Below are 57465 nucleotides of genomic sequence, written 5' to 3'. Positions count from 1 at the left end.
TGTCTTCGCCAGCATCTCGCTCAGCGTTGCCGCCGAAAGCATGGCTTCGGCCAAAAGCTTCTTGAGCTTCTGGTTTTCTTCCTCCAGTGCTCTCACCCTTTTTGTATCGAGACCGGCATTTCCGAACTGCAGCGATTGCCACCGATAGAAGGTCGGCTCGCTGATGCCGTGCTTGTGGCAAACATCTGCCACCTTCACCCCGGCTTGGTGCTCCTTCAGAATGCCCGTAATCTGGTCGTCGTCGAATTTTCTCTTGCCCATCACCGCTTCAGTCCTCACGAAATGCTCTGTTGAAGCTGTCGAGGAGTGGTCTGATAGCATAGAACGCCACGCTGCTTTCGCCCGTTTCGATCAGTGTCTGTGCGGGCATGCCCGCGACCAGTTCGACATCACTCATTTTCGCCAACCGCTCGTCCGTTACGCGGATTGTTGCGGCAAAGTAGGGCTGACCGTTCTGCGCATCGGTGAGACGGTCCGCTGATACATACTCGACCCGACCTTTCAGGAGCGGAACGCGCCGCTGATTGTATGGAAGGAGGTGAACCTGTGCCTCGAGCCCCGCACGGACGAGATTGATGTCTTCCGGTCTGACGTGGACAGATACGATAAGGCGATCGGCGCGCGGCAGAAGATCGACGAGCGGTTCGCCTGCGCCAATCACCCCACCGGCTGTGTGGATGCGCAGGTTCATGATGGTTCCATCTTCGGGAGCACGGATATCGGTCCTTGAAAGCTGGTCGTCGATCGCCCGCAAGCGCTCGCGCAGTTGCATGATCTGGCTTTCCGTGTCGCGCATGCCTTGTGCGACTTCGCTCAAGCGGTCGCTCTCAAGCTTTGCGAGGTCGGCCTGTGACTCGCTGATCACCTGGTAGGCGCGAGAGATCTGCGCCTCTACTTGACCATGCTGACCAGCAAGGTCTGCTTTTTCCCGCTGAAGGTTGAGAAGTGTGCTCTTTCTTTCCAATCCTTTGGCGTTGAGGGCCGTAACCTGATCCAGCTCTTCCTGCGAGATTGCGGCTCTGTCGGCCAGTGCTGCCTTCTGCGCGCCCAGTCCGGCGATTTCCTGTTGCACCTGCGCGATTTTTTCATTGGTGATCCCAACTTCCGCCTGCATGACCCGGCGACGGGCTTCGAAGATTTTCTGTTGCCCAGTCAGGATAGCGCTGACCGAAGGATATCTGTCCATTGCCGTCCTGAGGTCCGGCGGATAGGCGACATGGTCGGCGCCCGTCTGCTCGGCAAGCAGGCGGGCGCGGCTTCCTTCGGCGTCCCAAAGTTGCGCTTGAATGCTGTCGCGCTCCGAGCGAGACTTCGTATCGTCGAGTTCTATCACGATCTGTCCGGCCGTGACCGCATCGCCGTTTTTGACGAGTATCCGTCGCACAATTCCGCCTTCCAGATGCTGGATGGTCTTGCGGCTGGACTCCGGTTCGATGACGCCCGATGCAACCGCAGCGCTTTTCAGCGGCGCGAAAACCGACCAGATTCCCAATCCGACTATAAAGACAGAGATCAACAGGTTACCCGTCCAAATAACGCCTCTGAGCCCCGGCATGGGCGAAGGAGGGGCGGGTCCGCGCGGTTTCGACTCAGTCACCCGCGAATAGGCCGCCTGTTGCTTGGTTGTCGCTGTCGATGGTTGAGCGAACCGCTGGCCCGTTCTTGACGAATTTGAAGATCTCGCCAGCGTTGCGTCCAGTTGAACAAGGGTCATGGCAGCGTCCCTCCCTACGTTCCTGTTCGCGATGGCGGTTGAAGATAGGTTTCATAAATCCGCTCGCTGTCGCCGAAGGCAGCCACCGTCCCGTTCCGCATAATGGCAATCTTGTTGGTGACTGGCAGGATCCCCATCCGGTGAGTTATGATGACGATGGTCATCCGCCTGGATTTCATGCGCTCGATTGCCTTGAACAGCATGCGTTCGCCGTCATAATCCAGGCTCGAGTTCGGATCGTCGAGAACGACAAGAGACGGATTTCCATAGGCCGCCCGTGCCAGCCCCAGCTGTTGGCGCTGAGCTCGAAGGAGTAGGTTTCCACCTTCACCGATATCGGTCTCGTAGCCCTGCGGCAGCCGCATGATCGCTTCGTGCAATCCGACCAGCTTCGCGGCGTCGATCGCTTTGCCGGGATCCCCGCCGTCCAGCCGGCCTATCACATCCTTGATTGCGCCGCCGAAGAGTTCGATGTCCTGCGGCAGGTATCCGACGTGGCGGGTCCCCCCGCAAAGGCGCAGTGCTGAGATATCTACCCCGCCAAGAAGAGCACATCCGCTCGTTGCTTGCACAACGCCTGCCATGACGCGACCTAGTGTCGATTTTCCGGATCCCGACGGGCCGATGAGCGCTACGCAGTCGCCTGGCGCGAGGCGCAATGTGATACCCTTCAATATCTGCGTGTTGGCGAATGGCTGAATATAGCTGACGTTGTCGAGAACGAGACCATCGGGTTCCGGCTGCGGCACCGTTCGGGCATCGTGTTCCGATGCAACGGCGATCAGCATTCTGTTCAAGCGATTGAAGGCGTTCCGCGCAAACGTAAAGGAGCGCCATGCACCTATCGCGCCCTCGACTGGTGCGAGCCCGCGCCCGAGCAGCAGGCTTGCAACGAAGATGATTCCGGGACTGCTGTTGCTCGCGAGCACTAGCCATGTAGCGGATCCCATCATGAGGATCTGCGCGAGTGTGCGGATCGATTTGGAGAAACCAAGAATGATCTCCGTCCGGTGCATCGCGATGTCCTGCGCCCTCCTTGCCATTTCCGCATCGCGATAGACGACCAGCGCTGCGCCATACTGCATGCCCATTGCCCGGATCACCTCGATATTTTTGAGGGCGCTCGCAAATCGCAGATAGCTCCTCGAAAGGGCAAGATTGGCGCGGGTAAGTGGCTCTTGTGTCGCCAGTTCCGTCAGGAATGCAAACAGCAGAAGTGCAACTGCGCTCAAAAGACCGATGGTCCCAAGCAGCGGATGAACAAGAAAGAGCAGGAGCAGGAATACCGGCGCCCAGGGAACGTCGAAAAAAAGCGAGCTGGCCGGTGAATCGAGGAACTGGCGTAAGGTGGCCAGGTCCCTGTAGCACTCCGTGGCGGCTCCTGCATCGGCGCGAGCGGCATATTCGAATGATGCGGTAAGCACCATGGGGCGTAGCCTGTGATCCAGCCAGCTGCCGATGCGCGAAAGAGCCGCCCTGCGCACGATATCCAGCGTGGACCCGACCACCACGGCGATGGCGATGATTATCGTCAGCATCAGGAGCGTGTCAGCGCTTCGGCTCGACAGGACCCTGTCATAGATCTGCAGGAGATAGACGGAAGGCGCTAGAAGAAAGAGATTGTAGCCGCAGCTATAGAGGAAAACCAACCCGAAAGCTCCGGCACAAGCCCGGAGCGCAACAACGAGCTGTGTCTGTGGGCGCGATGGCTTTATAGAAAGCGTTGTCATTATCAGATCTCGCTGCACTTGATACTGATAAGAAGAGGCTGCTGGCTCGTTCCGCACCCTATGAGGAGGGTCGCCAGCCGAAACCGGCGACCCTCAGCGCCTGAGTTCATGAGCCAAGATGGCTGAGGTCGATATGGCCGCCGAAGTCATTTGTGAAATGATCGAGAGCATTGTTCACCGTCGTCGTTTCGGGATCCGTGTGAATCAATGCTGACGAGATATCACCACCCCGAGCTATGTTCCCGTTGCCGCCGTTGCCGCCGACACCTGCGAGGATGGTGGCATGCTGATCAGCCAAAAGCTGCGTATATTGTGTCGCGGTCGTATCCGCACCCACCGCAGCCGTGTCGCCGCCGCTCGTGTTTCCTTGACTGCCGTCGGAGTGAGCATCTCCCCCCGCGCCGCCGGCGCCGGTGTTCGTGACCGCCGCAAGGAAGCCATTCTGGGCCTGAGCAAAGCCACCGCTTCCGCCACCGGCACTCCAATCTGCCGCCTGCCCAACATGATCGCCGTTGTGCAGATCGGTAGACGCTCCTTCGACCGATTGCACATTAGCGACATATGCAACCGGGTTGTAGTCAATGTTCCCATGGTTATAGCCGCCAGCGCCGTTGCCGGCACTCGCGTCGCCTGCGTGTGGGTCGTTGAGTTGAATCGTGTCAGACAACTGTGGAATAGGCATCGATATCCCTCCTTCTACTTCGTTTCGTCGGTGTTCCTTCTACGGCGTGGGTATCCAGCATCTCACCGCCAGCAAATACAACCGCGGGTGAATATTACTCGCGGTTAAATCTGCGAGCTATCTAGATATTCGGCGACGATCCTTCGGGCGTATACTTGGAGTCGACAAAACGTTATTTTGGCTTGGTGCCGAGTGATTTGGCGCTGGGTGGCATGGCCAGGATCATGTCTGCGATCTGGTCGAAGAGACGCCGCTTTTTGAAGCAACGGCCGCCCGAGTGAACCGGCTATTTTCCGGGGTTCTGATCAGGCTGGGCCTGGCGAAGGAGATCCTGTTCGCGGCTGGAAAATCATTATGTTCCGTCGCGAGAAAAGGAGGGGCACGATGTCGGACCTCCAATCCAACGGCGGATTTAGTGCCGTCAAACGCGCGCTGCGGCCATGACAGCCAAATGGCTACATTACTAGCCGACGGGATGTAGACGAATTGCAGGCTCTGCTTTTCTTACGTTCAGATGCACAATGTCCGAAAAATTCAGGCTGCATACGCTGCACGCTCGGTGAGACGTGCGGTTGACCGCGGAATGGAGACGGTAATGACGGAAATTCGGCCCTTATCGGAAGACTTGCCCAAAACGGGCACCGATCAAAACCTCGCCTCCAATTTGGCCGCGGGGCATCTGGCATTGGTGCCGACTTGGCTTCCATTGGATGTCGCTTCTGGTCCGGGCTATAATTCAGCCGGCAGCGGTGGTGACGGGATAAGCGAAGGCGTGATCGACAGCAACGCATTGGCCGTCTTCGTGCCGTCGAACGCCGCTATTGCGGGACCTCATTCGGGTGCCGACGCCTTCCAGGGCAACGACGCGCTCATCAATCAGCATCCCACCGAAATGGCTGGGATCGGCGGGAATGGCGGAAGCGGCAATGTTGCCATCGGTGGCGGCGGTGAGGGCAATCACGCCGGCACAGGGGGCAATGGCCTCTTCTACGGTGGGCTCGTAAGCTCCGATGTCGCGGTGTTTGCCCCCGTGAATAGTGCTGTGGCGGTAGGCCCTGGCGCGGTGGCTCATTCTGACCAATCGAACAATGCAGTGTTCCTGCAGGGCGCAACCCAGATTGGCGGCATCGGCGGGTCGGGCGGAGACCATAACGTCGTGAGCCATGACCCGTCGATGAGCCCAGGAACTGCACTTACATTTACTGGCGACAATTATGCAGGCCATGGCGGAGATGGAGTTTTCGTCGGCAGTATGGTCGACGTGAATGTGGCCATCTTCTCACCGATCAACATCGCCGTGGGCGCCGCAGGCGGCTCGGCGGAGGCTCATCAGACAAACAATGCAATTTTCGATCAGGGCAGCATGCAGATCGCAGGCATCGGCGGCAACGGCGGTGGCTTCAACATGTCATCAGAGACGATTTTTACCGGCAATCATGAGGGTGGCGGCGGCGGGATTGGAGCGTCAACCGGCAGCATAGTAGACGTCAATCTCGCCTATTTCCATCCCATCAACATTGCCGTTCCCGCCGGTGGGACGGCGGACGCCCAGCAGATCGATCATGTTCTTTATGATCAGCATGCGCTTCAGTTGGCCGGCATCGGGGGCCACGGCGGAGGCGGCAACCTCACGGACGCCCATTCGGCTCTCGTAGACGACATTCTGAGCTTCATGCACACCTAGCCGACAGCCTCCCCACTTGCATTGCGGAGGCTCAACTGCACGAAACCGTTCTTCGTGCCATTTTCCAAACCATATGTTGGATCGTTTCCTTCGCCCGGCTTTCGTCTCCTGGGCCGATGTGGCGCGGACGACTCGCTACCAGAGATACCGAAGATTCCACCATGACCTTCTCCACGTTGTGATAGATTTCGAGCGCCATAGGCCGTTACGTCTGCTTGGCATCTGTTGGTGCCTGCACAGTATTGCCTGAGTAAAGCTGATGACAGTCGATGCCAATGCGTCGTTATATACGATTTTTCAGTAACTATAACGGGAAATCAGCGATATTGTGTTTTTTTGCTTTTTTGTACTGGTTGTTTTGCTATCCGGATCTGCAAATGCCTTGAATTGAGATATGGAATTAAAGCCGCGTTGATCGGCAGCTCGTTATATCCAACGGCTCTTTCCTGAATGGATCTGTAACAGATCGGTTACCTTTTCAGCGTCTTTGAAAGCTTTGTTGACCCGATTCTTGCAGATGAATCAGGCGAAAGATCGAAAGCCTGCCGCGACAAGTCTATTCCGCAGGTCCTCATAAATAAGCCTTCTAACGTGCTATTAACGTGCCCTGCCGGCTTAGATTATCTCTCGTTTGTATCTTATAGTCCGCAAGAATTATCATGAGAGATCTGACTATTGATTGTGAGAATACACCCGGACTTTTTTGTCATGACATGAAGCGAGAACGAGAATAATATGAGTTACTGTTGGGTTGCAAATATTCGGGGGAACACGCAGGTGTCCAACAGTGCTAAATCTAAGCGCCATATGGGGCGCAATGCACCAACTGTTATTGTTATTCAACATTCTACGCTGGCGCGAACGACCGTGGTGAAGCTTCTTGAGGGTGAACTCGCCGGTTGGAATTTTATCGATATGATCTCAACTGAGAGTCTCGACAAAGCTCTTGGGGTTGAGGTGCGTTTGATTGCACTAGATCTGGCCGGCAGAGATGTTGAGAGTACCAGCCTGCGTGATGATCTCGCAGCAATTACTGCACGTTTTCCTGATGCTCCTATCACGTTGCTCTCAGGTACGGATGACGTCAACATAGCCCGTCAGGCGCTCAAGATAGGCATCCGCGGCTTTTTCTCGACTTCACTTCCCATTGACATTGCCCTTGCCGGTCTTCGTCTCGTTCTGGCAGGAGGAACATTCTGCCCGCAGCTATTGGGAGCTGTTACAAACGGCTCAAACGAGCATATTCCGGCCAGAAATGAGGCCGAAAAAAGCTTGGATGATAAGACGCAGTACCTGGCGATTGCCGATTTCACTCCCCGCGAGACGGATGTCCTCGCAGAGTTGCAATGCGGCTGCTCAAATAAGGTAATTGCAGGAAAACTCAATTTGTCGGGGCATACTGTGAAGATGCATTTGCAACACATAATGCGTAAGTTGCAGGCGCAGAACCGCACTGAAGTGGTTGCCCGCTTGGTTCAAAGAGCCGCCGGCGCGCATGACGCCTCGCCGAGTTAGGCGGTCTGGCCAGAACCGGAGAGCTGTCGCGACGTTTTAGTTGGGTTTCGGAGCACGGTTTGACCCCACCATAGGCGCCGAAGATTGCTCCCTGTCTCGTACCGTTGCCAATTGACGAGGATTGCACGCCCGTGCTGTCCTCTTGTCGAGGCCGAAGGCTGGGCTCTTCAAAGAGCAGGCTATCGTCGTGCGAAAGGAATACGGCTTCGTAGATGAGCTATTGAAGGTCTCGACGTGCAAGGCCCAGCGGCTATCGAGCCAAGGCAACCAGCTATCCAACGAACGGGGACGCGTTCGGAACACATCTGGTCGCTGGCCGATGGCAGACAGCACGTTATTCTGCTGGACGGCACGTCGCCGGACCACCCGCAACGGCGTATCCTTACTAACCGGCATCATGGCAATGCCGCGTAGCGACAGAGCCGGATCGGCGATGGTGATCGCAGTGAAAAGCTTCATCAAATGATCCTCCGGAGCGCGCCGAGGAGAACGAGCCAGCAGTTCGGGTTCTGCGAGCTTCTCACGGGCCACGCGGTGAACCGCTCGTCGCAGTCGCTCGACCGATCACTCATGACCGCGACGATTGAGGATGCGCGCGGCATTGTCTCAACTATGCTGGGGCGGAGTTGCCGTACCGTCGGCAAGTCTGCGCTGTCGAGGTTTCGACCGGATCGCGCGGTGAGCGGAGAGGTACACCTTGCTTCTCGAGGTCTTCGATGACATCGAGCAAATGGCTAACCGATTGGGCCGGGTGATCCAGGCGAACAATGACGAGCACATCGCCAGCGCTAAGATCCATTAGCAATTTCGTCAGCACTGGTCGTGCGCGGGACGCACCGGATCCGTGCTCCCGATGAATGCGATGGCAGCCTGCGGCGCGCAACTCATCGACCTGGATGCCGTTCAGCTGATCGTCGGTCGAAACCCGGGCGTATCCGATCAGTCTTTGCTGCCGGGGGGCTGACGGTTGCAACTTTCGGCATCAGATTTCGGCTCGATTTAGCGAGGTTTGTACGAACCATGAATGCGTGAGAAAAGGAAGGTTTGCTTACGCATCTCGCATCTGTACAAGGGCCTCTCAAAAACAGGTTGGAAAATCAAGACTTTCGACCGCCGCTGCCACAATTACGCCTGCGTTTCGCGGATTGTCGGTGGCACGCATCCCCCGTCGACGCGGGGGCGCAATCCGGTGCGTTCTTCGGGAAATATGGTTTGTGACATGAAGACTATAAGATTGGTCCTTTTGCCTGCTCTGGCTGTGCTGATGACAAGCGTCGCCGTGCATGCTCAGGAGTGGAGGTATTTGCCGGATTATGGCGACGACCCGGACAGTGGCTATGCTACTCAGCGTTATTGGCGGGAGGCGCCGCCGCGCTATCGCGATGATCGGCGTTTCGACGATGGCTATTATCATCAGGGTGACCCCTATGGCTATTATGACGACGAAGACGGCGATTTCCCGTCCCGCCGGCGTCCACAGCGGCAGGCTTCGATCGATTCGGGCGCGATCTCTCCGCAATTCAATCCCGGCGTCAAAGATGATAGACGTGCCAGCCTGGCGCGGTCGCCGATCCCGCGTACGGTTGTGCCCCTCTCGGGCTACGAACCTGGCACGATCGTGATCTCCACCAAGGAGAAGCGCCTCTATCTCGTGCTCAACGACGGAACTGCCCTCAAATATGGCATCGGTGTCGGCAAGCAGGGCTTCGCCTGGAAGGGCACGCAGACGATCAGCCGCAAGGCGGAGTGGCCGGATTGGACGCCGCCCAGGGAAATGATCGCTCGCCGACCGGAATTACCCGACCATGTGGACGGCGGCCTCAATAATCCCCTCGGCGCCAGAGCGCTCTATCTCGGCTCCACCCTCTACCGCATCCATGGCACCAATGAGCCCAACTCGATCGGCAAGGCCGTATCTTCTGGCTGCATCCGCATGGCGAATCCGGATGTGATGGATCTCTATGGCAGGGTCGGCGTGGGAACAAAAGTCGTCGTGCTCTGATTGCACTCCAGTACTGCAGGGACCTGCCAAGATCTGATTACATGCCGCTTTTCTCTTTGAATGGGTGAGGACACGAGCTGTTCCAATCCTGGCCTCAGTCAGACCGCACGCACGGATCCCTTGGGGAACACCCGCCCTTGCGGCGTTCCCGCCATCAAAGTCCGCTGACGTGCTTCCACGCTCGCGCCAGATCGTTGCCCATCCAGCAACTGAGGAAGAGCGACAAGCGTATTCGCCATCCCTCTCTCCGTTTGGGCGATGATGGTCCTCTGGCGCAAGACTACGTTCCGACCTGGATCGGCTTTCCGGCAAAGAGTTGTTCGATGCTCGGCTTCCTGCAAAACGTCATTGAGCTGATACCGATCAGCGGCGATCTGGCGGATAAAGATCCTCACAGGACCAATCGTCCGGCTCCGACGCGCTGTCACGCTTCAGGAGACTGGAGATAGCAAATTCCCGATCGTAAACTCTGCCGCTTGCGCCGACTTCCCAAAAATCGCCTGCCCTCGTATGGAGCAGGTCATCACTTGGTGCCGAACTCGCGGCGATGAAAGATCAGTTCTCTCGCTCGAAGTTCGGCCAAGGTTCGGCCGAGATCCGATACGAGCATGGCCGTCGTCCTTTGCCGCTGAGTATGGCTGAGTTTTTTCTTGCGCTGTCGATTGGATGGTCGCTAAGTCATGTTGACTCAGCTGTGAGCTTTGCGGCCGACAAGCGACCTTGGCCCAATCGAATTTCAGAATCGTAGGCAATTCAATGACCCGACAACTTTCTCTTCCGCGCGATCGGATTTCCGTACTTCTGTTGGAAGGCATCAGTCAGAGCGCCGTGGACTACTTTTCGTCATCCGGCTACGTCAATCTCACTCATTTACCGAAGGCTCTGGATGACAAGGATCTCAAGAGTCATATAGCCGACGCACATATTATCGGAATTCGTTCACGCACGAATCTGACGGAGGAAATTTTCAGTTCCGCCAAAAAGCTCATTGCCGTCGGTTGTTTTTCTGTGGGGACAAATCAGGTCGATCTGGATGCGGCCCGCCGACGCGGGATCCCCGTATTCAACGCTCCTTATTCGAATACGCGCTCGGTCGCAGAGCTCGTGATCGGTGAGATCATAATGCTGACCAGGCGGATTTTCCCGCGCTCGGCTTCGGCTCATGAAGGCGGATGGGACAAATCCGCCGAAGGTAGCCGCGAGATGCGCGGGAAAACGCTGGGCATCGTGGGCTACGGCAACATCGGTTCGCAGCTGAGCGTTCTTGCGGAAAGCATGGGCATGAACGTTCGCTATTTTGACCCTTCAGACAAGCTTCGCCACGGCAATTCGGAATCGATGGCAACGCTCGGCGAGCTTCTCGAAATCTCAGATTATGTGACGATGCATGTTCCGGAAACCAGTTCGACGCAAAACATGATAACTGAGGCCGAACTGCGCAGGATGAAAAAGGGAGCCATTTTCATCAATAATTCCCGCGGGACTGTGGTCGATCTTGAAGCGCTTGCGAAGGTTTTGAAAGAAGGACATCTCGCGGGCGCGGCTGTGGACGTGTTCCCGAAGGAGCCGGCGTCCAACAAGGAGCGTTTCGAAACGCCGCTGCAAGGCTTGGATAATGTCATCCTCACCCCGCATATTGGCGGGTCGACCGAAGAAGCCCAGGAACGCATTGGAAGGGAAGTCTCCAGGAAGCTTGTCGAGTATTCCGACGTCGGCTCGACGCTGGGCGCGGTCAACTTCCCCCAGGTTCAACTGCCGCCACGTCCAAACGGCACCCGTTTCATCCATGTTCATGAAAATCGCCCCGGCATTCTAAACAATCTGAATGCGATTTTCTCCTCCCGTGGACTAAATATCGTCGGTGAGTTTCTGCAGACCTACGGTGAAATGGGTTATGTGGTCATTGAAGCCGAGGGCGTTGGCCAGACAGCGGATGACATACTTGACGCGCTTCGCCAGATTCCGGGGACGATACGAACTCGATTGCTTTACTGACGCCGGTGGGAAATTGGCATTCTCCAGGTGTTTCTCACCATGGTTTCATCGCCATTAGCCGCCAAGTCAGATTTGGATTCCATGCAATGGGGGCGAGTCTCGTCAGCTAGGAAGAGCCAATGGTGCGGAAGGACGATGACATTAGCTCTGGCCACCCGGGAAAGACGACCCGATAGAGCCGGGGCAAATCCAATCACAGCGCCCGAGACCGTCATGCCGAAGAACTCGGTGCGCTTGAGGCTATCCCGCCGTTCGACCGACATGACCGACCGCGGCCATCGTGGTGAAGCAACCCTAATCGAGGCCACGCCAAGATTAAGGCACTCGGCGCGGCTGTAGGTATCACTGTGCCTGGTGATCGCAGCGTTGCTTACTGCTGCGCAGGTGCAGATTTCTGAAGCTTGTCCTGAACCTTCTTAACAAGCGCCGGATCCTTCTTGGCGGCCGTTAGAATTGCATTGTATTCGCCTACCGACATGCCTGGAGAGGTTTGAACAGCCTGTACCATCTGTTTGCTCGCCTCGGTTTGCAGCTGTTGCTTCGCGGTCGCATCCGACGCTGCTTCAATCTTGGCCGAGTATTCCTGCCTGATCTTGTCCACCTGAAGATATGCGACGGCGAAAGCCTCGATCTTTTGATCGCTGACGGTAGCAGCCGTACCGCTACTATCTGGTTGTCCTTGGGTGGATTGCTTGTCTTGCGTCGCCTGCTGCGCGGACGCAGGATTGCTGAGAAGCATCAGGCTCAAAGCAGCAGCGGTCAACGATGCGGCAGAGACATAACGAGTGATCATCTTGATTCCTCTTTGGTAGTGCGGGGGGAACACCTCTTTGATGGCGCAGAGCGAAGGGCGGCATATCCTATTGATTTTGCCGTAGGCTAGGGTTGAAGAACGATCCGGCGACAATGCGGCCGTCAAACGTTTTCTGTGGGGCAATAGCACGGCGATCTGCCGGCCACAGAGCGGTGGCTTTGTGACTGTCACTAGTTGGCCTCAACGCTTTTTTCCTATCGCCGTAAAATCCCGCCGCATGCGACGGCAAGGTTCGATGACAACGCCGGGCATTCGACGGACCGCGTCGCGCGATTGCCGCTTCAATGCGAAGCCGGAAGGAGGGTGAGTTTCGCGGAGTCTGCGTCTACTGAGCGATGTTCACAAACATCCGTCCTCCCGGAAATCGATTGTTCACACAAAATAACCAAATGAAGTGAGCTTCGAGCCGGGATCCGATTGCAATCTCAAAATGCCGCTTTCGGTTATTCTAGGGCGCCAAAATCTCAGCGGAAATAACCGAGCTTCATGTGGATGCCGGCTTCGTATGCAGCCACAATGAAAGCATCTTTCGCAAGCTCAGGATTGGATTTGCCCTCGATCGCGGCGCGACAAATCACCAACGCATCCTCATAAGCCTCAACGTGTTCGACGGGCCAATATGTCAACAAATAGTCCAGTGCTTCCGAACTGCTCTTGATCGTTCGAAATGCGCCGAACGGATGTAGCTGAAAACTGACAGGCCCGTGCCATATTCCACATGTCAACATGATAGACCTCTAGCGTTGAAACAGGATCAACAGGATCTTTGTTCCTGCACGAGACTGCGTGATGGGCTTTTCCGATCCTCCAAACGACGGAATGTGCTAGTGACAGTCGAGATCCTATCCACCGCCTTGTAGAGAAATATCGGCCTGAGAGCCGGCCAATCCGCTGCGTTCGAGATTGGAAACCGGCAAGCGAGACTTGCGGTAGGGCAATGCACACTGGCGGGCGGCCCGCGTGGCTGTCCACCGAATAGTACCTCATCTCCAGCAGCGGCAACTCACGCGTAGCGATCGCAGCAATGGCATGATCGGAATAACATGGCACGGTTTCGAGCCGAGCATCCTGGCGCCGCCGCCGATGCGAGTGCTGCTGACGTAGACGTGTGTGATATGCGCTGTATCATTGCCCTCGCGAATCGCCGCCTGGAGGATATATGGCTAAGCAGACAAGGCCGTTCATCGTCGAAATCAAGCCGTCCCGGAAGCTGAAACCCGTTGACGGCAAGACGTCAATATGGGGGAAGGTCGATCTGCGGATCGAGGAGGAGCTGCCAGTCGTTCCGCCGATTGCCGAGAAGCCGGCCACCCTTGCCGAGGATGGCCGATCCTGATCGGAGGATCACGGTCACATCGCGCAAACTGCATCAGCTGAATGCACTTGCCCGGAACCTTTTGACGGGTTCAGACCGTCACCACGATCTTCGTGAACTGTTCATTCGCTTCCAGATTGCGGTGCGCCCCGACGATCTGATCGAGCGGAAAGCTGCGCGCGATCAGGGCTCCAGGGCGCCATTCACGACGCCGGCGAGGTGATGCCAATCTTAGTCGTACACCATCAGAATGAGCTTAAGCTTCAAATGAAACCAGGTTAGGCGTGCGCCGAAAGCGCATGTTTCACACGCAGGATGGAGATTGCGACAGCCCCGATGACGAGCGGGATCGACACCAGCATGACCAACGGGCTGATGTGGTAGCCCGCGTGATCGGCGGCCTCGAAGGCGACTTTGAGCAGGCTCAACAGATAGTAGCTGATGGCGATGATGGAGAAGCCTTCCACTGCCCTTTGGATCTTGACCTGTGTTGCGGCCCGATCGGCCATCGCCTGAATCTCGATAGCATTCTGATGTTCGATCTCGACCTGGATGCGCGTCTGCAGGAGATCGAGCAAGTGCATGGCGGCATGAGAAAGTTGGTCGAGGCGCAACGCGGTCGCCTCGCAGGTCCGAACGGCAGGCCTGAACCGTCTCGCAACGAAAACGCCAAACCGCTGAAAGCCGGGCACATGGGATTCGCGAAGCTCACCGATGCGCTCCTCCACGATTTTCGCGTAGGCGGCGGTAGCCCCGAAACGATTTCGCGTTTCGGCCGCCGCCGAAATGATCCGGGCGGATAGGCCCGAAATTTCTTCGAGCAGTTTCTTGTGTTCGGTGGTTGGGGTCGTCTGATTTCGGTTTGTCAGCTCGAGAAGGTTTTTGTCGTAGTTGCCGAGCAAAGGGGCCAGGCGACGGGCTTCCGGAAGACCGAGCAGGGCCATGGATCGATAGGTTTCAATTTCATAGACCCGTCGAACCATTCGACCCAGACGGTAGGCGTTCAGGTCCCTGTTGAAGAGAAGGATGCGGCTCGTGTGGTCGTCCTGGACGCGGAAGTCCGAGCATACCTGCGCCGCTCCCCCACCGATCGAAGACGCTGCGGTATCGCGAAATCCGAACTTTGAAAGCGTTGGACCCAGCTCCTCTGGTGCGTTTCCCAGCACGAGAATACCAACCCGGGATATGAGCCGCGGCGCGTCCATATCCACGAGAGCCGCTATCTCAGGCAGCGAAAAGCTCGATACCGGCCATTTGTCGGCTTCTGCACTGAACTGAGTCACGCGCGTGATGGTGACGAATTCCGTGTGGTGTTCCACCTGGGTTCGTGGATCCTCGCTATCGCCGCCGTCAGTTAAATATCGGCTGCCATGCAAGGCGGGAAGCGCAGAGGGCATAAGTGCTATGTGCTCTACATAGGCCGGACCGGTGAAGTAAATGGACGGCCGAGCATGGAGCTCAGCATTGAAATCCGCCGTCATGAATCCACCCTGCGAGGTCCAAATCCCTGCAATGTCTGTGACCAACAGACAATATGCGTGCTGCAAACCTCAAATCAGGCCGGCTCCGCGGCGTCAATACAATCGCCGCGACCCTAATCGATTTTACTTTGATCGCGACAAAACAGCGCTGCAAATATTGTTTGAGAAGCGAACCCAAGTACATCATGCCTGTCTTGGACAGTGGGGGCAGGCTTCTTCGTGCAAAGGCGCAACGAACACTCTTTGCTGACGTTTTCCAGCGCACCCTTCTGTAAGAGCGCGCTGGGACCGCAGAACCAGCTGCGTGCGCGATGCCATCCTCCAAAACCCTGAGCCCAGCAAACTACGTGCCACGGCCGAATGTAATCGAGCCGTGGCAGCGATGATGTCAGGCTAACCAGCGGACGATGCCGTCTTTATTGGCTGCCCTCACGAGACCTTGTAGCGCAGCGCTGGCGTCGAACGCGACAGGTTCGGCATCAAGGCCTGGCGTGCCTGCTCATAATTTGCAAGCAATCGCGCATCTTCAAGGGCCGGGATCGTCGCAAATTCGCCTTCGGCAAGGCCTGCAAGCGAAGCGTCGACCATGTTTTCCGCCGACATGACGATCTCGCCCGGGAGGTGCTCGACAGGCGTGCCGGCAATGCCCCAGAATTCGGTGGCCGTCGCGCCCGGCAGCACGACCTGGACGCGGACGTTCTTATCGGCAAGCTCATGCTTCAGCGACTGGCTGAAGGCGAGTACGAAGGCTTTCGTTCCGCCATAGACGCCGTTCAGAATTTCGGGCGCGATCGCTACGACAGAGGCAATATTGATGACGGTGCCGCCGCCACGGGCAACGAGACCAGGCACAGCGGCATAGGTCAGCCGCATCACCGCCGCCACATTGAGATCGACCATCTCCTGCATCTTGTCGGCGTCGGATTGGAGCAGCGGCGCCGTACCGCCGAAGCCGGCATTGTTAACAAGCATGGTGATGCTCTGATCTTCCTTCAGCACCTTCTCGACCTTGGCAAGATCGTCTTTCCGGCCAAGATCGGCGGACAGGGTTTCGACGGTGCGGCCGGTCTCATCGGTCAGCCGGCTTGCCAGCGCCTTCAATCGCTCGCCATTGCGGGCGACTAGAATGAGGTTATAGCCCTGCTTTGCCAGCCGATGCGCATAGATCGCACCGATGCCCGAGGATGCCCCCGTCACCATCGCCGTACCCTTATGTTCCTGTGCCATGATCATTTCTCCGTTTTGCGCGTCGGCCCGATGCCTTGCGCTTGAGGAGGGTTTTACACCCGCTTGCCGATGTCATGAATGTCGAATATACCACCTTTTAGGACATATTCTTTTAGGACATGATGCCATGCAGCAAATTGCTTTCCTGCTCTTTCCCGGCTTCCAGATCATGAGCCTCGCTGCCGTCTCGGCTTTTGAATTCGCCAATCTCGAGCTCGACGAGAAAGCTTACGATATTCATTTCCTCTCGGAGACCGGTGGCCCGATCGCCAATTCGCTCGGTATGATCATCGATACGGAAGCCTTAAGCGATCCCTGTTTCGACACGCTGATCGTTGCCGGGGCGCCCCACATCAAGCTGCCCACCAAGGCCGAGGCGGATTTCATCCGCGCGGCCCTTCCCGCAACGCGCCGTCTCGCCTCCATCTGCACGGGCGCCTTTTTTCTCGCCGAAGCCGGCGTTCTCGACGGCCGCCGCGCCACGACGCACTGGTATCTCGCCCGCGAACTCAGGAACCGTTATCCGCGGATCAGAACGGAAGAGGATCGCATTTACATCATCGACGGCTCGGTCTGGACTTCGGCCGGCATGACGGCCGGTGTCGATCTGGCGCTGGCAATGGTCGAGAAGGATCACGGGCTGGAGATCGCCCGAGCCGTTGCCCGCAAGCTCGTCGTCTATCATCGCCGCGCCGGCGGTCAGTCGCAGTTTTCCACGCTTCTGGAGCTGGAGCCGAAATCCGACCGCATCCAGAAGGCGCTGGCGCATGCGCGCAGCAATCTGACGTCCACGCTGTCGGTAGAAGAATTGGCGGAGGCCGCCCATCTCAGCCCCCGCCAGTTCAGCCGGACGTTCCGCGCCGAAACAGGCCAGTCGCCGGCCAAAGCCGTTGAAAACCTGCGGCTGGAAGCGGCCCGCCTGATGATGGAACAGGGCCGCCACCCGATCGATGTCGTCGCACGCGAAACCGGCTTTGCCGATCGCGAACGCATGCGCCGCGCCTTCCTGCGTGCCTTCGGCCAGCCGCCACAGGCAATCCGCCGTTCCGCGCAGCTGGGATTGCAGGCATGATGTGTCGTCGTTGACAAGGCCCGCTCCACCGATCGTGTAGGGCGGCATCCATGTCGGGAGGACAACCCAAGGTGATCGAGTCGAAATTCGCTCGTCCATAGTTCGGATCGTCAACCATGCCGGGACGGATATCAAAGATATCCCAACATTCCAGTGTAACGGCGCGCCGCTTTCTGCTAAGTCACAGAGTGGCAAGTGCTTTTCGCGCCGGGTACCAGGGGGTTGCTGCACTTACACCAAACAAAAGGGGGCTTTTTTCCGCTGCGGCGAAAAATCCACTTCCCTTTTGCTTGGGTTGCTCGTAAGGCGCCTGCGCGAAGAATGTTGCCGCATTGGCACCGCCGGACACGGCAACCAAGCACAATTTTAAAGATGAACGACTAGGGACCGATATGCACGGCCAGGCTCAGGACGTTACAGAAGTGATCGGGAAAGGCCGCGCGCCGCAAATTCTGCGAGGTCCCGACTCAATCCACAAAGGCCGGCCCGATGAGCGGCTTTCCCGCGTCTTCGAAAGGCTGGCCGATGTTCACGGCCCCTCGCCCGCCGTCATCGACAGCGGCCGCGTCTGGACCTATCGGGAGATGGACGCCCAGGCGAACCGCTTCGCCCGCCTGATCATCGAACGCGGCGTCAAGCCAGGCGACCGGGTGGCTCTGCTCCTCGATCGTTCCGCCGATACCTATATCGCCATCCTCGCCGTGATGAAGGCCGGCGCGGCCTTCGTGCCGCTCGCTCCGGCTTTCCCCGAGGAGCGTATGGCATTGATCGTCGAGGATGCCGGCGTCAGCCTCGTCATCACCGTTCCCCATTATGCAACGCGTGCCGCCGGGCTTTCCGTGCCCCACGTCGTCATTGACGGCAATTATTCTGATACCGCCTCATATGCCGATACGCCGCTGGATATCGCCGTCACCGAGGACGACACCTGCTACATCCTCTACACATCAGGCACGACCGGCCGGCCGAAGGGCGTGGCGGTACGCCATCAGAGCATCTGCAATTTCGTGCGCATTGCCGCCGAGGCCTACGGCTATCGGCCGGGCGACCGCGTCTATCAGGGTATGACCATCGCCTTCGACTTCTCGACGGAGGAAATATGGGTGCCTTTCGCCGCCGGCGCGACGGTGGTGCCCGCACCGGGGCGCATGACGCTCGTCGGCGAAGAATTGGCGGATTTCCTGCGTGCCAATGCCATCACCTGCATGGCCTGCTCGCCAACGCTGCTCTCCTCGATCGAAAGCGACGTGCCGACGCTCCGCGCCATCCTGGTCGGCGGCGAGGCCTGCCCGCACAATCTCGTCACGCGCTGGTCGAAGGACGGGCGGCAAATCCTCAATACCTATGGCCCGACCGAAGCGACGGTTACCGCGACCATGGGATACCTGACGCCCGAGCGGCCGGTGACCATCGGCGCGCCGCTGCCGACCTATTCCATCGTCATCCTTGACGCCCAGTCGCCGAAGCTCTCCGAGCCGGGCGAACTCGGCGAGATCGGCATCGCCGGCATCGGCCTTGCGGTCGGCTACCTTAACCGCCCGGATCTGACCGAGCAGAAATTCATCCCCGATTTCGTCGGCCTTCCCAACAACCCCTCGCAGCGGATCTACCGTACCGGCGATCTCGGCCGCATCAATAGCGACGGCGAGATCGAGTATCACGGCCGTATCGATACGCAGGTGAAGATCCGCGGCTACCGCATCGAACTCGGCGAGATCGAAGCCGTGCTGCTCGACCAGCCCGGCATTGCGCAGGCGGCGGTCACCACCTGGGAGATCGAGCCCGGCCGTGTCGAACTCGTCGGTTACTATGCGCTGAAAATCGGTGTCGACTCGATCGCCCGCGCCGACCTTGCCAAGGAACTGCGCCGCCGCTTGCCCGACTATATGGTGCCCTCTTTCCTCGAAGAGCTGCCGGCGCTGCCGATGACCGTTTCCGACAAGGTGGACACGCGCAAGCTTCCGAAGCCGGCCAGCCTGAGGCTCGGCACCGAGCGCAAGGAAATCCTGCCGTCTACAAAAGACCAGCGCTTCCTGACGGAGGCGCTGCGGGATGTGCTAAAAATCGACGACATCTATGTCGAGGATCACTTCTTCGATGACCTCGGCGCCAATTCGCTGTTGATGGCCCGCTTCTGCGCAAAGCTGCGCACGCGCAAGGAATGGGCGACCACGTCGATGCGCGACATCTATATGTATCCGACCGTCTCCAGCCTTGCGCAGCACCTGCATGGGCCGGAAGAAGACGTAGCAGCCGTCGAAGAACCGTGCCTGACGCATCGCGCCTCGAACTTCGCGTACTGGACCTGCGGGGCAGCGCAGCTCCTGTTCTATGGCGTCTACAGCTATCTCAGCCTCTGGCTTCTGAACTACGGTCTCAACTGGGTCTACGACATGCTCGACGACCCGGTGCAGCTCTATCTGCGTTGCGCGCTCCTGTCGGCGGCCGTCTTCTTCGGCATGTCCGGCTTCGCTGTGATCATGAAATGGCTGCTGATCGGGCGCTGGAAGCCCGAGAGCTTCCCGATCTGGGGCCTGCGCTACTATCGTTTCTGGGTGGTACAGACGCTGATCCGCACGGCGCCGGTCGTGCTGTTCCGCGGCAGTCCGCTCTACAGCCTCTATCTTCGCATGCTGGGGGCGCGGCTCGGCCGCAACACCACTATCGAGTGCCGCACCATTCCTGTCTGCACCGACCTCATCTCAATCGGCGAGAACTCGATCCTGCGCAAGGAATCGATGCTTCTCGGCTACCATGCCCAGGCCGGCTATATCCACACCGGTCCGATCACCATCGGCCGTGATGCGTTCGTCGGCCTTGGCTGCGTCATCGACATCGACACCTCGATCGGCGACCGCGCCCAGCTCGGTCACGCATCGTCGCTGCAGCGCGGCCAGCATATTCCCGATGACGGGCATTGGCACGGCTCGCCCGCCGTCTCGACGACGGCAGACTATTGCAAAGTACATGGCGTGACGCTTTCGAGAACGCGTCGTATTCTCTACGACACCGTACAGCTCATCACCATGTTCGCCCTCGTCACGCCGTTTCCGCTGCTGTTCCAAACCTATTGGCAGAATGTCAGCGACGACTACCAGGAAACGATCGGCATCGTCGCGATCGGAACGACTATAACGCTCTTCGGCGCCATCGCCGTCGCGCTATTCGCCGCGCTGGCCGTGCCCCGCCTGTTCAGCCTTGTTCTCAAGCCCGGGCGCACCTACAGGCTCTATGGCTTCCATTTCTGGCTGCAGTCAGTCGTCGAGGTATGCACCAACATACGCCTCATCAACCTGCTCTTCGGAGACAGTTCCGCCGTCGTCCATTATATCCGGGCGCTCGGCTGGAACCTCAACGAAGTGGTGCAGACCGGCTCGAATTTCGGCAGCAACCAGCAGCAGGACAATCCGCTTATGTGCGAGATTGGCAGCGGGACGATGGTGTCGGATGGGCTCTATATGATCAACATCCACAAGTCGGCATCCACTTTCCGGCTGGAGCACACGAAGGTCGGCGAGCGAAACTACTTCGGCAACAACATCTTCTATCCGCCGGACGGGCGCACCGGCGAGAACTGCCTGCTCGGCACGAAGGTCATGGTGCCGGTCGATGGTGTGCTGCGTGAGAATGTCGGCCTGCTCGGCTCGCCGCCCTTCGAAATCCCGCGCATGGTCAAGCGCGACAAGGAGCTGATCCAGGGGGTGAGCGAAGACGATCGCCGCGCCCGCCTGCCGCACAAGAACCGCCACAATTTCGCGACCGCGCTGATGTTCGTCGCCGTGCAATGGGTGGCACTGTTCGTCACGCTCACAATCTGGGACCGCGCACTGAACTACTATACGGAATGGGCACAGACGGCGCTGTTCGTCGCAGTCGTCCTGACGGCAGGCCTCACGATACCGTTCTATATTTTCGTGGAGTGGGCGAGCCTCGGCTTCCGTCGCCTCCGGCCGCAGATGACGACAATCTACGACATCACCTTCTGGCGGCACGAACGCCACTGGAAGCTGGCCGATTCCCCGATCGTGCGCCTTTTCGCGGGCACACCCTTCCGGCCCATGATCATGCGCGCGCTTGGCGTGAAGGTCGGCCGGCGCGTTTATGACGGCGGCTCGAACCTGACGGAACGCTCGCTGGTCGAGATCGGCGACGATGCGACGCTGAACGAAGGCTGCGTTATCCAGGCGCATTCGCTGGAAGAAGGCGCCTTCAAGTCGGATCACATCCGCATCGGCAATGGATGCACGCTCAGCCCCGCCGCCTTCATCCACTACGGCGTGACCATGGGCGACGGCTCGATTGCCGATGCCGACTGCTTCGTCATGAAAGGTGAGATCCTGGAACCGAACTCGATCTGGCGCGGCAATCCTGCCAAGCTCCATTCCTTCGTCAGGCCGGTCGCCGACGCATGAGCGGCGGCGAAGCGCCTGCCCGCGCGGCGGAGACGGCGCTGCTTGCAGAAATAGCGAAGCTGGCGCCGCCCGGCGTCAAAGTCGGCTGCCGCGCCATCCGCGATGGCGACGAAAAGCTGCTGCTACCGGAGGAAGCCCAAACCATCTCCTCCCGCCAGCTTCATACCCGGCGCGCAAGCGGCGCGGCGCGCGCGATCGCCCGGCAATTGCTTGTCCTGGAAGGAATCGAGAATCCCGTCATTAAGCGTTCGGCCTCCGGCGCCCCGCTCTGGCCGGCGGGCATTACGGGTTCCCTTGCCCATGACGACGTCATGGCAGTTGCCGCCGTGGCGCGCAAGGCCGGCGCCGTCTCGCTCGGGATCGACGTCGAGCCGGCCGAACCGCTACCCGCCGACATCGCCGACATCGTGCCAATCTTCGGCGACATCCTCGACGGCATCGACCAGTATCTTGCGTTGCGCCTGCTGTTCAGCGCCAAGGAGGCCGTCTACAAGGCCAGCTTTCCACTCGATGGCAAGGTCCTCGGCTACGAGCATATCGCCGTCGACCTCCAGGGTCGCAAGGCCGTTACCGCGACCGGTCGCAGGGCGCAGCTTTGGTTCTGTCTCTTTCCGCGCGTGGTCGTTCTCGCTGAGGCGTCAGCAGATGCGGTGGCCCCACTTTCCTGGCCGGAACAGGTTTCTCCCAACTGGTGACACTATGTGCCACGGCACCAGTCACGAGCTTCGAGCGAGCGAAGGTGCCGATCGGATAGCGCGAAGTCATGGTTTCATGCGATGTCATCGACCTGCAGCGCAGAGATGGCATGATCGCAAAATCCGCAGATTCCGAGAAAGATCGGAGAAGCAGGGGATGGGCTGAGAAAGCCGGTGTCTGCAACAAACTTACGGGCTGGTTTCGGAGCGCACATTGACATGAATATGGTGGCGATCTGTCTAACTTACCTTGAATCGCACCCTCCGTTTTCATCCTATGGTTTTGTTTATTGACAATACTCGTCAGTAAACCTAGCTAACCTCGGGGCAAATCTCGGATCGTCGGCGGACGATGCAAACCATGCCGGCGTTGCCGGATCAAAATCTCAACATGGAAACGATCATGACCGAACAGCCGACTTCGGCCTCCGAAATCTCTTTGCGCCGCATCACCTCGCAAACCGTCAGCGATATCTGCGAACTCAGCGAGACGCTGACCGAAGCCCAGCGCGATAAGGTCGCCGACAACGGCACCTCGATCGCCGAAGCGCATTTTTCCGAGAATGCGTGGTTTCGCGCCATCTATGCCGACGACACGCCGGTGGGCTTCGTGATGCTGCATATCGGCTCCGACTACGACGTAATCGATTGCCCCGGCGTCTTCCTCTGGCGCTTGATGATCGCCGGCCCTTATCAGCGCATGCGCTTCGGCGAGAAGGCGATCGCGCTCGTCGTCCGCGAGATGAAGGCACGCGGATTTTCCGAGTTGTTCACCTGCTATGTCGTCGGTGACGATAGCCCCGAAGGTTTCTACAAGCGCCTCGGCTTTGTGCCGACAGGCGAGATGTTTGAGGACGAGATCGAAATGGTGCTGAAGTTCACCAGTTGAGCAGCGGTCAGACGATCGTGAAGCGCTTGCAGCTCCTGGAGGCAGCATCCCTGGTAAGGCATGAGCGCCATGGCAGAGAGGTGCTCGATGCGAGCCGCTTCGAGGAGGCACGGGCATTCCTCGACGCAATCTCTGCCGGTTGGGATCGCGCTCGGCCGCCTCAAGCCGCTCGTCGAGACGACGTGAAGCCGCCTGCAGACCCGGCGAAGAGGTCCAAGTCAAATTCCGTCACGATGGGATCGACTTTGAAGGGCCCCCCAGCTTCATCATGTTTTCGGACGAAAAGCCCGGCGTGGCGAAGGCGGCCGTCGATTTCTGCGTCTTGCTATTCCCGAAAACCCGCATTGAACGGCTCGATCTTTGTGGTCCGGACGAGGATCAGCCTGCCATGTATTGAATGTTGCAGCGGCCATGGACCGATGATTTCTGGACATGGGCGCGCACGCCGAAAACCCGTTCGATCAGCTCCTGCGTCAGCACCTCTTCCGGTAAACCGGCCGCAACCACTTCACCCCTCTGCAGCACCGCCAGACTGTCGCAGAACATCGCCGCCAGATTGAGGTCGTGCAGCGCGACGACGGAGGTAACATCAAGCTTCGAAATCAGGCCGAGAATGTCGAGTTGATGCTGGATATCGAGATGGTTCGTCGGCTCGTCGAGCAGCAACTCGCTGGGGGTCTGCGCCAGCGCTCTGGCGATGTGGACGCGCTGCCGCTCGCCGCCGGACAAGGTTTGCCATAGCTGCCCCGCCCGATCCCGCATGCCGACACGGGCGAGTGCATCCAAAACCGCTGCATCGTCGCGGGCGCTCCAGGACGAAAGCGGGCCACGATGGGGGGTGCGCCCGAGGCGGACGACATCGATGACGGTCACCTGCGTATCCGTCGTTGCCTGCTGTTCCACCAGCGCGATACGGCGAGCGATGTCGCCGCGTGAAATCGAGGCGATGTCGCTGCCGCCGAGCCGGATGACACCGCTCTTGACCTTTCGCAGCCGGCAGATCAGCCGCAGCAGACTGGATTTGCCGGAACCGTTCGGCCCCAGCAGACCGAGCACCTTACCCCTTTCCACCGAGAGGCTGATGCCGTTGACGATCAGCGTGTTGCCGGCAGCGAAGGTTACGTTGTCGACCGCGATGCTCATGCCGTCCTCCGGGCGCGATAGAGAATGATGGCGAAGGCCGGAGCGCCGAACAGTGCGGTCACGACGCCGATCGGCAGGATCTGCTGGGGAATGATGATTCTCGAGACGATATCGGCTGCAACCATAAAAATCGCGCCACCGAGCGCCGATGCCGGCAACAGGCGGTCGTGACTGGGACCGACCATGAAACGGGCTGCATGCGGAATGACGAGCCCGACGAAACCGATCGAGCCGACAATGCTGACGACCGCCGCGATCATGAAGGCCGTCGTTCCGAGAAGCACGATCTGCGCGCGGCGCACGGCGATGCCGAGCGAAGCCGCAGCATCGGTTCCGAAGACGAAAGCATCGAGTACGCGGACATGCGCCATGCAGATCACGAAGCCAGTGATGGCGATCGGCCCGGAAAGATAGACATCCGGCCAGCGCACACCGCTCATCGAACCGAGCAGCCAGAACATGACGCCCCTCGCCTGCTCAGCATTGGCCGATGTGGTGACGATATAGGAGGTCAGCGCATTGAAGAGCTGCGAGCCGGCGACGCCGCACAGGATGATGCGCTCGCTTGTGCCGCCGACACCGGCCGCGAGCAGGCCGACAAACAGGAAGGCGACGACCGCACCGATGAAGGCGCCGCTGGAAAGCCCCAGAACCCCATAACCGAGCCCGAGGATCATGATGCAGACCGCCCCGGTGGAGGCACCTGCGGAAATGCCGAGCACATAGGGTTCCGCAAGCGGATTGCGCAGCAGGGCCTGTAGGATCACACCGCTCAGCGCAAGCGACGCTCCGGCGCTTGCCGCAACGAGCGCACGGCTCAAGCGATAATCCCAGACGATGCCCTGATGGATCCGGCTAAGCTCGAAATCCGTTCCGAACAACCGGTTCGATACGGCCTTTGCCGTCGTCGACAACGGGATCGAAATCTCGCCGATCGAGACCGCAAGGCTGATCATGAACGCCAGAAGCACAAACGCAGCCATGGCGAGCGCCAATAGCGCCCACCTCTGCCGTCGTTCTCCAATCAGGCGCATTCTACTCTGCCAGACCGAAGGATCTGATGCCCTTGGCCAATATTTCGATGCCATCGATGGTGCGGATAGTCGGGTTCATCGACTGCGCATCCATCATGACGAAATGCCCGTTCTTGACGGCGTCGAGCTGGCTGGTGACCGGATCCTTCTGAAGGAAGTCGAGCTTGACCTTCGGGTCGTCAGCCGCATAGCGGCGGCGATCCATCGTCGCTATGACGATCACAGCCGGATTGGCCTGCGCGATCGTTTCCCATCCCACAAGCGGCCACTCCTCTTCCGTCGTCACGACATTCTTGGCGCCGAGCGTCTTCAGGATATAGGCCGGCGCGCTGTTCTTGCCGGCGATATAGGCATCGCCGCTGACTTCCTTGCTGGAGAACCAGAACACGATTGGAAGGCCCTTGGCCTTGGCCCCGGCAATCGATGCGGCGGCATCCGCCTCGCGTTTCTTCAGATCGGCGACGAGCGCATCGCCGCGATCCCTAACGTCGAAAATCTCAGCGAGTTCGTCGATCTCCTGATAGACGAGATCCATCGTGAACAGCTCCTTGCGCACGCCATCGCCGCCCCCGGCGTTGATCTTGGCGACGCAATCGGTCGGCGCGATATAGGTATTGATGCCGAGCTCGGAAAACTGCTCGCGCTTGCCGACGGCACCTTGCCGGCCGATATGCCATTCGAATTCGGCTGCGACAAAATCTGGCTCTTTGCCCGCGACCGATTCAAAGCTCGGATCATTGTCGGCAAGCCGGGCGATCTTGCTATCGGCCTTAGCATACTTCGGCAGCACCGGACCGACCCATACGGCCGTTCCTGCAATCTTGTCGGCAAGGCCGAGCGAGAACAGGATCTCGGTCATACCCTGGCCGATGGATACGATCTTGCTCGGAGTCTTCTGAAAAGTAACCTGCTGGCCGCAATTGTTGATGGTGAGCGGATATTGGGTCGCCGCAAAGCCGGAGGCGGCAAACCCGGTGAGCCCAAGTGCAAAAGCAATGGTCGTCAAAAAATGGCGCATGAAAGGTCTCGATCGGAATGGGAATCTGGCAGCGTCGGCGCGACAGCGCTCAGACAGGCTGCCGCCGGTTGCGGAGATTCCAATCAAGGCCGAAAAACGCCCGATAATGTCGAAGGCTCAGGTCAATCATTCTCTGTCCTTTCCGAGCATCCCCGCCCGGTTGATTGGATCGTGATCGACGGCAGGTCTCCTGGCTCACGGATATCTGACAATCACCTGCCTTCCCGCGATGCATATTCGCAGTGGCATGGCCCTGAGGCCCTCGGAGGTGAACAGCAAGCTGGTCATTCCGGGATGATCGGCAATCCGCTTACAGTTGCGGGGGCAGCCACGGTCTAGGTCCCTTTTGGGTCGTCCTCACCGTGTTCCCTATTAATCCCCGCGGAGTCTTCCTTGGGGAACCGTCGCATCCAGTTACGCCGGACTGCCCATCCCCGTCAAGAAGACACGGCCGAAACAAAGTCATGAGACGGCATCGCGCCGACCGCCGAAACCGGCAGGGAACTTGCAACGGCACCCTATGCCGTTTCCGCGAGCTCCACGCGATTTCTTCCGGCCGCCTTCGCGCGATAGAGCGCTTTGTCGGCCGCTTCGAGAACTTGTTTGAAATCGACCGACGGCTCGTGGGAACAGGCGATGCCGAAGCTGGCGGTGACATGGATGGCCTCCTGCTCGAACATCAAGACCGTCGTCTCGATATCGGCGCGGATTTTCTCTGCAACGATGCCGGCAGCTCTCATGTCGGTGTTCGGCAACAGGACTACTATTTCCTCGCCGCCGTAGCGGGCGGCTATATCGGTCTTGCGTGCCGTCAGCCGGATCACATCCGCCACCCGCGCCAACACGGTATCGCCGAAGGAATGCCCCCAATTGTCGTTGATCTTCTTGAAGTGATCGATATCGAGCATGATGATCGAAAAGGGAATCCGTCTCGTCCCGGCTTCCTTGCTGCAACGATCCCCTTCGCGCTGCAGGACCCGGCGATTTGGGAGCCTTGTTAGCGGATCTAGCGTGGCTTCGTTCTCGAGCGCGCGCTGAATGCCGATGCGGTAGCTTTCTTTTTCAAGCAGATCCGAGAGCAGCATGACGCCGAGGATGTTGACGGTCGTCACCGGAAGCGTCGCCGAAAGGAGGAGTTCGCGCGCGACCGGCCATGGCAGGAAGACAAGAACGACGAGCGAGGTTGTCGTCGCCAGGCCGAACAGGGCCGAGCGTTTCCATCCGGTGCCGATCAACTGGCGCGGCAACAGCGTCAGAATATATCCTGCGGTCGCAACGATCAGAATGCCGGCGACTCCGGCCACCGCCCCTATCCCGCCAACCATGTAGCGAAACACGCCCATCATGACGGCAGCAACCAGGGTACCAACCGCACCGCCGTAGATCGGCGTCAGAACGAGCAGGATCGAGCGGCCGTCCTGGAACACGCCGGGCATAAATCGAATGGGATCGCCCATCGACAGAATGCCCCCCAGGCCGAAGAGCAGCCCGACAGCAACGGACTTCAAAACGCCGCGCTCGATGGTCCTGGTGACCCAGGAATAGGCGTAGACGATGATCGCCACCTGCCCGAGGACGCGCACCAGGGATGGCAAATGCGTCTGAATCTCCATCACTGTCCCCAAACCTCGCATGGACCCGCAGCCAATTGCCGGCACCGGCCATAGTCAGTATCAAAAAGCAATACCAAACAAATTCTGCGAGATGGTTTATCAGGCCTCTCGCCTCCGAACAGCGCTGTTTTACTGCTCAAATTGGAGCAGGCAATGGTGATCATCGCAATGACCGAACTTTCAAATTGACGCGCATCATTATGGCAACATTCGATGCGTGCGGGCCGCAATGCCCGACATCACAGATTTTCCCGAGAGCATGAAGCATAAAAAGGAACAAAATCGTCAGGAAGATAATCGAGGGGGTGGCGGAACTGGACGGATTGCCGTGATGGAAAGGCAACCCAGCCTATCGAACCTATCTGGAGCTTCTGGCGGGATGGTCAAGCACAGCTTGGCTATTTCAGCCGCCTCTTTCTGAAGGAGAGGCGGTTTTCGTCATCGGGCCGCAATCCGCATTTTGCAGAATTTGGCAGGTGAATGCCTAAGGGGCAGAGCCGCGACAAGCGGTTCAACGACAAGTGCTTTTGTCATTTTCCTCTGCTACAGTCCTCGTGACAATCGCCGGCAGAGGGACAGCCGGCCGATGTCGCAACGATGACAGAAGCGGGTGCCGATACGCATCTCGCCCCGCCATCCCTGCGACCCCGGCCAGTTCCCGAACAGTTCCTGCCGTTGGCCGTCACGAGAGCGAAACTGGGGAGACAACTGTATGTGGCGAACGATTCGTGTTGTGATTGGCATCGTGATCCTGGCGGCGCTCGGTGTCCTTTTATGGTTTGCCACAAAACCACCGCCGCTTATCGTTCAGGGTGAAGTTTCAGCCAATCGCGTCGACATCAGCCCGCGTGTTTCGGGCCGGGTTGCGAAGCTGAACGCCGATGTCGGCGACAATGTCGAGCGCGGCACGGTGATCGCCGAACTCGAAAGCCCGCAGCTTACCGCCGCTCTGCACATGTCCGAAGCGGCACTCTCCGTCGCCCAGGCCGATCTCGTCAGGGTCAACAGCACCCGACCGGAAACGATCGCGGCGCGTCAGGCGGAACTCGCTGCCTCGGATGCGGACGTCAGGCTGTATCAGGAAGATTCAGACCGTCAGGCAAAGCTGATTACGACCGGGGCATCGACACAATCGCGCGTCGACGAAACGACCCGGAACCTTGAAGCGGCGATCCGCAAGCGCGAGTCGGCCCAGGCCAATCTCCAGCTAGCCGTCGCCGGTGCAAGCAAGGAAGAAAAGGCCCTGGCGGCGACGCAGGTCGAGCAGGCAAGGGCATCACTCAACCAGCAGCAGACCGATGCTCACGAATTGACCATCGTCGCGCCGATTTCAGGACAGGTGACCACGCGCGTCGCCGAACTCGGCGAGAATTTTTCGGCGGGGGCGCCGATCTTTTCGCTCATCGATCTGCAGAACCCGTGGTTCACCTTCAATCTTCGCGAGGATCTGCTGAAGGGCCTGAAAGTTGGTGACAGCTTTGACGTCACCGTTCCAGCCCTCGGCGACAACAGGATCACCGTAAAGACGACCATGATCAATGCTCAGGGACAATATGCGACCTGGCGTGCCACGCGGGCGACGGGAGATTTCGACCTTCGCACCTTCGAGGTACGGGCAACCCCGGTCCAGCCCGTAAAGGGCCTGCGCCCCGGGATGAGCGTCATTGCATCCTGGCCGCCGGCGGAGCGTTGACATGATGGCGAAAGGACGGTTGCGCCCCGGCTTCCTGACGGTCTTCAGAAGGGAATTCGATCGTCTCTGGCGCCGTCCCTTCCTGCTGTTCCTCACGACCATCCTGCCTCTTCTGCTAATGGGGGTGCTGGCAGCCGTCTTCAGCGCCGGCCTCGCCACGCGGCTGCCGATCGCCGTGCTCGATCTCGACAATACCGATCTTTCGCGAACGATCATCCGCACCGTCGACGCCACGCCGGATACGGCCGTCATCCGCAATGTCAGCGACCTCGCCGAGGGCAGACGGCTGATCCTGTCCGGCCAGGTTCACGGCCTGTTGATGCTGCCGCTCAACCTTGAGCGCGATGTCCTTTCCGGACGCCGCCCCGAAGTCGTCTTCTTCTACAACACGCAGACGATGACGACGGGCAATCTGACGCTGCGCGGCGTCAGCGCCGCGGTTCCCTCCGTTGCAGCCGGCATCCGTCTGTCGCTCAGAACCGCCGAAGGTCAACCTGTCGATGCCGCCGAAAAGGCGCTCGCGCCCATACCCGTCCAGGTCAATCCGCTCTTCAACCCGACGCTCAACTATGCGCATTTTCTGCTCGCCGCTCTGCTACCGAGCGTACTGCAGGTCATTATCGTCACGACGATGGCCTATACGATCGGGCTTGATGTCGAAACGGTGCATCGCCTGCGCCTGTTGCGGCGCCTTGGTGGAGGATTGTGGCCGGCGATGGCCGGAAAGATACTCCCTTATACGCTGTTGTTCCTAGTGGTGCTCGGCATTGCGGACTGGGTTCTTTTCGGGGCCTTGGGCATGCCGTTGCGCGGCAATCGCTATCTGCTTGTGCTGGCCGGTATCCTGTTTATCCTTGCCGACCAATTCATCGGCGTGCTCCTGGCTTTGCTGCTTCGGCCCATGGCGAGTGCCATAAGCATCGGAACGCTCTTGATGGCACCGGCCTTCGGCTTCATGGGCATCGGCTTTCCGCGCATCGGCATGAACGCCTTCGCCTATTACTGGGGGCAGATCATTCCCGGCACCTGGTATCTGATGGCGCGGATCGACCAGACCATCCGCGGCACGCCGCTTGATCTTTCCTGGAAACCGATTGCTGTCCTGCTCTTCATGGTGCTTCTGCTCGCGAGCCTGGCGGCATTGCGACTGGAAGTGATCCGGGCACGGCGGCAACGCCGTATGCAACAAGCGGCCACAACTGGAAGGGTCGCGTCATGAAGGCAATTCTCACCATCTGCCGTATCGAGCTCGGTCGCGTTCTCTCGCTGAAGCCGGCCTTTTCGGTGCTCATCATCGCCACGATCATCTATGCCGCCTTCTATCCGCAGCCCTATCGCACGGAAGCCTTGCGCCATGTGCCGATTGCCGTCGTCGATCTCGACGGCACCAACAGCAGCCGCGAGCTTGCCCGGCGCGTCGATGCCTCGGCGGATGTCGCGGTTGCCGCCGTTCTTCCGGATCAGGCAAGTGCCGAGCGCGAGGTCCATGCCCGCAACCTCTTTGGCATTCTCGTCATTCCGCAATATTTCGAGCGCGATCTGCTGCATAATCGGCAGTCGCCCGTCGCGCTCTACGCCGATGCCAGCTATTTCCTGATCTATCAGCGCATATCCGGCGGCGTTACCGCCGTTGCAAAGACCATGGGAGCGGAGGTCGAAACGGCAAGGCTGATTGCCGCCAAAGTCGATCCCAGAATTGCCGCCGCCGCCTCGGACCCCATGCCCTTGACTGCCGTGCCGCTGTTCAATCCGCAGGGAGGATATGCGACCTACATTCTGCCGGCCGCCTTCGTGCTCATCATGCAGCAAACGCTCCTGATCGGCGTCGGCCTGCTCGGCACCTATCGAAACGATGCGCTCAGAACCGGGCCGGCGGCTTCGATCGGACCGATCTCGGTCGTTGCTGGAAAGCTGCTTGCTTATCTGATCCTCGAAGCCATTGTCGTGCCTTTCTACCTGATCGTCATTCCCTATCTCTATAATATTCCCCGCCTCGGCACGCCGCTCTCGATATTCGTCTTCGCGCTCCCCTTCGTGCTTGCCGTTGGTGCTCTCGGATTGGTTATCGCCAGCCTCTTCCGCAGTCCCCTGACGGTGCAGCTCGTATCCGCCGCGCTCGGCATCCCCTTTCTCTTCCTGGCCGGCTTTTCATGGCCGACCGAGACGATGCCGCCCTTTCTGCACGCCATCGCGACGGCGTTGCCGAGCACCTCCGCTATCAATGGCATCGTTGCCGTCTCGCAGCTCGGTGCGCCCCTACCCTACGTCCGCCAACCATTCCTGACGCTGTGGATATTGGCGGCCGTCTATATCGTGATCGCCATTCTGCTGGAGAGCAGAAGCCGGCAGCGCCCGGCTGCCAAAGCCTAGGAGTTTCCGGCGCCGCATCTCCCTGACGCCGTGCACGATGGAACTAGAGCGGTTCAGTTTTTCACGGAATCTGAGAACCGCTGCGCACTTTTCCTGGAATTGCTCTAGATCCTCCGGCAAGAATTGCCGGGGACGAATTTCGGCGTCAGCACGAAATCCTGCGGCGGCTCAACCGTGCCTTGCGGATTGGTGATGCGGTGCATGAGCCGCCTTGCGATGATGCCGCCGAGCGCCAGCGTATCCTGCACCACCATGGTGATGCGCGGCGTGATGACTGAACTCCATTGCACATTGTCGATCATGGCAAGCGAGATGTCTTCGGGACAGCGAAAACCCAATTCCTGCATAGCCTGCAGCGCCGAAAGCGCAACCGTATTGTTGGCGCCGAGGATCGCTGTCGGGCGCTCCGGCTGGATGAGCAGGCGCATCGCCGCCTCGTAGCCCGCCGTGCGCGTGAACTGCCCATCGACGACGAAGTTCGGGTTCACCTCGACGCCGGCATTGGCCATCGTATCGGCAAAGCCGCGATATCTCTCCGTTGCCGTATGCATATGGCTCGGGCCGGTGATGAAGGCGATGCGTCTATGGCCGAGCTGCAGAAGATGCTCGGTCAGCATCGCGCCGGCAAGATAGTTGTCGGAGCCGACGAAATCGCGCTCGATGCCCGCGACCTTCTGGTCGAAACAGACGATCGGTACGTTCAGGCTGGCGATGAAGTCGAGATAGTCCTGATCGTGCCCGGAGGGTGAAAGCGCCAGACCCGCGGTCTTGAGGCCGATCAGGTGCTCGACCATCGCCCTCTCACGATCCGTCTTGCCCGAGGAGTCGGTCACAACGACGAAATGCTCATGGTCGAGCGCATAATTCTCCAGTTCGCGCCGGATATCCCCGAAAAACGGGTTGCCGACATTGCCGACGACGAAGCCGATCATGCGGCTGCGCCCACGCGCCAGACTCTGGGCAAGCGGGTCGGCAACGAAGCCGACAGCGGCAATCGCCTGACGGATTTTCTCCAGCGTTTTCTGGCTGACACGCGCCGGATTGCTCAAAGCCAGCGATACCGTCGAGACGGATACGTCAGCGAGTTTGGCGACGTCGCGAATTGTGGCCATAAGTTTATCGAACCGTTTCTATCGCCCCTAGCCTTCCGATCGAAGGTGCTTTCTCTGATGAATCTCCGTCATAAATCTAGCATTTGTTGGCCATGAAGCAATACGCCGAAAGAGATTTCAACAGCGAGCTTGACATACCGAACGATAGAATCAATGATTAAATCGAACCGGTTCGATTTAGCCGTAACACTTGGGAGGATAGTGTGAACGACGCAGCAATCAGTAGCGGCCTGGATGCGGCCGATGGCAAGGCATGGTTTGGACACGACCGCTTCGGCATGTTCATCCACTTCGGACTTTACGCACTCGGCGCGCGCCACGAATGGCTGAAGAACCGCGAGGAGTTCACCACCGAGGCCTATCAGAAGTATTTCGACAACTTCGATCCCGACCTCTACGACGCGCGCGAATGGGCGCGCCGCGCGCGCCAAGCCGGCATGAAATATGTCGTCCTCACCGCCAAGCACCATGAAGGCTTCTGCCTGTGGGACAGCAAGGTCACCGACTACAAGGTCACCAATACGCCCTACGGTAAGGACCTGATCGGACCTTATGTCGAAGCGCTTCGCGCCGAGGGGCTGAAGGTCGGCTTCTACTATTCGCTGCTCGACTGGCATCATCCGGATTTCCCGATCGATGCGCATCATCCGCAGCGCAGCCACCCCGACGCCGCCAAGCTTAACGAGGGCCGTGACGTCAGGCGCTATGCCAAGTATATGCGCGACCAGGTGACGGAGCTTCTCACGAATTTCGGCAAGATCGACGTGATCTGGTTCGATTTCAGCTATCCCCGCCGTGTCTACAAGGGTCTTCCCGGCAAGGGCCGCGCCGATTGGGAAAGCGACGATCTCATCAAGCTGGTGCGCCAGCTGCAGCCCGATATCATCGTCGGCGATCGCCTCGACCTGCCGCGCGATGCCGATCACATGCCCGATCTAGTGACGCCGGAACAATACACGCCGCGCGTCGCTCCGACGGTCGCCGGATTGCCGGTGCGCTGGGAGGCCTGCCACACCTTCAGCGGCTCCTGGGGCTACTATCGCGACGAAACCAGCTGGAAGGATGCCGGTCAGCTCATCAACATCCTGATCGACACGGTTTCTCTCGGCGGCAACCTGCTGATGAATGTCGGCCCGACCGGCCGCGGCACCTTCGACGCCCGCGCCATCACCGCACTCGACACCTATGGCGAATGGATGCGGCTGAACGGCCGCGCGATCTACGGCGCCGGCCCTTCCGCCTATAAGGCGCCGAGCGGCTGCCGCTTCACCCAGAAGGGCAATCGGCTCTATCTGCATATCCAGACCTGGCCGTTTCGTCACATTCACATCGAAGGACTGGGGCGCAAGGTCAAATATGCGCAGTTCCTGCATGACGCCAGCGAACTCCACTGGCTCGACCCGGATGCCGAGGTCGATTCCAATATCGGCGTCTCCGTCGGCGAGGGTATTCTGACCTTGGAACTGCCGGTTCTGAAGCCCGATGTCGTGACGCCGGTCATCGAACTGTTCCTCAAGGACTAAGGGAGATAGCGAAGCCTAGCCGCCCGGTGCCGTCATGAGCCGCGAAGCCGAACTCATTGCCGCGATGACCCCCTTGATCGCCGATCTGGCCGAAGACGGCAATGGTGCCGTCGCGCTCGCCGGCTCGCGCGGCAAGGGATGGTCGGATGCGCAATCGGATTTCGATTTCCGGGTCTATGCCGATGCTTATCGCGGACCGGAGGTCCGGCAAACCACGGCGTGGCTGCGTTTCGAAGCAGCGCTGCGGAGCTGGCAGGCCGAAGGCATCCGCATGGATGGCGTCTGGATGCGCCGCTATGCCGGCGTCCAGCGCGATCTGGAGTCCTGGCTTGCCGGCATCGTCGTGCCCAAGAGCTTCGAATGGACGATCTGGGGCTATCACCTGCCGACGGATCTTGCCAGCCAGCAGATCATCGCCGATCCCAGGGGTTTGCTGGCCAGCTGGAAGCAGCGGCTGGCGCAATATCCGGAAGCATTGAGGGCCTCGATCCTCAGCCAATACATGGATATTCTGCGCTACTGGGCCAAGGATTATCACTATGAAAGCAAGGTCGTTCGCCGCGATCTCGTCTTTCTGGTCGGGCTGACGGGCAAGCTTGCCAACGCCATTCTGCAGGCGGTCTTCGCCTTCAACCGGGTCTATTTTCCGGGTGACGGCTGGAACCTGCCAATGGCAGCCGAACTCGAACGGCTGCCTCCCGACTTCGCCCAGCGGATGACCGCCATTCTGGAGCCGGGGCAAGATCCGGACACATGGCGGCGCCAGCGAACCGAACTGATCGGCCTCATCGCCGACCTGGAAGCCATGATCGCGGCATGAACGAGCCGCAAGACCAAGCCGGAGGGGAGCGTCCGGATAGTGATGCACGTCACTGCAACGAAAGTCATTAAGGAGGAGGAACCATCATGAAGCGTTCATTGATCTTTGCCGCCGCCCTTGCGGCGAGTTCACTACCCGGCATCGGCGCCAAGGCGCAGGATGCCCCGGTGACCCTGACCTGGCAGATGTGGGGTCAGCCCAACGATGCCGAGCTCTGGCAGCAGCTGGCCGATCTCGTCACACAGCAATATCCCGACATCAAGGTCAAGCTGCAGCTTTCGGGCTGGACGGATTACTGGACGCGGCTGCCGGTTCTGGCGGCCTCGGGACAGGTCGCCGATATCGTCTCGATGCAGTCGATGCGCCTGCCGAATTTCTACTCGATCCTGACGCCCCTTGACGATTATGTGAAAGGCAGCGACGTGAAGGTGGCGGACTTCGAGACATCGATCATGTCCGGCCTTTCACAGGACGGAAAGCTCTATGCGCTGCCTTACGACGTCGGCCCGTGGATGGTCTTCTACAATCGTGACAAGTTCGCCGCCGCCGGCTTGAAAGAGCCTGCTAAGGACTGGACGTTCGACGACTTCAAGGCCGATGCCAAGGCGTTGACAAAGGACGGGACCTACGGCTACGGCACCCAGGCCTTCGATTTCATCGCCGGCCCGGTCGCGCTCGGTGCGGACTATTTCAATGCCGACAATGAATTCGACCTCACCAACGCCGGCTTTGTCGATGCCTTCAGCAAATATGCCGCTCTCACCGCCAAGGACAAGCTCTCGCCGGTCTTTGCTTCGGCAGCCGATGCCTCCGCCGCAAGCGGCCGCTTCGCTTCGGGCAATGTCGCCATGTATATCGACGGTCCCTGGTCGCTGATTACCGGGCAGGCCAACGTCAATTTCAAGATCGGCATTGCGCCGCTGCCGCGCGGCAGCGGCCCTTCGCGCTTCATCACCGCCGGTTCCGGCTGGGGCATTTCCGCCACCAGCCAGCACAAGGATGCCGCCTTCAAGGCGCTGCAGGTGCTGACAGGCCCGAAGGCGGCCGAAATCCTCGGCTCGGCCGGACGCGCACTGCCGGCCCGGCTTGCGCAGCAGACCGCCTGGTATGACGGCGCGGCCAAAAACGTCGCCGGTACGCGCGACACACTGCAATACATGTTCGCTCACACCACGCCGTTCCGCATCAACGAGAAATGGAACCAGTTCGAGAATCTGATGATGCAATATGTGCCGCTGGCGTTGACCGGGGATTCGAAACCTGAAGGCGCACTCGCCGACATTCAGAGCCAGCTCCCATAATCAGGATGCTGGACGGCCTGCGGTCGCGCCATCCCCGCGATCGCAGTGCCATCGCCGGAAAGGAGAGGCCTATGATGCTGGGCAAACACACCGACATGATCGCAAGACCAAGGCCACGCTCCCGCAAATGGTTCAGAGGCGAAGGATGGGCAGCCTTGTTCTTTCTGCTGCCGGGTCTGATCGGCATCGTCCTGTTCCTCGTCCTGCCGATCCTTGCCTCGATCGCATTAAGCTTCACCAACTGGCAGTTGCTCGGCACGCCACGCTTCGTCGGCATTTCCAACTATGTGCGCCTGTTTACGACCGACCCGCAATTCTGGACGGTCATGCGCAACACCATTTTCTTCACGGCCGAATATCTCGTCCTGAACATCATCATCTCGCTCGGGCTGGCGACCTGGATTTCGAGCTTGAAGATCGGGCAGCGCTGGTTCCGGGTGATCTTCTTTCTTCCGACATTCACCCCGCTGATCGCGGTTGCCATGGTCTGGATGCTGATCTTCACCAGCGGCGGCTTGTTCGACAGCCTGATGGCTGCTCTGTCCCTACCCTTCGCAGGCGTGCTCAACGATCGGACGCTCGCCATGCAGGCCGTCGTCCTGACCTCCATCTGGGCCGGCGTCGGCTACAACACGGTTCTCTTCAACGCGGCGCTCGACATGGTGCCGGCAACCTATCTCGAAGCGGCGCGGATCGACGGCGCGACGGCCTGGGACCGCTTCTGGAAAATCCGCCTGCCGCTGATTTCACCGACGCTGTTCTTCGGCACTGTGATGACGGCGATCACGTCGCTCCAGGTCTTCGACCAGATCTACGTCATGACCAAGGGCGGACCGGGATCGTCGACCGCGACGCTCGGCTATGCCATCTACCAACGCGGCTTTCAGAACTTCCAGATGGGTTACGCCTCGGCCATCGCCTGGGTGATGTTCGCGCTGATCATGGCGCTGACAGCCTTGCAATTCTGGTTCCAGCGCAAATGGGTGCATTATGACGCTTAGATCCCAAAGCAGAGCACGCCGAAAGCTGGCACTCGACATCATCAACCACTTGGCAATCACGCTTGTCGCGCTCGCATTCCTGTTTCCGTTCTTTTGGATGGTATCGAACGCAGTTCGCTCGAATGCAGAGGTGACGGCGATACCGGTGCATATCCTGCCCGAGGTTTTCGAATGGGGCAATTTTGCCGCCGCCTGGACCCGGCTGCCCTTCGGCCGCTTCTTCCTGAACAGCGCGGTTATCGCCATCTGCGTGACCGCAGTCACCGTCGTCGTCTCATGCCTCTCCGGCTACGCCTTTGCGCGGCTGAAGTTCAGGGCGCGCGAAACGCTATTGCTCGGCTATATCGGCACGCTGATGGTGCCGCCGCTGATGCTCATCATTCCGTTGTTTCTGATCGTCAACAAGCTGAACCTCGTCAACACCTTCCCCGGCGTGATCCTGCCGGTCTCCTTCGGCACGTTCGGCGCATTCCTGATGCGGCAGTTCTTCCTTTCCATTCCCATGGAGCTCGAGGAAGCGGCAAGGATCGACGGTGCATCGCGCCTGCGCATCCTCATCAGCATCATCGTGCCCCTGTCCATGCCGGCGATCGGGCTTCTGTCTCTGTTCACCTTCATCGGGCAATGGAACAATTTCCTCTGGCCGCTGATCGTCATGACCGGTGCAGATAATGCCACCCTGCCGGTCGGCCTTACCATGTTCCAGACGCAGCAGGGCACGCAGTGGAACTACCTAATGGCCGGCGCCACTCTTTCCATGCTTCCAGGGATATTCCTCGCGATCATCCTGCAGAAGCTCATCTACAACAGCATCGCCCTCAATGCGGGCATGGGCGGGCGCTGAAGCGCCGGCCGACAATTTTGGGAGAGAGATCCATGGCGAAACTGACCATTCGCAACGCCATCAAACGCTACGGCGCGCTCGAAGTGCTGCATGGCGTCTCCGTCGCCGCGCAAGATGGGGAGTTTGTGGTGCTTGTGGGACCTTCGGGCTGCGGCAAATCCACATTGCTGCGCATGATCGCCGGGCTCGAAAGCATCAGCGACGGCGAGATCGAAATAGGCGACCGCATCGTCAACGATCTCGAACCCAATGAGCGCGATATCGCCATGGTCTTCCAGTCCTATGCGCTCTATCCGCATATGACCGTGCGCGACAACATGGCCTTTTCGCTGAAGCTTGCGCGCCGCAGCCGCCAGGAGATCGAGCAGAAGGTCAGCGATGCCGCCGCGATCCTTGATCTGGCCGCCCTCCTCGATCGCTATCCCCGGCAATTGTCGGGCGGGCAGCGCCAGCGCGTAGCCATGGGACGCGCCATCGTCCGAAGTCCCGCAGTCTTCCTCTTCGACGAGCCGCTTTCCAATCTCGACGCAAAACTGCGCGTGCAGATGCGCACCGAGATCAAGACGCTTCACCAGCGGCTGGGCACCACCATGGTCTATGTCACCCATGATCAGATGGAAGCCATGACCATGGCCGACCGCATCGTCGTCATGCGCGGCGGCCATATCGAACAGATCGGCTCGCCGCTTGAAATCTACGATGCGCCGGCCAACAGCTTCGTCGCCGGCTTTATCGGATCGCCATCGATGAACTTCATCGATGGTCGTGTCACCGATCGAAACGGGACCCTTGTACTGGAGGACGCGGAAAACCTGCATTGGCCGCTGCCGGAAAACGCCCGCCGCCATCTCGGCCGATCCGTCCAGCTTGGCATCCGTCCGGAACATATCGCCGTCGATGCAGATGGTGTGCAGGCCAAAATCATCATCATCGAGCCGACGGGCTCGGACACGCATCTGCAATTGCAGGCCGGCGCCCAATCCATCGTTGCGGCGGTCAGGGACCGTCCTTCCGTCTCCCCGGGCCAGCCTATCCAGCTGAAGATCGATCCGTCAAAGGCGCATCTGTTCGACCCGTCGAACGGTGAGCGTCTGCATTGATTGTCGAGCCTTTACTCTCCGCGCAACGGCCGCAGATTAAATTCCTCCAGTGGCATGGCTTTTGGGTTTCAAAACCTAGTCACCGCTCGAAGTCCGTCTTAAAGACAAGGTGTGTTTGCGATAGACTGGAGAGAAAGCGCATGGGCCAAGAAGGCCAAAAGACGATCGCCACATGGTATGTTGATCCGGACGCCGAGGACTGGATGGCGGATGGGCATGCGCCGATCTGGAGGCACCTCATCGACCTGATCGTCGAGCGCGATCTATCCGCCAAGAGCGTTGTCGACTTTGGTTGCAATCAGGGCGGTCTCCTGCGTCATCTCTATGCGATCAGACCGTTCCGCAAGGCCCTGGGCATCGACATCGCCGAACAATCGATCGCCAAGGCCGAAGCCTTCAAGGGCAACCTGCCGGTTCAGCATGCGGTGAGTGGTACGCTAGAAGGCTGGATCGAAGAGTTCGATCTGGCGATCAGCCACGAGGTCATCTACCTCGTCGAGGATATCGATGCGCACGCCGCTGATATCTGGAAGGCATTGAAGCCCGGCGGTGTCTACTACGCAGTCACCGGCTGCCATACGGACAACCCGCTTTGGCCAAAGTGGCGCGAGCTTGTTGCCAAGCGCACCAACACCGTGGTTCAGGATCGTTCGATTTCCGATTACGGCCGCGCTTTCGCGAAGGCAGGCTTCGCGGTCTCCGGCCGCAAGCTGGAATATGACGGCTTCATCCCGTTCGTCGAGGATGGCTGGACGCCTGATTTCGCCGATGCGCTCGACTACTACACGCAGACCAAGATTGTCTTCCGGCTCGTCAAGCCTCTCGCTGGTTGAGCCGCGTAAGCTCGACATCGAAATGCGGCGGGGCGTCTGGGCTCACCTGGACAAACCGCCCTTTCACCCGAAACGTCTTCTCGATCAGACCACTTTCGGCGAGAACGCTCGGCTCGCCGTCGAAGCGAAGCTCTCCCTTCTCCAGCAGCGAGATGCGGTCGCTGACGGCGATGGCCTGATTGATATCGTGGATCGCCATGATGATGGTGACGCCCCTCTCCCGGCTGAGACGATGGACGAGATCCAGCACCTCTACCTGATAACCGATATCGAGAAATGAGGTCGGCTCATCGAGCAACAATATGCCGGCTTCCTGCGCAAGCGCTGCGGAGATCCAGGCCCGCTGCCGCTCGCCGCCGGAAAGCTCCCGCAGGGTGCGGTCGGCAAGGCTCGAAAGCCCCGTGCTGTCCAGCGCCCAATCAATCGCCTCTTCATCCCTGCGATCGTAGCTGCGGAAAAGCCCGACATGGGCAAAGCGGCCCTGCCGCACCAGCTGCGCGACCGTCATCTCATCCGGTGCCGATGGCTGCTGTGGCAGGAAGGCAAGTTTCTTGGCGATTGCACGCCGAGACATGTTTGCGACCGAGACATCCTCGATGGTCACCTCTCCCTCCGCCGGAACAAGCAGGCCGGCAAGCGCCTGAAGAGCCGTGCTTTTGCCGGATCCGTTCGGGCCGATCAGCGCCCGGATCTCGCCTTGCTTCATGGAGAGCTTAAAGCCATCGAGCGCCTTGCGGCGACCGTAGAAGACAGAGAGTTGCGAACAGGAAAGCGGCATGGGCGATCTCAGGGAATTTTTCTTAAAAGAGCAAGCAGCACGGGCACGCCGGCAATCGCAGTGACGACTCCGATCGGCACTTCTTCCGCCTGCCCGGCGAGACGGCCGATCAGGTCACCCAGAGTGATGAAGATGGTGCCGAGGACAACGGTTAGAGGCAGAACCAAAGGGAAGTGCCGGCCGGCGAGGAAACGTGCCAGGTGTGGAACAACCAACCCGACGAAGACGATCGGGCCGACGGCACCGACGGCGCTTGCCGCAAGGGCGCAGGAAACCAAGAGTACGACGGAAAACTGCTTGCGATAGGCAAGCCCGAACGAGCGGGCGACCTGAGCATCGAATTGCAGCATCACCAGGGGCCGATAGATTAGCGGCAGGACGAGCAGGCCTGCGATCGTGAACGGCAGGAGAAACAGCGCATGATCCCAGGTGCGCGCGTAGAGGCTTCCCGAGAGCCACTCGAGAATGATCTCGATGCGTGCCGACCCCCAGCCAGCGATCAGTCCGACAGCGAGCGCATGCAGGACAGCTCCGATGGCGACACCGCAAAGCGTGATGCGCAGCGGGCTGAGTTCGAGCCGGAAGGCGAGCATGTAGATAATGCCGCCGGCGATCATGCCGCCCGCAAGACCTGCGACGGGGAGCCAGGCGATCGGCAGCTCCGCCACCGTGTTCTCGCCGGGACTGAAGATATAAACCGTGAAGAGCAGGAACAGCGTGACGGTCAGCGTCGCGCCCTGCGAAACTCCCATCAGCGAAGGGTCGGCGAGCGGGTTCCGCGTGATCGTCTGAAGCAGCAAACCGGCTACGCCGAACTGAATACCGGCGAGAATGCCGGTGACGATGCGCGGCAGCCGGATATCCAGAATGATCAACTGCGCCTCGGGCGAACCCTTGCCGCTCAAGACAGCAAGCACATCGGTAACAGGCAGATCGACAACGCCAAGGAATATCGAAGCAATTAAGGAGAGAAGCGCGAGGACCAGTACGATCGGCAACGTACCTCTTCGTGGCAGATGAATGGCGGGAGTGTCTACCGTCATAGACCATTCCCCCGAAATTGTAGGCGGCCGCGCTGAATGAGGTAGATGAAAACGGGGCCGCCAATCAACGCCGTGATGATGCCAACCGGAAGCTCCTTCGGAATGGCAATCGTGCGGGCGATGAGGTCGGCGATCGTCACGATCAACGCTCCGATGGCGGCGCAAAGCGCGATTTCCCAGGCTGCACCACGCGGCTTCAACAGCCGCGCAATATGTGGCGCCGCCAGCCCGACGAAGGCGACCGGTCCAGCGACAGGCGCGACGCCGGCGACGGGACAGACGCCGAGTACGAGCATCACGGGTTTCCAGAGATTGAGCTGCACGCCCATGCCGGCAGCAGCGTGGTCGCTAAGCGCAAACATGCCGATCACGCGATGGAGCGCCAATGCGCCCGCCACCCCGACGACGACCCAGGGAAGCATATAGACGAGCTGCGACCAGGAGCGTCCCTGAAAGCCGCCGGAGAGCCAGAACAGCAGCGATGTCGATTGCGGTCCGGTCAAAAGCAGCACGTAGATCGTGATGGCACCGAGAAACAGCGAGATGCTGACCCCGCCGAGCGCCAGATGCAGCGGCCGCTCCTGCCCGCCCTTCGAGACCCAGAAGGTGACGGCCGCCGCAGCTAGACCACCAGTAAGACCGACGAAGGGATAGAAGGCGGAGGACAGCCAGGGAAGGAAAACGAAACAGCAGACAATCGGCGTGATCGCGCCGGCAGTGACGCCAGTGATCCCAGGGTCCGCGAGTGGATTTCTCGTCAGCGTCTGCAGCAGATAGCCGGACACGGCAAGCCCGGCACCGGCGAACGCAGCCGCAAGACTTCGCGGCAGCCGCAGCGTCCACACAAGGATGGAATCGACCTTGCCGTCCGGGTTTAGAAGAACGCGGATGGCATCCGCGATCGTCAAGGCCTTCGCGCCAGGCAGCAAGCCGATGAGGACGATCAGCAGGGTCACGGCAACGAGGAGTGCGATCACCGCCAGCGATCTACGCGCATCAATCGTGGCTACGGCCCGATGCATTTACTTCTGGATGTCGGCCGGAATGATCTTGGCGGCCTCCGCCTTCACATCGACGGCCGGGAAAGCATCGGGATAAAGATAATGCGCGGCCTCGCGCAGCACAATTTCGCGAGCGATCGGGCCGTTGGTCTCCACCCATTGATCTCCGACATAGAAGACCCGCTTGTTCTTGACGGCGGTGAGTTCCTGCCAGATCGGGTTGTTTTCATGCGGCCGGTCCGGACCGGAGTCATAGATGAGCAGGACTTCCGGATCCTTCTCCAGCATGGTTTCCAGGCTCAAGTCGATGCCGAAAGGGCCGCCCGGCGTCTTCGGTCCGGCGATATTGTCGCCACCGATGGCCGCAAGGATCGAGGCAGCGGTATTTTCCGTGTGGAAGGCGAAGGGCGTCTCGCCGCCCCACATGATCGCAAAGCGCGGATGCACATTCTTCGGCGCCTTGGCGGCGATCTCATCCAGATGCTTGTGGAAGTCCGCATTAAGCTGCAGCCCGCGTTCGGGCTTGCCGAGGATCTTCGAGAATTCAGCGATTTCCTTATCGCTCTCGGTCAGGAGCTCCATATTGTAGGCGAGATAGGGCGCGATCTTTTCCAGCTGCGTCGCGTTGCCAACCGTATAGCGGCGGATCGCCACGATCAGATCCGGCTTGGCCTGCGACAGCAGTTCCAGATTGGGTTTCGCGCGCTGGCCGATCTGCGTCATCTGCGCGGTCAGGCCGAGAAGAAAATCCGGCTGCCGACCTGATGTCATGTAGGTGCTGGCAACCGGCTTGATGCCAAGAGCAAGCGCGACGTCGTCGGCAAAATAGGAGATTGCAGCGATCCGCTTCGGCTGCGCGGGCACTTCCACCTTGACGCTGCGGTCATCCGTCACGGAAACTGTTTTCGCGTTTTCAGCGGCAGCGGAGCTGGCTGCCATCACGGCGAGCAGGCCAAAAATTGAAGCGATTTTACGGGCACTGTTCGCCATCGCGGGATCCTCCATCAGATGCGCGAGATGGCTTTAGTCAATAAAGAAGAGTTTTGCAATCCAGTTTATTTTTGCTTTGCGTGTCGCGTTAAGCGCGCAGCGCCGCAGCCGGACTGGAGCGCAGGGCGCTGAACGCGGGAATGATGGAAATGATCGCTGCGACGGCTGCAAAGCCTCCGACAAGCCATAGGTCATCGAAGGTGAAACCGACCGGCAGACGCACTGCGGTCGACGCGGCAAGCCGCGCTGATATTGTCAGCGCTGCGAGATAACCAAAGGCGATACCGAGCACGATGCCGGCAGCAAACAGGATGAAGAGCTCGCCCCAGACAAGCCCGACGATAGATCGGACCGGCGTGCCTAGCGCCCGCAATGCACCGATCTGCCGGCGCCTGGACCCGACATGCATGATCGTCACCAGCACGATCGCGGCAATGACGATCGCCTGCGTTCCCAGCGCAATCGCCAGGAGGAGACTGCGAGCATCGCCAAGCGTTGCATAGAGCCTCGTCAGCACCTCCGCCGGAAAGACCCCGAGCGTCGTGCCGCTTCGATATTCCTGCCTGAGACGGTAGGCATCGGCAATCGTCTTCGGCTTGACGAGAACGGCCGGAACGCCAGGCGTTTGCGCGTCGAAATGCTCATCAAGCGGTGCATCGGCATCAAGATGACCATGCTCGTGTTCATGGTCCTCGTGGCGACCTTGATCGGAGCCAGCTGCGCCGTAGGCCTCTGCCGTCTCGCCGTCATGGTCCTCGCCATGCATGCCATGCAACTGCCAGACCGCTCGGATCGGCACGAGGATCGCCCGGTCCCAGGCCGTGCCCGTCGGCGCCATGCGGCCCGTCACCTTATAGGCAATGGCCGTATGGGTTTCGCCACCGGTCTCGACCGTGCCATGCATCGGCTTGATTTCGGCACCAGCCGACAAGGCAACATCGGAGCCGACAACTGCTTCGCCGAGCCGCGAGAACATCGCGCCCTGCGAAAGCGATGGCGAAAGGGACGAGATCAGGCCAGTGGTCGTGCCGACGATCGGATGTCCATAGGCGGAATCGCCGAAGCCGACCGGCGCCGCCAGTTCGACACGCGGATCGTTGGCAAGACGGGAAAGAACGGCGCCTTCCATCAGCGGCAGCGGCGCCGGTTGCAGAAAGACGGCCGAAAGCGCCAGTTGCGTCTCACTGCCGGCTGCTCCCACAAGAAGATCGAATTTCTCGGCAGCGCGCGCACTGCCGAGACGGACAGCCCGCTCCTGAAGCGTTACCGTCACACTCAAGGCGACCGACAAGGCGATCAGCACCACGACGGCCAGTGCCCCGCTCCAGAAGCGCCTGAGGTCGGCAAGGATGAAGGTGATCATTGCGCGGCAACCTCTTGGCTGTCTTCCTCTATGCGCCCACTCGCCAGATTGATGCGGCGGCCAAGGCGCTCTGCAAGCGCGGCATCATGTGTGACGACAATGAGCGTCGTCCCTTCTTCCGCCGACAATTGCAGCAGGAGCTCCGCAACCTCGTTGCCGGCTTGACGATCGAGGCTCGCTGTCGGCTCGTCCGCGACAATGACGCCAGGACGCGACAGCAGCGCGCGGGCAACCGCGACGCGCTGCATCTCGCCGCGCGACAAGGTTTCGATCTTCTGCTGCGGTCGGGCGATGCCGGTCACGGCCAGGAGCTTCAGCGCACGCTCGCGCTCCGCAGACAAGAGACGCTGCGCCAGCCTGACCGGCAGCACGACGTTCTCGAAGGCGGACAGGCCGGGAAACAGATGGAAGTCCTGCATGACGAGGCCGATATTGCGCGCACGAAAAGCATCGCGCCGGCCGGTGGAGAGACGTGTGATCTCCGTGCCGCTCCAGGACACGGTGCCATCCGTGACGTTTTCAAGCCCGGTAATGGCATTGACGAACGTGCTTTTGCCTGAACCGGACGCACCGGTGATCGCAAGCCGCCCACCTGCCGGCAGATGAAGCCGATCAATGGCGAGGACCGGCGCGGCCAGACCCGGGAAATGCATCTTCAGATCGGAAACATCGAGAGCGAGCATAGGGGTCAGACAGTCTTGAACGACGCGTCCTTGAGACGCAATTGGCTGATGAAGCCGGTTTCAGGATCGGTCCAGGAGCCGAATTCCAGCACCCCTCGCGCCATGATCGGCGCGTTGAATTGCACGAATGTCTGCTTAGAAGAGAGATAGACGACCACGATATTGTCGGGCCAATCGGCATCGGAAGAGCAGAACGGGCAAAGCGACATCGGAATTTCCGTCAGCACGAAGAATGCTGCCTCCGCCTTCAAGGGCGGCGCCATAAAGCCTTTGATCGCCACATCCTTGCCACTCAGCTGTTTCACCTTGTCGGAAAATTCGAGACCGAGCGGGCCGAAGCTCTTGTAGAGCTCACCAAAGCCCAGCTTTTCAGCAGCATTGGCGGTGATAGGAGCACCCATCAAAGGCAGCGCGGCAGCGGCGGTCAAGAATGTCCGGCGACTGATGGCTACGGTCTGAAGCTGAGACATGAGAACCCCCATGAAAGATGGAAGGACAGGCGGTTTCTCGACCGCCTGTCCGAGATCGAAGCTATGGACAGGCCTTACATTTTCGTGGAGCCGAGAGCGAAGGTGTCAGCCAGCACGTGATAGACGTCACTCTGCTCCATATAGCCGCGGAAGCCTTCCGCGCCCGGGCCGGCAGCCTGCAGCACGACATCGTCTACGGCATGAACGCCACTGTCTTCATCCTTCGGAAGGTTGCCCTGAACGAAGACGGCACCGGGCACGTCCTTGTAGGCCTCGTTGGCAACATATTCCTTCTTCTCGTTCTGGATCGCCGGAACGAAAGGACCGTCGAGCTTCGGACGGAAGGTCTCGTAGTGATCCGGGCCGTTGTTGGCGGCAAGGAACAGACGACGGGAAACGTCGACCCGATCCGGATAGCCGTCGCCGTCCTTGTCCTCATAATTCGGGAAGCCGGCGGCCGCGTAGGTGCCGACCTTCTCGCGCATTTCCGTACCCGGCTTATTATCGTCGACCGTGCCGATGATGGAGACACCGTGCGTGTGGTCGCCGGTGACGACGATCAGCGTGTCCGGGTTCTTGGCCTGGAATTCGCGCGCAACGGCAACGGCCTTGTCGAACTCGATCGTATCGACCAAAGCGCGATCCCAATCCAGCGGATGGCTCATCTTGTCGATGGACGCACCTTCGACCATCAGGAAGAAGCCTTCCGGATTCTTGGAAAGCTTGTCGAGCGCGACCTTGGTCATGTCGACCAGGCCCGGCTGGTTCGGGAACTTGCCGACCGTACCCTTCTTCAGGAATTCGCGGTCAAGCGTGACGTCGAGATTGCCGGTGTGGAAGAGGCCGAGCAGCTTGTCCTGGTTGGAGCCGGCAGCCGTCGCCAGTTCGTTCTTGTCGGTTGCAACGGCATAGCCGGCATCCTTGAAGAGCGCGATATAGTCTTTGTCGTCTTTGCGCTTGGAGCCCGGCACGCTCTTGGCCAGGAAGTAGGCGGAGCCGCCGCCGAGCAGGACATCCGGCTTGACGTCATACATCATGCCGACGATCTCGGCCTTGTCGCCGCGCTTGCGGGTGTGGGAGACCAGCGCTGCCGGCGTCGCGTCTTCGACCTCGGCTGTGGTGACGATGCCGAGCGACTTCTTGCCGGTGCGGCGCAGGGCTTCACCGATGGTTTCGACCTTCGGATCGTCGAGGCTCGCCGGCGTGCGGTCGGCATAGACGCCGAGCGCGTTCACGGCGGACTTGTGACCGGTCATGTAGGCCGACATGGTGTTGGCGCTGTCGGTGGCGATGGCCGACGTCGAGGACGTGCCGATGAAGGCAACTGGCGGAACGTCGTCCATGGCGAGACGGCCGTTGGCCTTGCCTTCGGTCATGCCCTTGGACATGATGCGGGCACCGGTGCGATGCGCGACGGAGAGGCCGTCGCCGAGCAGGAAGATGATGTTCTTAGCCTTGGGCGCAGCCGAAGTAGCATAAACGTCCCAATTGACCGACTTTTTCTCATCGCCAGCCGCAACCTCGACCTTGTACTGGCCAGGCTTTGCGAGCTTGACGCCGCGCAGGATCAGAGCCGACCCGAGAACCTTGTCTTCGGCGCCCTTTTCCTCGGCGACGAAATCAGCAGCCTTGCCGAAGACGGCGTCATAGCTCTCTCCGTTGATCGTGACCTTCACGTCTTCCGGCTTGACGACCTTGCTGAATTCGACCTTGAAGTCGAAGGGTGAGCCAACGAGTACCGTTGCCCGGTCCAAAGGGTAGACGGTTGCAGCATTGGCGGCCCCAGCCAATGCGGTTGCCGACACCATGGAAAGAAGAAGTTTACGCATTTGATACCCCCGCGTCTTGGTTACTTCCCCCTCCCCCTTATAAAAGCCAGATGACAATCACATAAAATGAAGCCAACTTTCTGCAACCGGGAATTAATAACGGCATTTACCAAGGAATGCTGATTGCATGGGCAGCATCTAAAAGACGACGCCGAACAGACGGATTGCCTGCCGGGCGACACCATCGGATTGTGCCACTGGTTTTTCGCTAGAGCTTTGCGCGGTCCGGGTGCGCCGCCTGAAAGGCAGGCAATTCGGAGCATCGGCGATCAACCTCGACGACGCGTTTGAGATCAGTCAGGTCCACGCCCCAGCGGCGGGCATTGTAGACCTGCGGGACAAGACAGATATCCGCCATCGTCGGCGCGTCCCCGAAGCTGAATGGGCCATCGAAGCCGTTCAACATGGCTTCGAGCTTGTGAAGTCCGCCGGCAATGAAATGGCTCATCCATTCCTCGCGAACCTCAGCCCTGTCCGATATGGTCTTGACATAGGCTGTGACATGCGTGTTGCATATTGGGTGAATGTCCATCGCAACCGCGTAGGCAAGAGCCCGCACATGCTGCCGATCTGCAATGGCTGCCGGCATCAACCCGCATTCCGGCCGAAGCTCGGCCAGATATTCGATGATGGAGAGCGACTGCGTCATGACCTTGCCGTCGATCATCAATGTCGGCACGAAGCCTTGCGGATTGAGCTCGAGATAATCCGGGCTCCTCTGCTCGCCTTCCAACAGGTTGACCGATACGGATCTGTAGCTAATCCCGAGCATGTTCAGCGCGATGCGAACACGGTAGCTCGCCGACGATCTCCAGTAATCGTAAAGGACGACCTCGCTCATCGCGACTGCGGCCCCTCGCATTTTTCGACAGTCTGCTCGATCGCCCCGAAGATTGAATGCCCGGCACGATCATGCATCTCGATGCGGACCTGATCGCCAAAGCGCATGAAGGGGGTCTTCGGCGATCCGCTTTCGATCGTTTCGATCATGCGGATTTCGGCGATGCAGGAATAGCCGTCGCCACCACTTTTGATGGGCTTTCCCGGCCCGCCATCGCGCTTGTTGGACACAGTCCCCGAACCGATTATCGTGCCGGCCACAAGGCTGCGCGTCTTGGTAGCATGGGCAATCAGCTGGCCGAAATCGAATGTCATGTCGACGCCGGCATTCGCCTTGCCGAAAGGCTTGCCGTTCAGCGCGACCAAGAGCGGCAGGTGCAGCTTGCCGCCATCCCATGCATCGCCCAGTTCATCGGGCGTGACCGCAACCGGGGAAAAGGCCGAAGCCGGCTTGGATTGGAAGAAGCCAAAGCCTTTTGCCAGCTCCTGCGAGATCAGGCCGCGCAGCGACACGTCGTTGACGAGCATCACCAGACGGATTGCCTGCCGGGCAACTTCGGGGCTGGAGCCCATCGCGACATCGCCGACGATGACCGCCACCTCGCCTTCCATGTCGATCCCATAGGCCTCATCGGCAGCGGCGATCGGATCGCGCGGCGCAAGGAAGCCATCCGAGCCGCCTTGATACATCAGTGGATCGACCCAGAAGCTCTCTGGCATCTCGGCATTGCGCGCCTTGCGCACCAGTTCCACATGGTTGACGTAGGCCGAGCCGTCGGCCCACTGATAGGCCCGCGGCAGCGGTGAGGCGGCATCATGTTCGTGAAACCGGATCGTCGGCTGCGCGCCCGTCTCGACGCCCTCGGCAACGCGCGCAAGTCTCGGCGCCACATGCTCCCAGTCATCGAGAGCGGCCTGCAAGCTGCGCGCGATATGGCCGACCTCGGAGCAGAGGGTAAGATCGCGCGAGACGACGACAAGCCGACCATCTCTTGTGGAGTCTTTCAAAGTCGCAAGCTTCATGGTCTGGTTCCACTCTCGGAGGATGCTGGAGTTATCTTCACTTGATGCCCGGCGTGCCGTCAAATCTCCGCTCCAGATTGTCCCAGCATTCGAGATAGTCGTCCTGCAGCGTGTCGAGCTCGGCCGCGTATTTTGTTAGCTGCTGCGGAAATCTGGTCTCGAACATGAACGCCATGGTGTGATCCAGCTTCACCGGCTTCAGCTCGGAATTGGATGCCTTTTCGAAGCCGGAAGCGTCCGGCCCATGCGGAAGCATCATATTGTGCAGGCTCATGCCGCCAGGCACAAAGCCCTGTTCCTTCGCATCATACTGGCCATGGATAAGGCCCATGAACTCGCTCATGATGTTGCGATGGTACCAGGGTGGGCGGAAGGTATGTTCGGCCACCAGCCAGCGCGGCGGGAAGATGACGAAATCGACATTCGCCGTGCCCACACTTTCGGTCGGAGCCGTCAGTACGGTGAAGATCGACGGATCCGGATGGTCGAACAGGATGGCGCCGACCGGAGAGAAGGTCCGCAGGTCGTATTTATAAGGTGCGTAATTGCCATGCCACGCCACCACATCGAGCGGCGAGTGGCCGATGTCGGTAACGTAGAATTTTCCGCACCATTTGACGTGCACGCGGCACGGTGTTTCCTTGTCTTCGAAAGCGGCGACCGGCGTCTTGAAGTCGCGCGGGTTGGCGAGGCAGTTCGCCCCGATCGGCCCGCGATCCGGCAGCGTGAACTTCGCGCCGTAGTTCTCGCATATATATCCGCGCCAGACCTTTTCGTCACCGACGCGGGAGACCTTGAACATCATGCCGCGCGGGATGATGCAGATTTCAGAAGGCTCGACGTCGATGATGCCCATCTCGGTGAACACCCTGATGGCACCGACCTGCGGTACGACGAGCAGCTCGCCATCGGCATTGAAGAAGTAGTCGTCGACCATATCCTCGTTGAAGACATAGGCATGGGCAGCCATGCCGGCCTGGGTCAGGACGTCGCCGGCAGTGGTGATCGTACGGATCCCCTCAAGGAAGGTCAGCCGCTCCGTCGGAGCCGGCAGCGGATCCCAGCGAAGCTGACCGAGCGGAAGCGAGTGGTCGTCGAGGCAGGGCGCGGTTTTCCAGAGCGGATAAGAGGCGTTCGAAAAGCGCCGTGTATGGCGCACGCTGGGACGGATGCGATAGAGCCAGGACCGTTCGTTCGTTCCTCGCGGTGCCGTGAAGGGCGAGCCGGAGAGCTGCTCGGCATAGAGACCATAATTGCATTTCTGCGGGCTGTTCTGGCCCTGCGGCAGAGCGCCCGGCAGCGACTCCGTCTCGAAGTCATTGCCGAAGCCGGGCATGTATTGCAGCTTTTCCGCCGCCGTGGCCTGGCGGTCGGAAGCCTTGGATATCGTTTGGTCCATCGCTCAACTCCTCCCGGGAATGCTGGCGACCCGGTGCGAACACCGGGTCGCATAGAGATCACTCGGCCGCAGTGCCGATCACGCCACGTTTGATCTGGTCGGCTTCGATCGACTCGAAGAGAGCACGGAAATTGCCTTCGCCGAAGCCTTCATCACCCTTGCGCTGGATGAACTCGAAGAAGATCGGGCCGATGACGGTCTTGGAGAAGATCTGCAGCAGGATCTTCGTCATACCGCCATTCACCACGCCTTCGCCGTCGATCAGAATACCATGCTTCTTCATACGCTCGATGGGTTCTTCGTGCCCATTCACGCGCGCATAAGACATATTGTAATAGGTCTCCGGCGGGCCGGGCATGAAACGCAGGCCGTTGTCGGCAAGCGTATCGGTCGCCTGATAGATGTCGTCGGTTCCGACCGCGATGTGCTGGATGCCCTCGCCCTTGTATTTCTTCAGGAACTCCTCGATCTGGCTGGTATCGTCCTTCGATTCATTAAGGGGAATGCGGATCTTGCCGCAGGGCGAGGTAATGGCTCGGCTCACCAGACCGGTAATGCGGCCATCGATGTCGAAGAAGTGGATCTGCTTGAAATTGAACAGATCGCGATAGAAGTCCCACCACTTGTCCATATTGCCGCGGAAGACATTGTGCGTCAGATGGTCAAGATAATAGAAGCCGACGCCTTCGGGGTTCGGATTGGCTTCGCCGAGCCAATCGAACTCGGCCTCGTAGGCCGATCCCTTCTTGCCGTAGGTCTCGACGAAATATAGCAGCGAACCACCGATGCCGACGATTGCCGGAACATCGAGCGCCTTGTCATTTCCCTCATAGGCAACAGCACCCTTCGCAACAGCATGGTCGAAGGCATGCTTGGCGTCGACTACGCGCCAAGCCATCGACGGCGCAGCCGGACCGTGATCTGCGATGAAACGGGCGGCATGGCTGCCGGGCTCGGCGTTCAGGATGTAGTTGATATCGCCCTGGCGCCAGACGGTGATATCCTTGGTCTTGTGCTTGGCGACGGGGGCATAGCCCATGCGCGTAAAGAGCTCGCGCAGCTTCTCGGGCTCGGGATGAGCGAATTCAACGAATTCGAAACCGTCGGTGCCTGCCGGGTTGTCGGCGGTGATTTCGGACGGCGGTGCGTCATGCGGGAAAGGACCCATTTTCTCCTCCTCGGAAGGCCAAACCTTGATGATGCAAAGTATGGCCCCAAACGCGCGCAAAGTGCTTGCATTCTTTAAACGGAGCGAAAATATTATACACGATCTGTGAGTATTTTGGAAGTTTTGCGCAATGGATGAACAACTCGACAAACTGGATCTGCGACTGCTGGAAGAACTCCAGAAGGATGGCAGGCTGACCAATAATGAATTGGGCGAGCGCATCGCGCTTTCCCCGTCGCAATGTTCCCGACGGCGCACGAGACTGGAGGCGGAGGGTTACATCCGCAGCTATCAAGCCAACCTCGATCGGCAGAAGCTGGGTCTGGACATGCTGGTGGTCATTTCGGTGACGCTCGCCACCCACAACAGAGACAATGCCCGCCGATTTTCCCAGTTGATCAACGGGCTGCCGGAGGTGCTGGAAGCCTATGCGCTGACGGGCGAGATGGACTATCACCTGAAGGTCGCAACCCGCGGGCTCGCCGGCCTGTCGCACTTCGTCAACGACGTGCTGTTGCCGCACGAATCCGTGCAGCATGTAAAGACCTCGATCGTTCTCGACACGCTGAAGACTTTCGAAGGGTTTCCGGTGCCCATGTCGCATGTCGGCATGGCGACGGCATGAGATAGGCAGGATTCTCGAGACCGGGTTTGTCGCGTAAGCCTGCGCCCGGCAAGGGCGGTCTTTTTAATCCGGCCAACGACTGCCATCGCGGCGCATCCCTACCAATCCTCTTTCAATCGTGCTTGAAGGGATATCTCAAAGCAGGGATGGGGAAGGTCAGGCTTGCATGACATGCATGGATGGACAGGCAAGACTTTTTGACGAATTTGCCGACGTCCTGCTCAGATGCCATCATCTTTACCGTCCAAGCATCGATTCCATTGCGCTGCGCAACACGGTCGAAAGCAGGCGCCAGATCGAGATATTCGACTACAGCAGTTCCGCCGATGCGTTTACCCGCGCCTTCGGAATGCGCAATTCGCTGAAGTGTCTGCAGGCGCTCATCAATCTCGGAAGCAGGATCCGCAACTATCGGAAAGTATGCGATCTGGGCTGCGGCTCCGGCGCCTTCAGTCTCGCCTTTGCCTATCTCGCCGACAATCCCAACCTCGAGCTTCACGGACTGGATGCGTCGCAGACGCAGCTCTCGCTCGGCGAAGAGCTCATCTCGGCGGCCCGGCTTCCCGGGAAATTCGAATTCGAGCGACGGAACCTGCCGGCTGATATCGGCTATCTTCCCGATCTGACGATCTCCTCCTATTGGTTCTGCGAGAACGAGCACGTCATCCTCGATCCCATCCTGTTCGATCTCATCGTCGGGAGAGAGATGCTGATCGTCGACTATGAGAAGATTATCGACCGCATCATATCTTTCCTTCCAAGAGGCTTTCGCGTTCTCGCGCGGCACAGTGCGAATGTCGAAGTTCCTGCTGCACTGGCCGAGTTCGTCGCGCAGGAAAAGGCAAGCGTTCACAGCGTCCATGTCAGCCGGGCGATAGACTGGTAAATACAGCGCCATATCAAGAGGAGCGCATAATCCGGCACTTGCCGTCGGCGCGGTTTTCTCCATCTTAGGCATCGACTTGACCAGAAAGGCTTTCAGAAAGCGAAGGCCCTCGTTCCGATTCCATAGGCTTCCCCGCACAGAGGATTTCATCTCCCATGACGTTCTGCCTTTCGACATCCATTCGGGCCGCAACTCTGATCGGGGCGGCTGCTATAACACTGGGCTCTCAGGCTTCGATGGCGCAGGATTTGCCTGCCTCGTCGCAATGGCCCGATACAGTGGTTACGCGCGTGGAAGCCTTAGCTGTCCTCCAGACACTGAACGCCGATCTTCTGAGCAATGCCAGCGCCACGCTGACACTCGATCGCTGGTGCGCCGCACATAAGCTTGCGCCCGCGGGTTCCAAGATCGTGGCACAGCGGGTACGCGGCCAGGACAAGCCGGCCGATGCCCATATCCGCCAACTGCTGGCGGTTAAACCCGACGAGCCGATCGCCTATCGCCGCGTTCGTCTTGCCTGTGGCGATCGGATCCTGTCGGAGGCGGACAACTGGTATGTGCCGGCAAAATTGACGACAGAGATGAACGAGACGCTGAACACGAGCGACATCGCTTTCGGGCGAGCCGTCCAGGCACTCAACTTCACCCGCACCAACCTGTCGGCCAAATTGCTCTGGTCCCCGCTTCCTGAGGGTTGGGAGATGGGAGCCGGCCTCCCGGCAGCCGCAACGGGCTCTCTTACCTTGCCGCCGTTCCTTCTCGAACATCACGCCGTATTGAAGCTGCCGGACGGCACGCCGTTCAGTGCATTGATCGAGAACTACACGCGCAGCGTGCTGGATTTTCCTGCGCCGCATGCCCTTGCGCCATAAGATCCAGCCGCCTCCGGACTAGAGGAGCAATGGGCTCATCGCTCCGCAAGGTTGCTTCAACCTTGCGCGATAAAGGGGAAAAAGCCAGCTTCACACAAGTCACTCTGGTTATCGTCGCGGCATCAGCAACGTGCGAGGAACCAATGAGCATCTTTGGTAGCATGAAAACGGCGGTTTCAGGCATGAATGCGCAGGCAAATCGCCTCAGCGTCGTGTCGGACAACATCGCGAACGTCAATACAACGGCTTATAAGGCAGGATCGGCCAGCTTTTCATCGTTGATCCTGCCTTCGGGCGGCGGCGACTACAATTCCGGCAGCGTCGAGACGAATGTCAGCTATTCCGTATCGAAGCAGGGCGATACCATATCGACCTCGTCGAACAGCAATCTGTCGATCCAGGGCGCCGGCTTCTTCGTAGTGCAGGGCGCCGACGGCAAAACGGTTTTGACGCGTGCGGGCGACTTCGCCCCTGATGCAAACGGTAACCTCGTGAATTCCGCCGGCTACACGTTGATGGGTTATTCCTATGCGTCGGGCGCGCCGGCCGTCGTCGTCAACGGTTTCGACGGTCTGATTCCGATCAATGTCAATCAAAGCGGCCTTGCCAATTCCGCATCGACATCGGGCAGCTTTACCGGCAACCTCAACTCGAATGCGACAGTTGTCACCGCGGGACTCCCGAGCGCCAACACCGCGCCGGTCACAGCCAATACCCAGAAGAGCTCGGTTGTCGGCTATGACAAGCTCGGCAACACCGTCATGTATGACATCTATTATACGAAGACGCAGGCCGCTACCACGAGCCCGGTAGCGCCAGACAAGTGGGAGGTGGCCGTTTATCGCAATGCCGATGCGAACACGACAGGCGGTAGCCCGTTCCCCTATTCATCGGCGGCCGTCGGCACCACAACCTTGACGTTCGACGTAAACGGAAATCAAACCGGCGCGGCTGGAAGTTTCCCGATCGTCGACCCAAAGACCGGTGGGACGATCCAGTTGGATCTGACCAAGATGACGCAGAAGGCCACCGACTTCAGCTCGAAGGGATCGACCAACGGGCAGGCGGCAAGCCCGGTCACCGGCGTTACCATCGACAAGAGCGGCGTCGTCTATGCCAACTACAAGACCGGCGATCCGAAGCCGATCTACCAGATCCCGCTGGCAACCGTTGCAAGCCCGGACAAGCTGACACCTCTCAGCGGCAACGTCTATCAGCCAAGCGCCGAATCCGGCGTCACGGTCACGAGTTTCGCCAACAGCAACGGTCTCGGCTACATCCAGTCCAACTCGCTGGAAGCCTCGAACGTCGACCTGGCCGGGCAGCTCACCGACATGATCCAGGCGCAGAAGAGCTACACCGCCAATTCCAAGGTCTTCCAGTCGGGCTCCGAACTGCTTGACGTCCTCGTCAATCTCGCACGCTGATTTTCTTTTCGAGCGCTCAAAGGGCCCCTCTCCGGGGCCCTTTTTGTTTTGAAGATGCGCCCGCCTCAAATCCGCTCGTCGAGACTTGAAATCGCCGGCCGCCTTCGGCAGTCGACAAACAGCCATATTTGCGCCGCCATCCGCTCTTCTGTAACGGGCATTGAGTCAATCCCTTTTGAGCTTAATCCCTCGCCGAGTGCTTGCTTCTGTCCGCAGTCGACGCTGGGGCCGCTGCTGTATGGGGTCTGCTGAGGACCGGCTGGCCAATCTAAAGATGCGCAGTCATTTGAGTGCTGCGTGAGCGGTTGCGGCCTAACCCATCCATCGTCCCGGCGAAGGGACCTTGCTCAGAGGGCTGATGGCAGTGCCCCCGAAGTCTGTCTATGCTTTCTTCCTACTCAAGCGGCCATGGCTGGCGCTGCCTTGCGAGGAATGA

At 59.5% G+C, this 57465-nt stretch carries 50 protein-coding genes, 1 pseudogene and 1 riboswitch (1 of these 52 only partly in view); of the genes and pseudogenes, 23 read left to right on the top strand and 28 right to left on the bottom strand.

Translation table 11 applies throughout. The features are described 5' to 3' along the window. The 4 genes from GA0061102_RS25855 to GA0061102_RS25840 all read right to left on the bottom strand — a co-directional run. A protein-coding gene (locus GA0061102_RS25855; protein WP_159432210.1) for a transposase crosses the window boundary here: on the bottom strand, window positions 1-261 show its 5' portion. Its footprint begins 18 nt before the window's first position; the window shows 261 of its 279 coding nt (coding positions 1-261); its start codon is at window positions 259-261; its stop codon lies off the left edge, out of view. A gap of 7 nt (window positions 262-268) precedes the next feature. Next, a complete protein-coding gene (locus tag GA0061102_RS25850; protein WP_092854511.1) occupies window positions 269-1714 on the bottom strand; it encodes an HlyD family type I secretion periplasmic adaptor subunit in 1446 nt (481 codons plus the stop codon). Between the two features lie 14 nt (window positions 1715-1728). Next, the gene (locus GA0061102_RS25845) at window positions 1729-3444 is read right to left on the bottom strand and encodes a type I secretion system permease/ATPase (protein ID WP_092854509.1); all 1716 of its coding nucleotides are present in this window, start codon (window positions 3442-3444) and stop codon (window positions 1729-1731) included. A gap of 106 nt (window positions 3445-3550) precedes the next feature. Then, entirely contained in the window at window positions 3551-4126 is a 576-nt protein-coding gene (locus tag GA0061102_RS25840) for a PE-PGRS family protein (RefSeq protein WP_092854507.1), read from the bottom strand. 595 nt (window positions 4127-4721) lie between these two features. Here GA0061102_RS25840 and GA0061102_RS25835 point away from each other — a divergent pair. Together GA0061102_RS25835 and GA0061102_RS25825 are read left to right on the top strand one after the other, a co-directional pair. Then, window positions 4722-5810: a hypothetical protein gene (locus tag GA0061102_RS25835; protein ID WP_092854505.1), complete on the top strand. Its 1089-nt coding sequence runs from the start codon at window positions 4722-4724 to the stop codon at window positions 5808-5810. Window positions 5811-6545: 735 nt separating this feature from the next. Continuing rightward, entirely contained in the window at window positions 6546-7325 is a 780-nt protein-coding gene (locus tag GA0061102_RS25825) for a response regulator transcription factor (protein WP_092854503.1), read from the top strand. Window positions 7326-7739: 414 nt separating this feature from the next. Here the strand turns inward: GA0061102_RS25825 and GA0061102_RS33675 are convergent. Next, window positions 7740-8298, bottom strand: a pseudogene (locus tag GA0061102_RS33675) (recombinase family protein); the annotation flags it as partial. 291 nt (window positions 8299-8589) lie between these two features. On the opposite strand from GA0061102_RS33675, the gene GA0061102_RS25815 reads away from it, so the two are divergent. Further along, complete coding sequence (locus tag GA0061102_RS25815) at window positions 8590-9327, top strand: L,D-transpeptidase (RefSeq protein WP_342588045.1); 738 nt, start codon at window positions 8590-8592, stop codon at window positions 9325-9327. A gap of 98 nt (window positions 9328-9425) precedes the next feature. On the opposite strand, the gene GA0061102_RS33025 is transcribed toward GA0061102_RS25815, so the two are convergent. Continuing rightward, the gene (locus GA0061102_RS33025; protein WP_159432209.1) at window positions 9426-9566 is read right to left on the bottom strand and encodes a hypothetical protein; all 141 of its coding nucleotides are present in this window, start codon (window positions 9564-9566) and stop codon (window positions 9426-9428) included. A 517-nt stretch (window positions 9567-10083) separates the two neighbouring features. On the opposite strand from GA0061102_RS33025, the gene serA reads away from it, so the two are divergent. Further along, complete coding sequence (serA, locus tag GA0061102_RS25805; RefSeq protein ID WP_092854499.1) at window positions 10084-11322, top strand: phosphoglycerate dehydrogenase; 1239 nt, start codon at window positions 10084-10086, stop codon at window positions 11320-11322. A gap of 370 nt (window positions 11323-11692) precedes the next feature. Here serA and GA0061102_RS25800 read toward each other — a convergent pair whose 3' ends face one another. Together GA0061102_RS25800 and GA0061102_RS25795 are read right to left on the bottom strand one after the other, a co-directional pair. Next, the gene (locus tag GA0061102_RS25800; RefSeq protein WP_092854497.1) at window positions 11693-12115 is read right to left on the bottom strand and encodes a DUF4168 domain-containing protein; all 423 of its coding nucleotides are present in this window, start codon (window positions 12113-12115) and stop codon (window positions 11693-11695) included. Between the two features lie 485 nt (window positions 12116-12600). After that, the gene (locus tag GA0061102_RS25795; protein ID WP_092854495.1) at window positions 12601-12864 is read right to left on the bottom strand and encodes a DUF982 domain-containing protein; all 264 of its coding nucleotides are present in this window, start codon (window positions 12862-12864) and stop codon (window positions 12601-12603) included. Between the two features lie 431 nt (window positions 12865-13295). Here GA0061102_RS25795 and GA0061102_RS33230 point away from each other — a divergent pair, with 431 nt between their 5' ends. Then, window positions 13296-13472, top strand: a complete 177-nt coding sequence (locus GA0061102_RS33230; RefSeq protein ID WP_167668061.1) for a hypothetical protein — start codon at window positions 13296-13298, stop codon at window positions 13470-13472. A 70-nt stretch (window positions 13473-13542) separates the two neighbouring features. Here GA0061102_RS33230 and GA0061102_RS33020 read toward each other — a convergent pair whose 3' ends face one another. The 3 genes from GA0061102_RS33020 to GA0061102_RS25780 form a co-directional block, all read right to left on the bottom strand. Beyond that, the gene (locus GA0061102_RS33020; RefSeq protein ID WP_159432208.1) at window positions 13543-13680 is read right to left on the bottom strand and encodes a hypothetical protein; all 138 of its coding nucleotides are present in this window, start codon (window positions 13678-13680) and stop codon (window positions 13543-13545) included. 49 nt (window positions 13681-13729) lie between these two features. Beyond that, window positions 13730-14932 (bottom strand): DUF3422 domain-containing protein, encoded by a 1203-nt coding sequence (locus GA0061102_RS25785; RefSeq protein WP_167668059.1) that lies wholly within the window; start codon window positions 14930-14932, stop codon window positions 13730-13732. A gap of 429 nt (window positions 14933-15361) precedes the next feature. Beyond that, a complete protein-coding gene (locus tag GA0061102_RS25780) occupies window positions 15362-16159 on the bottom strand; it encodes an SDR family NAD(P)-dependent oxidoreductase (RefSeq protein WP_092854524.1) in 798 nt (265 codons plus the stop codon). Between the two features lie 127 nt (window positions 16160-16286). On the opposite strand from GA0061102_RS25780, the gene GA0061102_RS25775 reads away from it, so the two are divergent. The 4 genes from GA0061102_RS25775 (at window position 16287) to GA0061102_RS25760 (ending at window position 23227) form a co-directional block, all read left to right on the top strand. Next, a complete protein-coding gene (locus GA0061102_RS25775) occupies window positions 16287-17231 on the top strand; it encodes a GlxA family transcriptional regulator (RefSeq protein ID WP_092854489.1) in 945 nt (314 codons plus the stop codon). 392 nt (window positions 17232-17623) lie between these two features. Beyond that, window positions 17624-21643, top strand: a complete 4020-nt coding sequence (locus tag GA0061102_RS25770; RefSeq protein WP_245298138.1) for a Pls/PosA family non-ribosomal peptide synthetase — start codon at window positions 17624-17626, stop codon at window positions 21641-21643. After that, window positions 21640-22338 (top strand): 4'-phosphopantetheinyl transferase family protein, encoded by a 699-nt coding sequence (locus GA0061102_RS25765; protein WP_092854485.1) that lies wholly within the window; start codon window positions 21640-21642, stop codon window positions 22336-22338. Before GA0061102_RS25770 ends, GA0061102_RS25765 begins: the two co-directional genes overlap by 4 nt. 403 nt (window positions 22339-22741) lie before the next feature. Beyond that, on the top strand, window positions 22742-23227 hold the full coding sequence (locus tag GA0061102_RS25760; RefSeq protein ID WP_092854522.1) for a GNAT family N-acetyltransferase: 486 nt from the start codon (window positions 22742-22744) through the stop codon (window positions 23225-23227). 378 nt (window positions 23228-23605) lie between these two features. Here the strand turns inward: GA0061102_RS25760 and GA0061102_RS25750 are convergent, their stop codons facing one another. The 4 genes from GA0061102_RS25750 to GA0061102_RS25735 all read right to left on the bottom strand — a co-directional run bounded on the left by GA0061102_RS25750 (window position 23606) and on the right by GA0061102_RS25735 (window position 28035). Next, the gene (locus tag GA0061102_RS25750; protein ID WP_092854484.1) at window positions 23606-24370 is read right to left on the bottom strand and encodes an ABC transporter ATP-binding protein; all 765 of its coding nucleotides are present in this window, start codon (window positions 24368-24370) and stop codon (window positions 23606-23608) included. Beyond that, window positions 24367-25404: a FecCD family ABC transporter permease gene (locus tag GA0061102_RS25745; RefSeq protein ID WP_092854482.1), complete on the bottom strand. Its 1038-nt coding sequence runs from the start codon at window positions 25402-25404 to the stop codon at window positions 24367-24369. Before GA0061102_RS25745 ends, GA0061102_RS25750 begins: the two co-directional genes overlap by 4 nt. Before the next feature lies 1 nt (window position 25405). Further along, window positions 25406-26422 carry an ABC transporter substrate-binding protein gene (locus tag GA0061102_RS25740; RefSeq protein WP_092854480.1) on the bottom strand — a complete coding sequence of 339 codons (1017 nt, stop codon included), beginning with the start codon at window positions 26420-26422 and terminating at the stop codon, window positions 25406-25408. A 163-nt stretch (window positions 26423-26585) separates the two neighbouring features. Next, a riboswitch (cobalamin riboswitch) is annotated at window positions 26586-26843 on the bottom strand. Between the two features lie 97 nt (window positions 26844-26940). Next, the gene (locus tag GA0061102_RS25735) at window positions 26941-28035 is read right to left on the bottom strand and encodes a GGDEF domain-containing protein (RefSeq protein ID WP_092854478.1); all 1095 of its coding nucleotides are present in this window, start codon (window positions 28033-28035) and stop codon (window positions 26941-26943) included. 712 nt (window positions 28036-28747) lie between these two features. Here GA0061102_RS25735 and GA0061102_RS25730 point away from each other — a divergent pair. Genes GA0061102_RS25730 through GA0061102_RS25720 form a run of 3 tightly spaced genes read left to right on the top strand, consistent with a single transcriptional unit; the run spans window position 28748 to window position 32098 of the window. Continuing rightward, window positions 28748-29728 carry an HlyD family secretion protein gene (locus GA0061102_RS25730; protein WP_092854476.1) on the top strand — a complete coding sequence of 327 codons (981 nt, stop codon included), beginning with the start codon at window positions 28748-28750 and terminating at the stop codon, window positions 29726-29728. Between the two features lies 1 nt (window position 29729). Next, window positions 29730-30947 (top strand): ABC transporter permease, encoded by a 1218-nt coding sequence (locus GA0061102_RS25725; RefSeq protein ID WP_092854474.1) that lies wholly within the window; start codon window positions 29730-29732, stop codon window positions 30945-30947. Further along, complete coding sequence (locus GA0061102_RS25720; RefSeq protein ID WP_092854472.1) at window positions 30944-32098, top strand: ABC transporter permease; 1155 nt, start codon at window positions 30944-30946, stop codon at window positions 32096-32098. The genes GA0061102_RS25725 and GA0061102_RS25720 overlap by 4 nt, the downstream gene beginning before the upstream one ends. A gap of 104 nt (window positions 32099-32202) precedes the next feature. On the opposite strand, the gene GA0061102_RS25715 is transcribed toward GA0061102_RS25720, so the two are convergent. After that, a complete protein-coding gene (locus tag GA0061102_RS25715) occupies window positions 32203-33210 on the bottom strand; it encodes a LacI family DNA-binding transcriptional regulator (RefSeq protein WP_092854471.1) in 1008 nt (335 codons plus the stop codon). A 203-nt stretch (window positions 33211-33413) separates the two neighbouring features. Between GA0061102_RS25715 and GA0061102_RS25710 the strand changes: the two genes are divergently transcribed. The 7 genes from GA0061102_RS25710 to GA0061102_RS25680 all read left to right on the top strand — a co-directional run bounded on the left by GA0061102_RS25710 (window position 33414) and on the right by GA0061102_RS25680 (window position 40632). Further along, window positions 33414-34733, top strand: coding sequence for an alpha-L-fucosidase (locus tag GA0061102_RS25710; protein ID WP_092854469.1), 1320 nt, complete (start codon window positions 33414-33416; stop codon window positions 34731-34733). Between the two features lie 34 nt (window positions 34734-34767). Then, window positions 34768-35553 (top strand): DUF4037 domain-containing protein, encoded by a 786-nt coding sequence (locus GA0061102_RS25705; RefSeq protein WP_092854467.1) that lies wholly within the window; start codon window positions 34768-34770, stop codon window positions 35551-35553. Between the two features lie 86 nt (window positions 35554-35639). Next, entirely contained in the window at window positions 35640-36854 is a 1215-nt protein-coding gene (locus GA0061102_RS25700; RefSeq protein WP_092854465.1) for an ABC transporter substrate-binding protein, read from the top strand. A gap of 95 nt (window positions 36855-36949) precedes the next feature. Next, complete coding sequence (locus GA0061102_RS25695; RefSeq protein WP_425348567.1) at window positions 36950-37855, top strand: carbohydrate ABC transporter permease; 906 nt, start codon at window positions 36950-36952, stop codon at window positions 37853-37855. Then, window positions 37845-38699, top strand: coding sequence for a carbohydrate ABC transporter permease (locus GA0061102_RS25690; RefSeq protein ID WP_092854463.1), 855 nt, complete (start codon window positions 37845-37847; stop codon window positions 38697-38699). Before GA0061102_RS25695 ends, GA0061102_RS25690 begins: the two co-directional genes overlap by 11 nt. A gap of 32 nt (window positions 38700-38731) precedes the next feature. Beyond that, complete coding sequence (locus GA0061102_RS25685; protein ID WP_092854461.1) at window positions 38732-39799, top strand: ABC transporter ATP-binding protein; 1068 nt, start codon at window positions 38732-38734, stop codon at window positions 39797-39799. A 140-nt stretch (window positions 39800-39939) separates the two neighbouring features. Continuing rightward, window positions 39940-40632, top strand: coding sequence for a class I SAM-dependent methyltransferase (locus GA0061102_RS25680; RefSeq protein WP_092854459.1), 693 nt, complete (start codon window positions 39940-39942; stop codon window positions 40630-40632). On the opposite strand, the gene GA0061102_RS25675 is transcribed toward GA0061102_RS25680, so the two are convergent. The 12 genes from GA0061102_RS25675 to hppD all read right to left on the bottom strand — a co-directional run bounded on the left by GA0061102_RS25675 (window position 40613) and on the right by hppD (window position 53219). Then, window positions 40613-41410 carry an ABC transporter ATP-binding protein gene (locus GA0061102_RS25675; protein ID WP_092854456.1) on the bottom strand — a complete coding sequence of 266 codons (798 nt, stop codon included), beginning with the start codon at window positions 41408-41410 and terminating at the stop codon, window positions 40613-40615. The genes GA0061102_RS25680 and GA0061102_RS25675 overlap by 20 nt on opposite strands. Window positions 41411-41418: 8 nt before the next feature. After that, window positions 41419-42453, bottom strand: coding sequence for a FecCD family ABC transporter permease (locus GA0061102_RS25670; RefSeq protein ID WP_092854454.1), 1035 nt, complete (start codon window positions 42451-42453; stop codon window positions 41419-41421). Then, a complete protein-coding gene (locus tag GA0061102_RS25665) occupies window positions 42450-43475 on the bottom strand; it encodes a FecCD family ABC transporter permease (RefSeq protein WP_425348566.1) in 1026 nt (341 codons plus the stop codon). Before GA0061102_RS25665 ends, GA0061102_RS25670 begins: the two co-directional genes overlap by 4 nt. Continuing rightward, entirely contained in the window at window positions 43476-44444 is a 969-nt protein-coding gene (locus GA0061102_RS25660) for an ABC transporter substrate-binding protein (protein ID WP_092854452.1), read from the bottom strand. An 88-nt stretch (window positions 44445-44532) separates the two neighbouring features. Beyond that, a complete protein-coding gene (locus tag GA0061102_RS25655) occupies window positions 44533-45807 on the bottom strand; it encodes an ABC transporter permease (protein ID WP_092854450.1) in 1275 nt (424 codons plus the stop codon). After that, complete coding sequence (locus GA0061102_RS25650) at window positions 45804-46490, bottom strand: ABC transporter ATP-binding protein (protein WP_092854448.1); 687 nt, start codon at window positions 46488-46490, stop codon at window positions 45804-45806. Before GA0061102_RS25650 ends, GA0061102_RS25655 begins: the two co-directional genes overlap by 4 nt. 5 nt (window positions 46491-46495) lie before the next feature. Beyond that, entirely contained in the window at window positions 46496-46960 is a 465-nt protein-coding gene (locus GA0061102_RS25645; RefSeq protein ID WP_092854516.1) for a twin-arginine translocation signal domain-containing protein, read from the bottom strand. 74 nt (window positions 46961-47034) lie between these two features. After that, the gene (locus tag GA0061102_RS25640) at window positions 47035-48789 is read right to left on the bottom strand and encodes an alkaline phosphatase (RefSeq protein ID WP_092854446.1); all 1755 of its coding nucleotides are present in this window, start codon (window positions 48787-48789) and stop codon (window positions 47035-47037) included. Window positions 48790-48997: 208 nt separating this feature from the next. Next, window positions 48998-49630 carry a maleylacetoacetate isomerase gene (gene maiA / locus GA0061102_RS25635; protein WP_092854444.1) on the bottom strand — a complete coding sequence of 211 codons (633 nt, stop codon included), beginning with the start codon at window positions 49628-49630 and terminating at the stop codon, window positions 48998-49000. Beyond that, window positions 49627-50652, bottom strand: a complete 1026-nt coding sequence (locus GA0061102_RS25630) for a fumarylacetoacetate hydrolase family protein (protein WP_092854442.1) — start codon at window positions 50650-50652, stop codon at window positions 49627-49629. The genes maiA and GA0061102_RS25630 overlap by 4 nt, the downstream gene beginning before the upstream one ends. A 37-nt stretch (window positions 50653-50689) precedes the next feature. Beyond that, window positions 50690-52051 (bottom strand): homogentisate 1,2-dioxygenase, encoded by a 1362-nt coding sequence (hmgA, locus tag GA0061102_RS25625; RefSeq protein ID WP_092854440.1) that lies wholly within the window; start codon window positions 52049-52051, stop codon window positions 50690-50692. Between the two features lie 58 nt (window positions 52052-52109). After that, window positions 52110-53219: a 4-hydroxyphenylpyruvate dioxygenase gene (hppD, locus tag GA0061102_RS25620; RefSeq protein ID WP_092854438.1), complete on the bottom strand. Its 1110-nt coding sequence runs from the start codon at window positions 53217-53219 to the stop codon at window positions 52110-52112. A 130-nt stretch (window positions 53220-53349) separates the two neighbouring features. On the opposite strand from hppD, the gene GA0061102_RS25615 reads away from it, so the two are divergent. The 4 genes from GA0061102_RS25615 (at window position 53350) to GA0061102_RS25600 (ending at window position 57029) form a co-directional block, all read left to right on the top strand. After that, entirely contained in the window at window positions 53350-53844 is a 495-nt protein-coding gene (locus tag GA0061102_RS25615) for an Lrp/AsnC family transcriptional regulator (RefSeq protein ID WP_092854436.1), read from the top strand. Window positions 53845-54010: 166 nt separating this feature from the next. Next, entirely contained in the window at window positions 54011-54730 is a 720-nt protein-coding gene (locus tag GA0061102_RS25610) for a class I SAM-dependent methyltransferase (RefSeq protein WP_092854434.1), read from the top strand. 155 nt (window positions 54731-54885) lie between these two features. Further along, window positions 54886-55602 (top strand): hypothetical protein, encoded by a 717-nt coding sequence (locus tag GA0061102_RS25605; RefSeq protein ID WP_092854432.1) that lies wholly within the window; start codon window positions 54886-54888, stop codon window positions 55600-55602. A 143-nt stretch (window positions 55603-55745) separates the two neighbouring features. Next, window positions 55746-57029: a flagellar hook protein FlgE gene (locus GA0061102_RS25600; protein WP_092854430.1), complete on the top strand. Its 1284-nt coding sequence runs from the start codon at window positions 55746-55748 to the stop codon at window positions 57027-57029. The last annotated feature ends 436 nt before the right edge of the window (window positions 57030-57465 follow it).

It is taken from the genome of Martinezella miluonensis (genome assembly GCF_900094545.1).
Lineage (GTDB): Bacteria > Pseudomonadota > Alphaproteobacteria > Rhizobiales > Rhizobiaceae > Rhizobium > Rhizobium miluonense.
The sequence above is the reverse complement of the archived record's forward strand: the minus strand, read 5'-3'. Positions and strand labels throughout refer to the sequence as shown.

Excerpts from the sequence above, each read along its gene's own strand:
- GA0061102_RS25845 (WP_092854509.1), bottom strand. The coding sequence starts at position 3,444 with ATGACAACGCTTTCTATAAAGCCATCGCGCCCACAGACACAGCTCGTT.
- maiA (WP_092854444.1), bottom strand. The coding sequence starts at position 49,630 with ATGAGCGAGGTCGTCCTTTACGATTACTGGAGATCGTCGGCGAGCTAC.
- GA0061102_RS25715 (WP_092854471.1), bottom strand. The coding sequence starts at position 33,210 with ATGGCCACAATTCGCGACGTCGCCAAACTCGCTGACGTATCCGTCTCG.
- serA (WP_092854499.1), top strand. The coding sequence starts at position 10,084 with ATGACCCGACAACTTTCTCTTCCGCGCGATCGGATTTCCGTACTTCTG.
- GA0061102_RS25600 (WP_092854430.1), top strand. The coding sequence starts at position 55,746 with ATGAGCATCTTTGGTAGCATGAAAACGGCGGTTTCAGGCATGAATGCG.
- GA0061102_RS25665 (WP_425348566.1), bottom strand. The coding sequence starts at position 43,475 with ATGCATCGGGCCGTAGCCACGATTGATGCGCGTAGATCGCTGGCGGTG.
- GA0061102_RS25785 (WP_167668059.1), bottom strand. The coding sequence starts at position 14,932 with ATGACGGCGGATTTCAATGCTGAGCTCCATGCTCGGCCGTCCATTTAC.
- GA0061102_RS25690 (WP_092854463.1), top strand. The coding sequence starts at position 37,845 with ATGACGCTTAGATCCCAAAGCAGAGCACGCCGAAAGCTGGCACTCGAC.
- GA0061102_RS33230 (WP_167668061.1), top strand. The coding sequence starts at position 13,296 with ATGGCTAAGCAGACAAGGCCGTTCATCGTCGAAATCAAGCCGTCCCGG.
- GA0061102_RS25835 (WP_092854505.1), top strand. The coding sequence starts at position 4,722 with ATGACGGAAATTCGGCCCTTATCGGAAGACTTGCCCAAAACGGGCACC.
- GA0061102_RS25615 (WP_092854436.1), top strand. The coding sequence starts at position 53,350 with ATGGATGAACAACTCGACAAACTGGATCTGCGACTGCTGGAAGAACTC.
- hppD (WP_092854438.1), bottom strand. The coding sequence starts at position 53,219 with ATGGGTCCTTTCCCGCATGACGCACCGCCGTCCGAAATCACCGCCGAC.
- GA0061102_RS25765 (WP_092854485.1), top strand. The coding sequence starts at position 21,640 with ATGAGCGGCGGCGAAGCGCCTGCCCGCGCGGCGGAGACGGCGCTGCTT.
- GA0061102_RS25720 (WP_092854472.1), top strand. The coding sequence starts at position 30,944 with ATGAAGGCAATTCTCACCATCTGCCGTATCGAGCTCGGTCGCGTTCTC.
- GA0061102_RS25630 (WP_092854442.1), bottom strand. The coding sequence starts at position 50,652 with ATGAAGCTTGCGACTTTGAAAGACTCCACAAGAGATGGTCGGCTTGTC.
- GA0061102_RS25725 (WP_092854474.1), top strand. The coding sequence starts at position 29,730 with ATGATGGCGAAAGGACGGTTGCGCCCCGGCTTCCTGACGGTCTTCAGA.
- GA0061102_RS25735 (WP_092854478.1), bottom strand. The coding sequence starts at position 28,035 with ATGGAGATTCAGACGCATTTGCCATCCCTGGTGCGCGTCCTCGGGCAG.
- GA0061102_RS25660 (WP_092854452.1), bottom strand. The coding sequence starts at position 44,444 with ATGGCGAACAGTGCCCGTAAAATCGCTTCAATTTTTGGCCTGCTCGCC.
- GA0061102_RS25695 (WP_425348567.1), top strand. The coding sequence starts at position 36,950 with ATGATCGCAAGACCAAGGCCACGCTCCCGCAAATGGTTCAGAGGCGAA.
- GA0061102_RS25680 (WP_092854459.1), top strand. The coding sequence starts at position 39,940 with ATGGGCCAAGAAGGCCAAAAGACGATCGCCACATGGTATGTTGATCCG.
- GA0061102_RS25825 (WP_092854503.1), top strand. The coding sequence starts at position 6,546 with ATGAGTTACTGTTGGGTTGCAAATATTCGGGGGAACACGCAGGTGTCC.
- GA0061102_RS25745 (WP_092854482.1), bottom strand. The coding sequence starts at position 25,404 with ATGCGCCTGATTGGAGAACGACGGCAGAGGTGGGCGCTATTGGCGCTC.
- GA0061102_RS25685 (WP_092854461.1), top strand. The coding sequence starts at position 38,732 with ATGGCGAAACTGACCATTCGCAACGCCATCAAACGCTACGGCGCGCTC.
- GA0061102_RS25605 (WP_092854432.1), top strand. The coding sequence starts at position 54,886 with ATGACGTTCTGCCTTTCGACATCCATTCGGGCCGCAACTCTGATCGGG.
- GA0061102_RS25655 (WP_092854450.1), bottom strand. The coding sequence starts at position 45,807 with ATGATCACCTTCATCCTTGCCGACCTCAGGCGCTTCTGGAGCGGGGCA.
- GA0061102_RS25730 (WP_092854476.1), top strand. The coding sequence starts at position 28,748 with ATGTGGCGAACGATTCGTGTTGTGATTGGCATCGTGATCCTGGCGGCG.
- GA0061102_RS33025 (WP_159432209.1), bottom strand. The coding sequence starts at position 9,566 with ATGGCGAATACGCTTGTCGCTCTTCCTCAGTTGCTGGATGGGCAACGA.
- GA0061102_RS25740 (WP_092854480.1), bottom strand. The coding sequence starts at position 26,422 with ATGCGCCATTTTTTGACGACCATTGCTTTTGCACTTGGGCTCACCGGG.
- GA0061102_RS25675 (WP_092854456.1), bottom strand. The coding sequence starts at position 41,410 with ATGCCGCTTTCCTGTTCGCAACTCTCTGTCTTCTACGGTCGCCGCAAG.
- GA0061102_RS25770 (WP_245298138.1), top strand. The coding sequence starts at position 17,624 with ATGCACGGCCAGGCTCAGGACGTTACAGAAGTGATCGGGAAAGGCCGC.
- GA0061102_RS25610 (WP_092854434.1), top strand. The coding sequence starts at position 54,011 with ATGACATGCATGGATGGACAGGCAAGACTTTTTGACGAATTTGCCGAC.
- GA0061102_RS25795 (WP_092854495.1), bottom strand. The coding sequence starts at position 12,864 with ATGTTGACATGTGGAATATGGCACGGGCCTGTCAGTTTTCAGCTACAT.
- GA0061102_RS25645 (WP_092854516.1), bottom strand. The coding sequence starts at position 46,960 with ATGTCTCAGCTTCAGACCGTAGCCATCAGTCGCCGGACATTCTTGACC.
- hmgA (WP_092854440.1), bottom strand. The coding sequence starts at position 52,051 with ATGGACCAAACGATATCCAAGGCTTCCGACCGCCAGGCCACGGCGGCG.
- GA0061102_RS25760 (WP_092854522.1), top strand. The coding sequence starts at position 22,742 with ATGACCGAACAGCCGACTTCGGCCTCCGAAATCTCTTTGCGCCGCATC.
- GA0061102_RS25800 (WP_092854497.1), bottom strand. The coding sequence starts at position 12,115 with ATGATCACTCGTTATGTCTCTGCCGCATCGTTGACCGCTGCTGCTTTG.
- GA0061102_RS25750 (WP_092854484.1), bottom strand. The coding sequence starts at position 24,370 with ATGAGCATCGCGGTCGACAACGTAACCTTCGCTGCCGGCAACACGCTG.
- GA0061102_RS25780 (WP_092854524.1), bottom strand. The coding sequence starts at position 16,159 with ATGGCACAGGAACATAAGGGTACGGCGATGGTGACGGGGGCATCCTCG.
- GA0061102_RS25705 (WP_092854467.1), top strand. The coding sequence starts at position 34,768 with ATGAGCCGCGAAGCCGAACTCATTGCCGCGATGACCCCCTTGATCGCC.
- GA0061102_RS25650 (WP_092854448.1), bottom strand. The coding sequence starts at position 46,490 with ATGCTCGCTCTCGATGTTTCCGATCTGAAGATGCATTTCCCGGGTCTG.
- GA0061102_RS25840 (WP_092854507.1), bottom strand. The coding sequence starts at position 4,126 with ATGCCTATTCCACAGTTGTCTGACACGATTCAACTCAACGACCCACAC.
- GA0061102_RS25775 (WP_092854489.1), top strand. The coding sequence starts at position 16,287 with ATGCAGCAAATTGCTTTCCTGCTCTTTCCCGGCTTCCAGATCATGAGC.
- GA0061102_RS25700 (WP_092854465.1), top strand. The coding sequence starts at position 35,640 with ATGAAGCGTTCATTGATCTTTGCCGCCGCCCTTGCGGCGAGTTCACTA.
- GA0061102_RS25815 (WP_342588045.1), top strand. The coding sequence starts at position 8,590 with ATGACAAGCGTCGCCGTGCATGCTCAGGAGTGGAGGTATTTGCCGGAT.
- GA0061102_RS25670 (WP_092854454.1), bottom strand. The coding sequence starts at position 42,453 with ATGACGGTAGACACTCCCGCCATTCATCTGCCACGAAGAGGTACGTTG.
- GA0061102_RS25850 (WP_092854511.1), bottom strand. The coding sequence starts at position 1,714 with ATGACCCTTGTTCAACTGGACGCAACGCTGGCGAGATCTTCAAATTCG.
- GA0061102_RS25640 (WP_092854446.1), bottom strand. The coding sequence starts at position 48,789 with ATGCGTAAACTTCTTCTTTCCATGGTGTCGGCAACCGCATTGGCTGGG.